The sequence below is a fragment of the Microcoleus sp. w2-18bC1 genome, assembly GCF_036700365.1.
Taxonomy (GTDB): Bacteria; Cyanobacteriota; Cyanobacteriia; order Cyanobacteriales; family Microcoleaceae; genus Microcoleus.
This window is the reverse complement of sequence record NZ_JAUBOS010000018.1, coordinates 1-57,671: the sequence shown is the minus strand read 5'-3', so window position 1 is coordinate 57,671 and position 57,671 is coordinate 1. Positions and strand designations below refer to the sequence as shown.

At 45.2% G+C, this 57,671-nt stretch carries 42 protein-coding genes and 1 CRISPR repeat array; of the genes, 30 read left to right on the top strand and 12 right to left on the bottom strand.

What is annotated here, in order from left to right:
* The first annotated feature begins 30 nt into the window (after positions 1–30).
* From QT979_RS12680 to QT979_RS12670, 3 genes are all read left to right on the top strand, one after another.
* The gene (locus tag QT979_RS12680) at positions 31–477 is read left to right on the top strand and encodes a tellurite resistance TerB family protein (RefSeq protein WP_333211559.1); all 447 of its coding nucleotides are present in this window, start codon (positions 31–33) and stop codon (positions 475–477) included.
* Positions 478–629: 152 nt separating this feature from the next.
* Complete coding sequence (locus QT979_RS12675; RefSeq protein WP_333211604.1) at positions 630–1,055, top strand: thioesterase family protein; 426 nt, start codon at positions 630–632, stop codon at positions 1,053–1,055.
* A gap of 226 nt (positions 1,056–1,281) precedes the next feature.
* Positions 1,282–2,253, top strand: a complete 972-nt coding sequence (locus tag QT979_RS12670; RefSeq protein WP_333310305.1) for a putative 2-dehydropantoate 2-reductase — start codon at positions 1,282–1,284, stop codon at positions 2,251–2,253.
* Between the two features lie 101 nt (positions 2,254–2,354).
* On the opposite strand, the gene QT979_RS12665 is transcribed toward QT979_RS12670, so the two are convergent.
* The 4 genes from QT979_RS12665 to menA form a co-directional block, all read right to left on the bottom strand.
* Complete coding sequence (locus QT979_RS12665) at positions 2,355–3,773, bottom strand: 2-succinylbenzoate--CoA ligase (protein ID WP_333211555.1); 1,419 nt, start codon at positions 3,771–3,773, stop codon at positions 2,355–2,357.
* Between the two features lie 76 nt (positions 3,774–3,849).
* Positions 3,850–4,884 (bottom strand): o-succinylbenzoate synthase, encoded by a 1,035-nt coding sequence (locus tag QT979_RS12660; protein ID WP_333310303.1) that lies wholly within the window; start codon positions 4,882–4,884, stop codon positions 3,850–3,852.
* An 11-nt stretch (positions 4,885–4,895) separates the two neighbouring features.
* Positions 4,896–5,696 carry a 2-succinyl-6-hydroxy-2,4-cyclohexadiene-1-carboxylate synthase gene (gene menH, locus QT979_RS12655; RefSeq protein ID WP_333310301.1) on the bottom strand — a complete coding sequence of 267 codons (801 nt, stop codon included), beginning with the start codon at positions 5,694–5,696 and terminating at the stop codon, positions 4,896–4,898.
* 133 nt (positions 5,697–5,829) lie between these two features.
* Positions 5,830–6,726: a 2-carboxy-1,4-naphthoquinone phytyltransferase gene (gene menA, locus QT979_RS12650; RefSeq protein WP_333310299.1), complete on the bottom strand. Its 897-nt coding sequence runs from the start codon at positions 6,724–6,726 to the stop codon at positions 5,830–5,832.
* 427 nt (positions 6,727–7,153) lie between these two features.
* Between menA and QT979_RS12645 the strand changes: the two genes are divergently transcribed.
* The gene (locus QT979_RS12645; protein WP_333163675.1) at positions 7,154–8,587 is read left to right on the top strand and encodes an isochorismate synthase; all 1,434 of its coding nucleotides are present in this window, start codon (positions 7,154–7,156) and stop codon (positions 8,585–8,587) included.
* 52 nt (positions 8,588–8,639) lie between these two features.
* Here the strand turns inward: QT979_RS12645 and QT979_RS12640 are convergent, their stop codons facing one another.
* On the bottom strand, positions 8,640–8,939 hold the full coding sequence (locus tag QT979_RS12640) for an antibiotic biosynthesis monooxygenase (protein ID WP_333310297.1): 300 nt from the start codon (positions 8,937–8,939) through the stop codon (positions 8,640–8,642).
* Positions 8,940–9,012: 73 nt separating this feature from the next.
* On the opposite strand from QT979_RS12640, the gene menD reads away from it, so the two are divergent.
* A complete protein-coding gene (gene menD, locus QT979_RS12635; protein WP_333310295.1) occupies positions 9,013–10,950 on the top strand; it encodes a 2-succinyl-5-enolpyruvyl-6-hydroxy-3-cyclohexene-1-carboxylic-acid synthase in 1,938 nt (645 codons plus the stop codon).
* 44 nt (positions 10,951–10,994) lie between these two features.
* Here the strand turns inward: menD and grxC are convergent, their stop codons facing one another.
* A complete protein-coding gene (gene grxC, locus QT979_RS12630; RefSeq protein ID WP_333048639.1) occupies positions 10,995–11,309 on the bottom strand; it encodes a glutaredoxin 3 in 315 nt (104 codons plus the stop codon).
* A 251-nt stretch (positions 11,310–11,560) separates the two neighbouring features.
* Here grxC and QT979_RS12625 point away from each other — a divergent pair, with 251 nt between their 5' ends.
* Entirely contained in the window at positions 11,561–11,776 is a 216-nt protein-coding gene (locus QT979_RS12625) for a hypothetical protein (RefSeq protein ID WP_172188518.1), read from the top strand.
* Positions 11,777–11,949: 173 nt separating this feature from the next.
* On the opposite strand, the gene QT979_RS12620 is transcribed toward QT979_RS12625, so the two are convergent.
* Positions 11,950–12,816 (bottom strand): WYL domain-containing protein, encoded by an 867-nt coding sequence (locus QT979_RS12620; RefSeq protein WP_333310293.1) that lies wholly within the window; start codon positions 12,814–12,816, stop codon positions 11,950–11,952.
* A 97-nt stretch (positions 12,817–12,913) separates the two neighbouring features.
* Between QT979_RS12620 and cas3 the strand changes: the two genes are divergently transcribed.
* From cas3 to QT979_RS12545, 15 genes are all read left to right on the top strand, one after another.
* Complete coding sequence (cas3, locus tag QT979_RS12615; RefSeq protein ID WP_333310291.1) at positions 12,914–15,106, top strand: type I-D CRISPR-associated helicase Cas3'; 2,193 nt, start codon at positions 12,914–12,916, stop codon at positions 15,104–15,106.
* A 249-nt stretch (positions 15,107–15,355) separates the two neighbouring features.
* Positions 15,356–15,643: a hypothetical protein gene (locus QT979_RS12610; protein ID WP_333310289.1), complete on the top strand. Its 288-nt coding sequence runs from the start codon at positions 15,356–15,358 to the stop codon at positions 15,641–15,643.
* Positions 15,644–15,677: 34 nt separating this feature from the next.
* Positions 15,678–16,127, top strand: coding sequence for a type VII toxin-antitoxin system MntA family adenylyltransferase antitoxin (mntA, locus tag QT979_RS12605; protein WP_333310287.1), 450 nt, complete (start codon positions 15,678–15,680; stop codon positions 16,125–16,127).
* Positions 16,124–16,555: a type VII toxin-antitoxin system HepT family RNase toxin gene (gene hepT, locus QT979_RS12600; RefSeq protein WP_333310286.1), complete on the top strand. Its 432-nt coding sequence runs from the start codon at positions 16,124–16,126 to the stop codon at positions 16,553–16,555. Before mntA ends, hepT begins: the two co-directional genes overlap by 4 nt.
* Positions 16,556–16,558: 3 nt before the next feature.
* A complete protein-coding gene (gene cas10d, locus QT979_RS12595; protein ID WP_333310284.1) occupies positions 16,559–20,059 on the top strand; it encodes a type I-D CRISPR-associated protein Cas10d/Csc3 in 3,501 nt (1,166 codons plus the stop codon).
* A gap of 57 nt (positions 20,060–20,116) precedes the next feature.
* Positions 20,117–21,172 carry a type I-D CRISPR-associated protein Cas7/Csc2 gene (gene cas7d / locus QT979_RS12590; protein WP_333310282.1) on the top strand — a complete coding sequence of 352 codons (1,056 nt, stop codon included), beginning with the start codon at positions 20,117–20,119 and terminating at the stop codon, positions 21,170–21,172.
* 5 nt (positions 21,173–21,177) lie between these two features.
* Positions 21,178–21,885 (top strand): type I-D CRISPR-associated protein Cas5/Csc1, encoded by a 708-nt coding sequence (cas5d, locus tag QT979_RS12585; protein WP_333310281.1) that lies wholly within the window; start codon positions 21,178–21,180, stop codon positions 21,883–21,885.
* A gap of 91 nt (positions 21,886–21,976) precedes the next feature.
* Positions 21,977–22,819 carry a CRISPR-associated endoribonuclease Cas6 gene (gene cas6, locus QT979_RS12580; protein WP_333310279.1) on the top strand — a complete coding sequence of 281 codons (843 nt, stop codon included), beginning with the start codon at positions 21,977–21,979 and terminating at the stop codon, positions 22,817–22,819.
* A 439-nt stretch (positions 22,820–23,258) separates the two neighbouring features.
* A complete protein-coding gene (cas4, locus tag QT979_RS12575) occupies positions 23,259–23,852 on the top strand; it encodes a CRISPR-associated protein Cas4 (RefSeq protein ID WP_333310277.1) in 594 nt (197 codons plus the stop codon).
* A gap of 22 nt (positions 23,853–23,874) precedes the next feature.
* Positions 23,875–24,879: a type I-D CRISPR-associated endonuclease Cas1d gene (gene cas1d / locus QT979_RS12570; RefSeq protein WP_333211526.1), complete on the top strand. Its 1,005-nt coding sequence runs from the start codon at positions 23,875–23,877 to the stop codon at positions 24,877–24,879.
* 15 nt (positions 24,880–24,894) lie between these two features.
* Positions 24,895–25,167 (top strand): CRISPR-associated endonuclease Cas2, encoded by a 273-nt coding sequence (cas2, locus tag QT979_RS12565; protein WP_333211524.1) that lies wholly within the window; start codon positions 24,895–24,897, stop codon positions 25,165–25,167.
* 254 nt (positions 25,168–25,421) lie between these two features.
* Positions 25,422–29,893: a CRISPR direct-repeat array (repeat unit 37 nt; unit sequence GCCGAAAACAACCTAAAACCCTATCAGGGATTGAAAC).
* A 120-nt stretch (positions 29,894–30,013) separates the two neighbouring features.
* Positions 30,014–30,160: a transposase gene (locus QT979_RS12560; protein WP_445304780.1), complete on the top strand. Its 147-nt coding sequence runs from the start codon at positions 30,014–30,016 to the stop codon at positions 30,158–30,160.
* A 124-nt stretch (positions 30,161–30,284) separates the two neighbouring features.
* Positions 30,285–31,403 (top strand): alkene reductase, encoded by a 1,119-nt coding sequence (locus QT979_RS12555; RefSeq protein ID WP_333310275.1) that lies wholly within the window; start codon positions 30,285–30,287, stop codon positions 31,401–31,403.
* Positions 31,404–31,795: 392 nt separating this feature from the next.
* Positions 31,796–32,803 (top strand): protochlorophyllide reductase, encoded by a 1,008-nt coding sequence (locus tag QT979_RS12550; protein ID WP_333038163.1) that lies wholly within the window; start codon positions 31,796–31,798, stop codon positions 32,801–32,803.
* A gap of 630 nt (positions 32,804–33,433) precedes the next feature.
* Positions 33,434–35,497, top strand: coding sequence for a ShlB/FhaC/HecB family hemolysin secretion/activation protein (locus tag QT979_RS12545; protein WP_333310273.1), 2,064 nt, complete (start codon positions 33,434–33,436; stop codon positions 35,495–35,497).
* Positions 35,498–35,750: 253 nt separating this feature from the next.
* On the opposite strand, the gene QT979_RS12540 is transcribed toward QT979_RS12545, so the two are convergent.
* The 3 genes from QT979_RS12540 to QT979_RS12530 form a co-directional block, all read right to left on the bottom strand.
* On the bottom strand, positions 35,751–36,767 hold the full coding sequence (locus QT979_RS12540) for a pentapeptide repeat-containing protein (RefSeq protein ID WP_333310271.1): 1,017 nt from the start codon (positions 36,765–36,767) through the stop codon (positions 35,751–35,753).
* Between the two features lie 304 nt (positions 36,768–37,071).
* Positions 37,072–37,302, bottom strand: a complete 231-nt coding sequence (locus QT979_RS12535; RefSeq protein WP_333310269.1) for a DUF433 domain-containing protein — start codon at positions 37,300–37,302, stop codon at positions 37,072–37,074.
* Positions 37,303–37,433: 131 nt separating this feature from the next.
* Positions 37,434–37,724: a hypothetical protein gene (locus QT979_RS12530; protein WP_333310267.1), complete on the bottom strand. Its 291-nt coding sequence runs from the start codon at positions 37,722–37,724 to the stop codon at positions 37,434–37,436.
* Positions 37,725–37,913: 189 nt separating this feature from the next.
* On the opposite strand from QT979_RS12530, the gene QT979_RS12525 reads away from it, so the two are divergent.
* The 8 genes from QT979_RS12525 (at position 37,914) to cruG (ending at position 55,080) form a co-directional block, all read left to right on the top strand.
* Positions 37,914–40,817, top strand: coding sequence for a two-partner secretion domain-containing protein (locus QT979_RS12525; protein ID WP_333310265.1), 2,904 nt, complete (start codon positions 37,914–37,916; stop codon positions 40,815–40,817).
* Between the two features lie 65 nt (positions 40,818–40,882).
* Entirely contained in the window at positions 40,883–43,774 is a 2,892-nt protein-coding gene (locus QT979_RS12520) for a two-partner secretion domain-containing protein (protein WP_333310263.1), read from the top strand.
* Positions 43,775–43,839: 65 nt separating this feature from the next.
* Complete coding sequence (locus tag QT979_RS12515) at positions 43,840–46,731, top strand: two-partner secretion domain-containing protein (protein ID WP_333310261.1); 2,892 nt, start codon at positions 43,840–43,842, stop codon at positions 46,729–46,731.
* Between the two features lie 65 nt (positions 46,732–46,796).
* Positions 46,797–49,718 (top strand): two-partner secretion domain-containing protein, encoded by a 2,922-nt coding sequence (locus tag QT979_RS12510; protein ID WP_333310259.1) that lies wholly within the window; start codon positions 46,797–46,799, stop codon positions 49,716–49,718.
* Positions 49,719–49,839: 121 nt separating this feature from the next.
* Complete coding sequence (locus QT979_RS12505; protein ID WP_333310257.1) at positions 49,840–52,455, top strand: CHAT domain-containing protein; 2,616 nt, start codon at positions 49,840–49,842, stop codon at positions 52,453–52,455.
* A gap of 13 nt (positions 52,456–52,468) precedes the next feature.
* Positions 52,469–52,648, top strand: coding sequence for a hypothetical protein (locus QT979_RS12500; protein ID WP_333310255.1), 180 nt, complete (start codon positions 52,469–52,471; stop codon positions 52,646–52,648).
* Positions 52,649–52,703: 55 nt separating this feature from the next.
* Complete coding sequence (gene cruF, locus QT979_RS12495) at positions 52,704–53,645, top strand: gamma-carotene 1'-hydroxylase CruF (protein WP_333310253.1); 942 nt, start codon at positions 52,704–52,706, stop codon at positions 53,643–53,645.
* A 232-nt stretch (positions 53,646–53,877) separates the two neighbouring features.
* Complete coding sequence (gene cruG / locus QT979_RS12490; RefSeq protein ID WP_333310251.1) at positions 53,878–55,080, top strand: 2'-O-glycosyltransferase CruG; 1,203 nt, start codon at positions 53,878–53,880, stop codon at positions 55,078–55,080.
* Between the two features lie 77 nt (positions 55,081–55,157).
* Here cruG and QT979_RS12485 read toward each other — a convergent pair whose 3' ends face one another.
* Positions 55,158–55,796, bottom strand: coding sequence for a pentapeptide repeat-containing protein (locus QT979_RS12485; RefSeq protein ID WP_333310249.1), 639 nt, complete (start codon positions 55,794–55,796; stop codon positions 55,158–55,160).
* Positions 55,797–55,853: 57 nt separating this feature from the next.
* Between QT979_RS12485 and QT979_RS12480 the strand changes: the two genes are divergently transcribed.
* Complete coding sequence (locus tag QT979_RS12480) at positions 55,854–56,399, top strand: phosphatase domain-containing putative toxin (RefSeq protein WP_333310247.1); 546 nt, start codon at positions 55,854–55,856, stop codon at positions 56,397–56,399.
* A 265-nt stretch (positions 56,400–56,664) separates the two neighbouring features.
* Here the strand turns inward: QT979_RS12480 and blaOXA are convergent, their stop codons facing one another.
* Positions 56,665–57,537, bottom strand: a complete 873-nt coding sequence (gene blaOXA / locus QT979_RS12475; RefSeq protein WP_333310245.1) for a class D beta-lactamase — start codon at positions 57,535–57,537, stop codon at positions 56,665–56,667.
* Positions 57,538–57,671 lie beyond the last annotated feature (134 nt).

Here is a 57,671-nt window from a genome sequence, read left to right as displayed (position 1 = left end):
AATCGACCACTAAATAACGAGGAAAATATCATGGGTTTATTTGATAAAGTATCGCAGACTCGCCAAGAAACGGACGTAACGTTAGGACCGGCAGAAGCATTTGCGGCGATCGCGCTAATTGCCGTAGCAGCCGACGGTTACATCAATGACAGCGAAAGTAAAGCGATTAGCATGACGCTATCTCGGATGCAACTGTTCCGCAGCTATCCGGATGACGTTATGAGAAAAATGCTCGAACGCCTGCTGATGATTCTGCAACGGCAAGGAGTTGAGGTACTGTTTAATGCGGCTTTAGCAACGCTTCCAGACGAACTTAAAGAAACCGTTTTTGCTGTGACAACTGATATCGCTTTAGCCGATGGCGAGGTTTCCGAAGAAGAAGAACAACTTTTGAACGATCTTTACAGTGCATTGGGGCTTTCCGAAGATATTGCCCTCAAGATTATAGACGTGATGTTAATTAAGAACAAAGGTTAAGAAATCAGGGGAAGGAGTGAGGAGGGCGAGTTTTACAATATAAAAAATTAGCGCCTACTTACTTAGCTAATAACTTCTCCAAAAGTGCGGGTTTACGGATATGATGGTTGGTAAAATTCAGATCCAATTTGCGATCGCCGTTACTAACTCAAATGCCTTTCACTTACACCCGCACTGTTCGCTTTCAAGATACCGATGCTGCTGGAGTCGTTTACTTTGCTAACGTTTTGGCGATGTGTCACGAAGCTTACGAGGCATCTCTAGCAGCATCTGCAATCAATCTCAAAGCATTTTTCAGCAATCCCGAGGTTGCCTTTCCCATAATTCATGCTAGTGTAGATTTTTATCGCCCAATGTTTGCGGGTGATCGGCTGATAATTCAATTGACGCCCAAACAAGTTACTGGCGATGAATTTGAAATTGCCTATCAAATATTTTCTGAGCAAGTTGCAGGAAGAAGCGCTGCTAAAGCTCTTACTAAGCACGTCTGCATCGATGCAGTTAGCCGAACTAGAAAACAGCTATCTGAAGACTTGATGCAGTGGATGAGGAAAATTGAGATTGAGATTTCAGATTAGTTATATCTTTAAATAATAACAGGGAATGACAGTCAGTCGATTTTAGATTTTAGATTTTAGATTTTAGATTTTAGATTTTAGATTTACTTGCAGCATTGAATCTGGGAGTTTCAACTTTGGTCTAAAATTTTGGACTGAGCGCGACTTAAGTACGTGGCACGGTATCCGTTGTTGAGCGGGGTCTAATTTCTTTTAGGTTGAGAACTTTTTCGGAGTTTTTGATAGTATGTCAAATCGCAATTATGCCATTGTAGGCACGGGAGCTTTAGGGGGATTTTATGGTGCTAGACTGCAACAAGCAGGTTTAGAAGTCAATTTTTTACTACGCAGCGATTACGATCAGGTCAAAAAACACGGCTTGATTGTCGAGTCTCCCGAAGGCGACTTCACCCTCCCCCACGTCCGCGCCTACCACGACGCGCACAAAATGCCTCAGTGCGACGTAGTAATTGTAGCCCTGAAAACAACTCAAAATCACTTGTTGCCCCAAATTTTGCCTTCTTTATTAAAGGATAATGGCGCAGTTTTAGTATTGCAAAACGGATTGAATGTCGAACCGGAAGTAGCTAAAATTGTCGGTGCAGAACGAGTGGTTGGCGGACTGTGTTTTCTCTGTTCTTATAAAGTTGGGCCAGGTCACATCTGTCACCTAGATTACGGCACTATTACGCTGGGAGAATATGCCCAAGACTACAAGCCCATCGGTATTACTGATAGATTGCACCAAATTGCTAAGGATTTTAAACGTGCTCATATTCCTATTAAAATGAGCGAAGATTTGCTATTATCAAGGTGGAAAAAGCTGGTTTGGAATATTCCTTATAACGGGCTGTCTGTAGTGTTGGATGCGAGAACTGACGAACTGATGGCTAATCCCGATACTCTGATTTTAGTTAAGGAAATCATGGGGGAAGTGGTAGCGGGAGCAAAAAGTTGCGATCGCATTATTCCCGATGACTTTATCCCACAAATGCTTGAATACACTCAGAAAATGAAGCCTTACCGCACGAGCATGAAAATCGATTATGATGAATCGCGACCTCTGGAAGTTGAGGCGATTTTTGGTAATCCGATATGGGTGGCGCAGCAAGCAGGTATTAAGTTGCCCCAAATAGAGGTACTTTACCGAATGTTGAAGTTTCTAGATGTTCAAAGACAAGAAGCAGAGAGGACGAGAAGGCTATTAGGTTTGTCGTAATTAGTCAGTTGACAGTTGGCTGTTGACTGTTGGCTGTTGTCAGGAGTCGGAAATAAGCATGATAAATTCTGCCTTCTGCATTGATTGCGATCGCCTAATAATTATTGATATTCGAGCGCAATTTTTTGTAATTGTTCTCGATTAACTTTGCCTTGAGAATTGCGCGGCAATTGTTCGACGATTACCCAATATTTCGGTCGCTTAAACTTGCTCAACTTATCTTCTATTGCCGCTTGCAGATTTTTGACAGTAACTTCGGAATTAGCGGGAACGTAGATAGCCGTAACGACTTGACCCCAATCTTTGTCTGGCAAGCCAATTACAGCAATATCCGCCACTAAATTAGTCGATCGCACAACGGCTTCAACTTCCGGCGGAAATACATTTTCTCCGCCTGTAATAATTTTGTCGCTGCTGCGTCCGACAATATTTAAGTAGTTATTTTTATCAAAAAATCCCAAATCGTCTAATTGGAAATATTCGCGATCGCCAAAATTTTCAGGATAATAACCCAACGCCAAAGAGTTAGCATTTATAGCAATATTTCCGATTTGATTGTCGCACAAAATCTCCCCATTTGCACTGCGAATAGTTATTTTAGCGTGCGGTAAACTTTGACCAGAACTGTTATTACCCGCGAGAAAATCTTGGGGTTTTAGTGTAGCAATTTGCGAGGCAGTTTCGGTCATGCCGTAACTGGGCGCTAATTTGATTTGATAGTTTCTAGCTGTTTCTAAAAGTTCCGGCCAAGCGGGAGCACCGCCCAAAAGTACAGCACGAAACCGTCCCAGCCAATTAGCTGTATCTGGGTTTTGCAGCAGCCGTTGCAGTTGAGTTGGAACTAAAGAAATGAAAAATTCTTCTGGTTCGATGTCGCATATTTTACCCTTTTCTAATTCTTTAAAGGGCTGAATAGCCAGTTTTCCTCCGGTAGTAAACGATCGCATGAATTGCATTAAACCGCTGACGTGGTATAATGGCAAAACGCAGAAAGAGTTAATTTTGTCAACTTGAAAATATTGTTGAAAACCTTGTACTGATGCGGTTAGTGTTTCCCAAGTGTGGATGGCAAAACGGATTTTTCCTGAAGAACCGCCGGTGGGAATCATAATCGTATCAGAACCGCTTTTAGTCGGCGAATGGAATTCGCGGCTACACAAACGAAGTTCGCCTTCGCGGACGGGGATATGGGGATTTTTGGGAAGCGGGTATTGTCCCAAAATTAAGTCGGGTTGGACTAAATCAAAGACTTGTTGCCATTCTTGTTTTACCCAGTTGGGATTGCACAGAAAAATCGGGCATTTGGCGGCGCGGGCGGCGATGAAACTGGCCAGAAATTGCACGGGTTCTGGTTCGGCGAGGCAAATTTTTGGGGGTGTTTTTTGTGCGGGATTCTGGGTGATTTCTTGAAATAGCCGATCGACAATTCGGGCAAATTCGCGACTGTCACAACCGATCAGCCAATTATCGGACAAGCTAGCCGCGATATCCAGGATATTTACTGTTAGATTTGTTGCCATAGATGCTTTCACCAAGTTTCTCGATTCAAAACAATTACCTCACCCGCTTGCTTTAGTCGTGGGAGTAATCTAAAATCTAAAATCTAAAATCCAAAATCGAATTATTATCGTCGAACCAGCAATCGGTGCCGAAGCCCAGTGCTCTCTTATTTAAAGACAATTGTTTGGCTAAATTTAAGGCTGCCTGTCTGCCGATTTCGGTTTCAAATACTGATGAGAAAACAGCGTCTATATTGTGAGTTTGACAAAATTTTCGCAGTTGGGATGGGGAACCAGCAATCGCCGGTTTAATGACGAAAATGCCCCGCCAGCCTTGGCTGTAGCACTCTTGGATGCGATCGAGGTTGGCAGCAGATTCATCAAGGGCGATCGGAGTTGCATAAATAGCATTCAATTCTACCATTTCCTGAAACTGTGTTACAGGCAGTGGCTGTTCCAAAAATTCAATGCTTGCGGAAAAGTCGGGAGTTGCATTTACCTTGTCGCAAGCTTCCAACCATGTTTTAGCCTGCCAGTAACTGAGTCCCCCGTTGGCATCTAACCGCAAAAATGCTTTTTCGCGATCGCACAAATTGTGAATTGCTTCGATTAGCTGCTGGAAAATCTTTAATTCTTCCTCAATTGCAGCAACACCAATTTTCCATTTAAATGTCCGATATCCCTCTAACCAAAGCACTTGCAAAGCCTGCAAAGCTGTTTCACCTGCGGGCAATAAACCGCTGTACTGATTTGGCATTTTATCCCCCTTTTGGGAAAGGTAAGTTAAATTTTCGCTTTTCTCCCCCCCTTGGCAAGGGGGGGCTGGGGGGGGTGAATTTTGCTCGCTTAGTGCTGACTCAAAGCCAAATTGACAAGCCGGCAATTCAGCGGAAATAGCAAAAATCATCTCTGATGAAATATTACCTGACAACTGCTGACAAAAATCTAAAGCTTGCTCAAAACTTTCGGAACCAAACCAACTCAAAGGGGCAATTTCTCCCCACCCAATTTGATTGTTTTCGTCCACAAGTCGCAGGATAATTCCTTCGCGAATATCCCAAATGCGGTGACTTGTTTGCAGTGGACGCTTAAATTTTCGCTGATAAGTGCGAAACTCGAATTGATGAAGCATTAGTTTTTTAGTTAATCATAAAATTCTCTCACAACTGATCCAAAATTATCAATATTTTCAAAATGGATATTGTGGCCAGCTTTTGGTACAATTTCCAGAGTAGCTGCCGGACACAAGCTGGCCATTTCGGTATTTATAGTTGTAAATTTATCATCGTATTCTCCAGCTAGCAAGAGGATGGGCATTTGATTTTGTGCCAGTTTTTCCCAGAGAGAGGGCTGGTTGCCGGTTCCCATATTGCGGAGAGATTTGGCTAATTCTAAGGGATTGTTTGCTAAGCGGGTTTCTATGAGTTTGTCGAAATTAGGAGAATTTTTTAAAGATTTGAATAAAGGGCGATCGTACCAGTTTAATAAAAAATCTTTAATGTTGCTATTCTCCAGCTTTTGTGCTAGCTGTAAATCGGATTCTAGGCGGTGCGATCGCTCTTTTTCTGTTTTCAATCCCGGAGAAGCTGACTCTAACACTACTTTCTTGAATCTTTCTGGAAAATGTAATGTCATGTAAAGTGCCAATCGGCCGCCCATTGAATAGCCCAACAACAAACATTTGTCTATTTGTAGATCATCTAATAACTCGATTAATGCTTGGGCAGTATTTGACATATTGTAGCAACTTTCGTCACCGTTGACTTGGGTTTTTCCGTGGCCGGGAAGGTCAACTGCTAAGCAGCAATAACTGTTAGGAAGTAAGGGAATGACGCTGCTAAAGTCTTGACTGCTGCCCGTGAATCCATGCAAAAATAAAAGTTTCGGCTGATTCTTGTTGCCAGTTAAGGAATAGTGAAAGTTATAATTATTAAATTTTTCCATATATAATTATACGATTCAATATGAGGTATGGATTGCTAAATTAAAGAAAATTTTGAGAAGTCACCCAACTCCACCAACTCCCTCAACTTAGCAAACCATACCTCCATTTTACCGAAATTCTCGATCGCCCGATCTACAAAGCAAACCCCAACGCCAGCAGCAATCCGCTCGAAAAATGCAGCGTAACTGCGATAAACTTAGAGTTGCTGACCTTTCCCGGTTGGTCATGATAGCCTGTGACATGGCGGCAAAGGTCGATCGCAAATGGCAAACTCCCAAAAATCAACAGCGTCCAAATTTGGAACATTCCCACAGCCACAAATAGCACAGTCAAAGCATAAACGCTGCCGCACAACCACTGCAACAACTGGGCACCTTTCTTTGTACCGAGTCGCACAATTGGCGATTTTTTACCCGCCGCCAAATCATCCGCAATTTGATGAAAGTGGGAACAAAATAAGATGATACTCGTAGTAATTCCCACGATTACCGAAGCCGCAAAATTAGTTGCAGACCAAGTTTGAGTCTGACTGTAATAAGCAGCGGCCAAGGCTAGCGGCCCAAAAGTGAAAAAGCAGATTATTTCCCCTAAACCCTGATAGCCAAGACGAAACGGAGGCCCTTGGTAAGTGTAGCCGAGAGCACAGCATAAAACTACTAGCAAAATAACTGTTGGGTCTTTTTGCCACCAGCTTATGGCGCAGATTCCAGACACTCCGACTGCTAAAAACAGATTGGCTAGCCCGAAAATTAAAGCTTTATTTCCGGTTAAGTTAACTAGGGAATGCGCTTTGTTTTTATCGATTCCTGTTTCTGAGTCAAATACATCATTGCTGAGATTCAGCCATGCTATAATCAAAATGGCTGACATTAAAAATGTCGAAAAAATTGACGAATTAATCGTTTGAGTTTCGGCAAAAGCAATGGCTGTTCCTACTGACATAGGAATCACCGCAACGCTGTACATAGGCGGCTTGATTGCCGCCAGCCACAATTTACTATTTGAACGTTCAATTAACTTTGTTGTCATTACACAAACTTGATTCAATTGATAGCAGCGTAGTAATTTTACAATTTTATTGGTGAAGAAAGTCTACTCTGTATTGGGTTGAGTGCGTGGGGGGCATCCCTTGAGAGGCTTTGCGGGCGATCGCACGCCCGGTAATGCCCGTCTGCAAACCTCTGCGGGGTCGATCGCATGAGAGTAGAGATTGAGTCGCTCAATCTTAAAGTTTTATGTCTAAATGTTTCGATTGATCGCGCGTTGGCGAAGTCCGCCCCTACGGGGGCTACGCCAACGAAGAAGATCATCTGTTTTTTGCCCCCCGCTGAGCCCAAACTTTCCGGGAAACTCGAAAGGTCATGTTTTGCGATCGCCCTCCCGTGCTTAGATCGAAATAGGGGTTCTAGCGGGACAAAACCGCACTCTTTCTGACAAATCTGCTATTCTCGCTTTCATGACAGTAATACCGCACCGCGCTAATCTTTTACAAGACCGCAATCAACTGCATCAGTTTCTGTTAGATTGCCAGCAGTCTTTAACCGAAAAAGATCAAACCAAGATAGTTAGTATTTCTCAGGAGATTGCCCCCGTCGATCCGCTAGTTGTACTTCAAGAGATTTCCGAACCTTGCCAGCGGCACTTTTACTTTGAAAAAAGAGACCCGATTTCAGGCAATAGTTTTGCGATCGCCGCCCTAGATTCGGCAATCCATCTAACAGTAGCCGGAAGCGATCGATTTGCCCTTGCTCAAAATTTTATTCAATCTTGTCTTGCCAAAACAATTACCATCGGTACAGAACGCTTGCCATTCAGCGGGCCGCACTTTTTTTGTAGCTTTGCTTTTTTTGATGAGAATGTCGCCACCAATTCTTACTTCCCCCCTGGTACCGTATTTTTACCAAAATGGCAGATTACTCGCCTGAAAGATAGCTGCACACTTGTTGCCAATGCAATCATAAACCGAGATATAAATGTTAAAATCATCACTGATAATATTTGGCAAAGTTTTGATAAAATTTCGTCTTCACCTTACAAAAAAATTAATTCGATTAGAAACAGCTCGATATTTTTCAAACAAATTCCTGTGAATGATGCCACTCAATTTAAAAAATCCGTCAAGTCAGCTTTAGACTTGATCCACTCTCAATATTTTAGTAAGATTGTTTTATCCCAAGCAATAAATGTCATTTCCAAAACCCCTTTTAGTTTAATAGATTCATTAAATAACTTGCGCCTTACTTATCCCGGTTGCTACGTATTTTCCACCAGTAACGGCAAAGGTCAAAATTTTATCGGGGCCAGTCCAGAACGCTTAATCAGCATTCACAAAAATGAGTTAGTAACAGATGCCTTAGCAGGTTCGGCACCCAGGGGAAAAAATGAAGCGGAAGATGCGAATTTAGGCAAAGGTTTACTCAACAGCGAAAAGGATATTCGAGAACATCGAGTTGTAATTGATTTTATAGTCGATCGCCTATCGAGTCTCGGTATCAATCCCGACTTTTCTCCACTACCGAGACTGCTGCAACTGTCAAACATTCAGCATTTGTGGACACCCATAAGGGCTAGAATTCCCCGTGATATTCATTTATTAAAGATTTTAGCTCAACTGCATCCAACCCCAGCGGTGGCGGGCGTACCGCGAGATATTGCGCTACAGCAAATTCGCGGCTGCGAAAGCTGCGATCGCTCTTTGTACGCAGCACCCCTCGGCTGGATCGATCGCACCGGCAACGGCGAATTTGCCGTCGGCATTCGATCGGCTTTAATCGATGGCGATCGGGCTATACTTTATGCTGGTGCCGGTATTGTGGCGGGTTCCGAACCTGAGAAAGAACTAGCAGAAATTCAGCTCAAATTGCAGGCACTTTTAAATGCTTTAGTTTAATTCAGCTAATTTGCAGAATCTAGAGTGGTCGGGCTAATTGATTGAGTCTGTGTTAATGTTTAATTTTCACTTCCTCAAAATGTTCTACTATGGGAAAAGGAGCGTAAAAATGGTGAAGCATTCTTTTCCACTCTTGATATTCAGCGGATTTCCTAAATCTAATTGTATGAGCTTCTAAATTTTCCCACCTAACCAATAATAGATATTTTCCTTGAACTTCTGTGCAGCGATGAAGTTCGTGAGATAAATATCCATCTATAGACGCTATCAGACTGGAGGCTTCTCTAAAAGCTATCTCAAAATCACCCTCACAGCCAGATTTGACATTAATCACAACCGCCTCAAGAATCATAAAAATGTATCCTGACAATTATTTGGGTATAATATCGTAGCACAATACAGAGTTGAGCTACTCAGATTTAGCAATGCCAATAGATTTTCGCAACACAAATACCGTCTGGGCTTCCGTATTAGCAGAGACATTGCAACGACTGGGATTAACTACAGCCGTGATTTGTCCAGGTTCGCGATCGGCACCGCTAACAATAGCCTTTGCCCTGAACAAAAAAATAGAAACTATTCCCATACTCGACGAACGTTCAGCCAGCTTTTTTGCATTAGGAATTGCCAAAAAATCCTATTTGTCAACCGCACTAATTTGCACATCTGGAACCGCCGCAGCCAACTTTTATCCTGCAATAATAGAAGCGAGAGAAAGTCGAATTCCGCTGCTAATATTCACCGCCGATCGACCTCCAGAACTGCGGGACTGTCACGCCGGACAAGCGATCGACCAAGTTAAAATATACAGCAATTATCCGAACTGGCAAGCCGAATTAGCGGTACCTTCTGCGTCCAGAGGAATGCTAGACTATCTGCGGCAGACGATCGTGTATGCTTGGGAGCGATCGCACTTTCCAACTCCCGGCCCCGTCCACCTCAACATCCCCTTTCGCGACCCACTTGTACCCGTTCCAGACATAGCTGTAGAAGCTTTAGAAACACAATTCAATCCCGAAGATTTTTTTGCAGGATTAGAATCCATTTTCGCGGGAGAAAGCTCTACCCCCCCCAGCCCCCCCTTGTTAAGGGGGGGAGAAGAAAGTACCATGCAACAATGGCAGCGAAGCAATAAAGGGATTATTATTGCCGGCGTTGCACAGCCCCAATTTGCCGAAAAATACTGTAGTGCGATCGCCCAAATTTCCAAATCCTTAAACTGGCCAGTTTTAGCAGAAGGATTATCCCCAGTCAGAAACTACGCCCAACTAAACCCCCATCTAATTTCCACCTACGATTTAATCCTGCGAAACCGCGAACTAGCAAATAAATTAACCCCAGAAATAGCCATTCAAATCGGAGACTTACCCACAAGCAAAGAACTGCGAAACTGGCTAGACAAAACCCAACCAAAACGCTACATAATCGACCCCAGCCACCACAACTTCGATCCGCTACACGGCAAAACAATTCACCTGCGAACCTCCCCTGAAAATCTCGCAACTATATTAACTCTTGTCCCCCCCCTTATTAAGGGGGGGCTAGGGGGGGATAGAGCCCCTGCTACCACTGCTATTTCCCCTCAAATCCCCCCCCTAAACAAGGACGAATCAACTCAAGTCCCCCCCCTTAGCAAGGAGGAATCAACTCAAGTCCCCCCCCTTAACAAGGGGGGGTTAGGGGGGGTTCTAACCTCTCCCTCAAACGAATACCTCCAACTTTGGCGCAACACCGAAATCCAAGTCAGACAAACAATAGACCAAAAACTATCCACAATTAACAACATAATCGAGCCCAAAGTTTCCTGGCTGCTTTCCCAAATTTTGCCGCCTGGAACACCGATATTTATTGCCAACAGTATGCCCGTCAGAGATGTAGAGTTTTTCTGGAAGCCAAACAACTTAGAAATAAAAACTTTTGTCAATCGCGGAGCTAACGGCATAGACGGCACATTATCAACAGCATTGGGAGTTGCTCACCACAATCAAAGCAGCATCATGCTAACAGGCGATTTAACACTTTTGCACGATACAAACGGTTTTTTAATTAAAAATAAATTTGTCGGTCATCTGACAATCATATTAATTAATAACAACGGTGGCGGAATTTTTGAAATGTTGCCCGTTGCCAAATTTGACCCGCCCTTTGAAGAGTTTTTTGCCACCCCGCAGCATATCAACTTTGCTCAGTTGTGTGCAACTTATGGCGTGGAACACGAGCTAATTGAGGATTGGGAACAGTTCAAACAAAAATTAAGTTTTTTGCCAAATAGCGGGATTCGCGTCTTAGAAGTGCAAACAGACAGGCGATCGGATGCTAAATGGCGGCAAGATAATCTAAGTAAATTTGCCAAAAATTTGTAAATTTGTAGGTTGAGCAGGTGGAACGAAACCCAACCTACATTAATTTAAACTGCTGGTTGAGCTAGCAGCGAATCTAACTCTCCTTCTGCATCGAGTTTGTGAATATCATCGCAGCCGCCTACGTGTTGGTTATTAATGAAAATTTGGGGTACGCTGCGGCGTCCGTTAGCGCGATCGGCCATTGCTTTTCTAGCGGCTTCGTCGCCATCAATTTTGTATTCCGTGAAATTTACGCCTTTCCACCACAACAAAGTTTTGGCGCGGATGCAGTAGGGACAGGTTTGCCAAGTATAGATTTCCACATTGGCTTTGATGCGATCGGGCTTGCGGCCCAAGATGGGATTGAGAAAATCAAGCATTTTTAGTACGGGGGTAAGGGTGGAACTCATTTAGAAATCATACCCAATGTATAAATTCCGCTGGTATGGGCGCATCTGCCAGAGGTGGGTTTTAAGCTGTCGGGCGATCGCCATGTGACCGAAATCACAACTTTACTCTATTCGGATCACTTGCTTTCACCCCTGACAATCACCTTCGCGGCCTCATTAATATCACCGATCTTTTGAGGAAACCAGAAGATGATAAATATATCGAATTCAACCGCACTGCCATGCACCCCGTACAACTCCTCCCCGGCGCTATCTCTGAAATCCTCGCTTCTGTAACGGATACAGGCGTTTTGACTCTGGCGGATCGCTACGGTTTGATGGCCGCCACCTTCGACGACTCTCTGAATGACGAAGACAGAGGCTGTGTCAACCGCTTGCTGCGGGCGGTGCTCAGAGGCCGAGTCCAAGTAGTCAACGAACTTTCAGCAGCATTCTAATCGGGATTTGAAGTTTTGTTCTGAAGGCAAGGTGAGTCAGCGGTAGATGAAAATAGTGGAAACTCAGGCAGGAGTTGAAACAGCGGTAATTTGAATTCGATTTAAAGTTTTCTCCTCTAACTCAACAACGGTTTTTTTGTCAAAGCAGCCTTTACCGGCTGCTTTTTTTTGATCTAATCGCGGATTTCGAGGTTGTACTGGCGGCAGAGGTCGATCAGTTTTTGTTGGAAGCGATCGCGCACTGACTCTGGGGCAACAATCGCGCAATCTTCCCAGTAAGGAGAGATTTCGCGAAAAAACCAGAAGGTATTTGAGATATTCCGAATCACTCGCTTGATAGGCGGATCGCCTTCTGGTTCGCTGACTTCCTCATCTTCCTGCTTGCGTCTGTAGTTAAAGGCAAGTCTGCCGGATAAATGAAATTCTACGGGAATCCGCGCTAAATTTGGCAGCCAAGGTCGATCAACCGAAATCACCGCAGCATCTTCAATGCGATCGAGCAGCAGCGTCCAGTTGTGTTCGAGTCCCGGTACGTCTTGATTACCTTCCGATTCTTCGCAGCGACACATTAAATACTGTCGCTTTTCTATGGGGACAATGCGAGCGTGCAAGATGGTGTAATGCCAAAGGCGATCGGTTGCATCCCGGTAAGACAGGCGGAAGGGTTGCTGTCTGTGAATAAAATTGTCGATTTTTTGCCGCCAAGTAGGTAAGGGGTTGCTCAAAAACTGATCGATTTCAGCCCGGAAAGGGAGAGTCAGTTCGCTACGATCGCTCAACAATTGGGCAATTGCCAGCGCTTCATCAATTTTACCCAAGTCAAGCAATTGCTGTCGGGCGAGGTCTAGGGCTTGGATGCGGGTTTGGGGCCAGTCGTGGTTGGGGGCGATCGTCAGTTGGCGGCGGGCGATCGCTTCTATCAGTTTGGATATGTTCGGGCGATCGCCCCACGTCTTCCCGAATTCTTGGGCTAAGGCTTCCAACTGGGCTTTATCTCGTTCAGAAACCGATAGGGTGATCGATTGACCTTTGCGACTCATAAATATACGGACACTTTCTCATTGTACAGGCTTGATTATCTCTATTGTCGGTGTCAATATGGGGGATATCAACTTTCTACGGACACACTTTCAGCATATGTCCGACTACCAAATTACTCTCAAATCCGTTTACTCCTGTCCCGCTGCGGAGATTCCCCAGGGAGTCAAATTACCGGAAGGTTGGACACTTTCTTGGCATCAACTCGAAACTTTGAAAGCAATTCGCGATCCAAATATTGATGTCATTATCAATACCGCGATGACCGGCGACGGTAAAAGCTTGGCGGCTTATCTAGAAACACTTCTCCAAGGAATACTCCAAGGGTATTACAATGTCATTGGACTGTACCCAACAAATGAACTAGCTCGCGACCAAGAAATCCAAATTAAGCAATACATTGAGTTGTTTAAACTCGTTGATGAATTGCGAGTTTCGAGACTGAGTGGCCCGGAGTTAGAAATTTACGCCGAAAGTGAAAACATCAAAAAGTGGGAAGCGATCGCCACTCGCACTCAGCAATCTGAAATAATTCTTACCAATCCTGACATTTTTCACTACCTCCACCGCCACGCTTATTTAACTCCCAAAGATAGTCCGAATAAGCTGTGGAGTCCGATCGATACTAGATTCGAGTTATTCATTGTTGATGAATTTCACGTTTGCACGGCTCCGCAAACTGCCAGCATTATCAACACGATGCTGTTGATTAAGCACACCAACCGCCGCAAAAAGTATCTATTTCTGTCAGCAACACCAGACGAACAATTAATTCACCTTTTACAGAAAGCTGGTTTTCAACCGAAGATCGTTGATCCGCTGACAGAGAACAAATATCGGTTTCCAGATACAGCAAGCCAAAAAATTGAATTACAAGCAGAGGGATGGCGGCAAGTATCGCGAGCAATTTCTTTAACTTTCATTTCTCTGGAACCTACCTATCAAGCTACCGAAACTTGGCTTTGGGAAAATCGCAATTTAATCGAAGATTATTTTCGGCAGCATCCGGGTAGTAAAGGAGCGATTATTCTCAATTCAATTGCAGCCGTCAAGCGTCTAACTCCCAGATTTAAGGAATTCTTGCATACTCTCAGAGTTGAGGAAAACACCAGTTTGACGGGGAAAGGAGATAAAGAGCGATCGCTCGAAGCAGACTTAGTTTTGGGAACTAGCACCATTGATGTCGGCGTTGACTTCAAAATAAATTTCTTAATTTTTGAATCTGCCGATGCAGGCAGTTTCATTCAGCGGTTGGGACGGCTGGGACGCCATGAGAGTCACGAAAAAGATGGTAAAAAGATAGCATTTAATCAGTTTACAGCTTATGCTCTCACACCTAACTTTTTAGTAGCAAGACTATTTGAAGACAAGGATGCACCGCTAGTAGCAGATGGTATTTACGATCGTCCTAACTTCCACGCTCAAATCCGCGATAACTACCGCAAAATCAATGATTTCCGAGGCTATTACAAACGGTGGGCCGGGGTGCAGTCAGTTTTGCTCAGCAGCAGTCAAGGATTAGCTCACGAAACCATCAAACGGGAATTTGCAGAAAGTCATAAAGCATTTAAGAAAGATTGCGAACAAGTCTTTGACACCAGTTTGGGAAGGGTGAGAGGTTGCGTCAAGAAATGGACAATAGAATGGCAGGAGTTATCGAAACAAAAAACAGGAAATCCCATTGCCGAAGATGCTTGCAGTTTTCGAGGTTCTAGTTCTCTTCAGTGTGGTTTGTACGACCTCACCGAGCGAAACGAAGCAGACCGATTTAAGACCTACGATTTGCCGGGAATCTTGAGCAATTTGGAAATTGAACCTATGACAGAAGTGGCTTATATGCGACTGCTCCAAGAGACAGCAGAAAAGACAGGTCAACCCATCCCTAAAGGACGTTTTGAACGTTGTTTAGCCTTTATGAAATTGCAAACTTATCGAGAGGAGCGAATCAATTGGAAATTTATCTATCCCCGAGATTTGGGCGAAGTTGCAGATACTTGGAAAGTTCAAGTTTTGTTAGGTATTCAAGTTTTGCAGCCGGGAAATCGCTGGATTAATGAAATTAACAAGCGGCTTAAATTGCGTGGTTTGGTGAGTTACGTCATCCGCTATCCGGTTCAGGAAGCTAAAAAACGGCTGCAATTGCCCATGCACTTTCAAATTTATCCAATTGACGAGTCTGGTAGGCACGAACCCGGAGCACCTTACTCGGTGGCCTTCGGTCAATCGGCCCTGCTTTTGGATACTCTCGCCTATCGGCTTAAGAGTAAGGGGGGTGAAACGTGGATTTGTTGAAAGCTCAAGCCCTGATAGGGATTTGGCATCGTGCCGAAACCGATGCTGGGAAAGGAGGCAACCACCACTAGGAAATGGGTGAAGTTTCAATCCCTGATAGGTATTTATACTCTTGAGCAGAGTCAAGAAGTATTACTTTCCCAGGTGGAGTATAGCAGAAAGTGTAGAAGATAGTTTGATATGGTCTTCACTCATTTAATAGGGTGTAGTAGAATGACAGATGTTGCCCTACGACAGAGAGATGTCCCTATGTCCTCCCAGAAGATCGACCCCGACCAACTGCACCATTTGCTTTGCGGTCTAACACAAGACCTGAGCGAATTCCTGCGCCTATGTACTTCAATCTTACATAAATGTCAAAAACTTGTAACAATTCTTTACGAGCAGCAAAGTCAGATTCAGTGTTCTGAGGCTGAAAACATTTATCTCACAAGGATTAACAGCGATATGACAGACAAAATTTCTGAATTGGAATGTCAAGTAAATCCTTTTTCTCAGGAGGGAGATGCTATTTGCAATTCAAGATTTATTGAATAACATCCTGTCGATACTAACCAAGGACTAAATTGCCATGAAAAATCAAGCATTGATAGATTTAGAAATACTTACTTCCCAACTTCCGAATAAAATTCCTTACCTCAAAATGTTAGTTTTGTTTGGCTCTAGAGCAACAGGCCAAACTCATGCTAAAAGTGACTGGGATTTTGCCACACTCTATGATGAAGAGAAACGGAAAGCTTGCATTGGAGAGCGTGCTTTTGCTTGGTTTGAGGTTCCTCAAAAACTCGGTGATTTTTTTGAAATCAACAGTGATGAAATTGATGTTGTTGAGTTAAACAGATGCTCCTCACTTATTGCTCATTTTGTCGCTCGTGATGGCAAGGTTTTGTATGAAAGCGAACCGGGAGAATTTGAAAAATTCAAACAAAAGGCTTTGATGAGCGATTCAGAACTGAAGCAAACAGAGTGGGAGCTTCGGAATAAAATTGAGTTGTTTTTGAAGAAATGGGATGTAGTATGAGTATTGAGCCTACAGTTGTTTTAAGCAGATTGGAGTTTATTGGTAATTATCTTCTAGAATTAAGGCGCTTTCGAGGAATGAGTTTAGAAAATTACTTGAGTAGTTTTGACCATAAAACAATTTCGGAGCGAATTATGGAATTAATTGCTCAAGCTGCGATCGATATCAACGAGCATATCCTAAGTCGCGACCAAAATATTCAGCCTCTCTCCAATAAAGACTCTTTTGTCAAGGCTGGACAATATGGAATTATCACCACTGAACTTGCGACAGATTTAGCACTGTCAGCAGGACTCCGTAATATTTTAGCTCACAGATATTTGGAGATAAATTATGTAGAGCTATTCAATGGTATTCAAGCAGCATTAAATCAATATCCGAGCTATATCCAACAAATCACTGAATATCTTAATTCTAGGAGGAAGTAGAAAATGGCCAAGAAGAATAAACCAACCGAGTCAGAATTTATACAACTATCACTTTTTGACGCACCACAGAATTTGAATGTTGAACAGTTTGATGATTTGGAAGAGGATGATTTGGAAGAAGAAGACGATGATGATGATTTGGGGTTGAGTTTTGAAAGTACCGATCGCGATATTGAGCCGCCCCAACAAGAGTTAATTACCGTCAAGCTTTTGCGATCGGCAATCTTGGCTCAAAATCCCAATGACCCAATTATGGCTGATTTTGCCGAGTATGTTCTGCCAAATCTGCTGCGAGTGGCGATCGGCGTGACTGCTAAAGGCGGTAAATGGATCGAAGCACAAGAACAGGAACTCGCCGCAAAAGGCATAGTGATGAACAGGAGAAGTGCCTCCGATCAATCCCTCAATACTCATTTACTTAACGGACTTTTCCCGGCTAATTTAATCGAACAGCGCCTAGAAAAAATGAATACAACCATTAGGCGGGTGATTCGCGAACTGGAAAGACGGTTACTCGTTGCTGCTTTCATTCTCCACGACTTCGAGAAATTTGATTATGACAGATTTCCCCAGATGCCACAGAAATACAAAGATTTTCAGAAAAACAAGGAACATAAAATCCGTGAATTTTCAATCCCGGAACATCGAGAAATTATTGATGTCATCATTCACGACATCAATCTCGATCGCTTAATTAATCCCAACGATTTAGAAGCCTATCGCGAGTATCTTGATGATTTACTCTCCATTGCCTACAACGCTCAAACGCGGTGGGATACAAACTGGAATTTTTCTGAACGCAGCGGACTTCAGCCTAAACTTAAAGGAGATAAACTGGTCGAATTGGCTAAACTAGCTTGTCTAGCTGACCGTTTAGCATCCATTGTCAAACATCCTCAAGATGCTCTTAAACCGGGTTTAAATAATCTGATCGGTCAAGTCAGTGACAGACAACTGAAACTCTCATATCACAGTATTGCTGAAAATCGCGGCGTCCTCACCAATATTGTCAATAATGCCGTAATGAATGCCCATACTGAAATAAATTCAGAGGATATTCATTACTATGAGCCACTGCTGTATTTACCAACAGGTATCATTTATTTGACACACCGCAATGCACCTTCTGTGACAGTGGATAGCATACCCGATCGAGTTGTCACTCAAATCAAATCTCTCTGTGCCAAAGAACTAGAAGACAGACAAACAGGCTTTAGTCGAGATGGTAAAGGCATGAAATATGCCGATTACTACAATTTATTTTTCGACATCCCTGATTTGATGAAAGTTGCCTTAAGTGCAACGTTGAGGATTCTCAAAGATGGCAAAAAGCCTGTTTCTAAAGACCGCAGCGATAATCTAGTAAAATTTCAAAAACAGGAAATATTATCGGCTGATTATGACTTTCGATTTCACGATGATATTCGGATAGATCAACTTGCTGAATTTGGAGATTCAGTAGGTAGAAAAATTTGGGGAGATTGCGTTGCTAAAATGGAATCGGAACGCAAAAAGCGCGAAGTAAAACGTAAGGAAGAGCCAGAATTACCCAAACTACCAGCAATTGATTTGACTCCAGAAAAGTTAATTCATCAAGTTGCAGAGTTCTGGAACTTCTCAGAAAATCTACCAACTATCCGAGAAATTCAGCGGATTAATGAAAGCCTCAAAGAACACAAACTCAAAGGCAGTACGGGCGGTGTTCCTTACGAATGGTACTATTTGGCAGCCAAGTATATAGAACATCACCCTAGCATTGAGGATGTGCGTCCAGTTGGCGAGGAGTTAATTGCACATATTACAACTTTAATTCAGCCCATTTTATCCCAATACAATATTCCCGATGGTTGGGAAGATTTGCGGCTGTGGGTGACGCGAGTTGTGATGCTGGCAACAGCAGAAACAGAGCCAATATCAGGTCATATTTTCTTAGATGAGTTAAATCGTTATCAAGCTGCGAAAAAATCTGGACGGGGAAAACAGTTAATTTGTTCGATTTCTCACTCGGCTTATACCGTTACCGAACAAATGGAATCAGCCGTTTTATTCACGCCACAAGTTTATACTAATAAGCAAATGCTGGGAGGATCTAATGCTAAACGCAATATTTCCAGTATTGCTGGCATCGAAATGATGCTGCGGCAGATTTTAATGAGCCAAACTCAGGAAATTGGCGCGAGGTTTGAGGATGCAAAATACCGCTACCTCTACTTTTATCCCACTTATTACTGCACTCCTGAAACGAACGCCTTTTTGCATCAGGCTTACGATAATATTTTCCAAACTCGCTTCGATACGGGAGTTCGCAATCACTTTATTAGCAAGGAACTTCAGGCTAATTTTGAATTGAGCCGCTATCAAAGTGTAGATGTCTTTCATTTGGATGAAAGAGCGGAAGGTAAAAAGGACAAGACATTCAAGCTTGCTTATCCCGAAAATCAACCGCTGACCTTTTATTTTATGGCATTGCCACCTGAAAAGAAAGGGAAGGATAAAAAGCCAACTGATACAGAATCTTGGATTATGCCAGCTTGGTTAGCTTTTGCATTCCCGATGATTCTGGATGTCAAAACAGTGGTTTCGGAGTCGCCAATTCCGCCATTTAATGACGGTGCAGACTTTGAAGAAAGCGTATTTCTAGATAGCGCACCGCCAGCTTTTAGGGTTTTGACGAAGCGCGATCGCTTTCGTCTGGACTATATCTTAGAAGGATGGGAGGAAAACGGCAAAAAATACCCTGCACCTTTAAATGCTTTGACTTCTGCTTATGCAATTCATTTAGATGTGAATGCTAAGCAGGGAAAAGCTGGCTACGATGCCAATTGGGGAAAACTGAGCGAACTCGCCAAGGATTTTGAAACTAGCCCGCTTTATGTTTTTGCTTACTTAAATAATTGGGTTCGTAAGCAAAAAGTAGATGCACCGAGTTTGAGTAAAATCAAGCTTTATGTTCACTCATTTTACCCTTGTTTTGACCCATACGTTACTTATAAACCTGAATTGGAGGACTTAATTGTGGAAGCAGAATCACCCTTGAATCATCCGAAAAAACTTACCGAACTTTATCGCAAGTTCTACCGAGCTAAATCAAGTAAAGGAAAACCGACGAAATCGAATGCAATTCTCAAGCCAATTGATGAAGCGGCGGATGTGATTCTCAAAGCATATACGGAGGGAGGATTTAATTTAGTCGAAACTGTAGCTGCTAAAATTTTTAAACTGATGGAGCGAGTGCATAACTCGACCGCTGATGGACGTTGGGTGATTGCTAAACGGGATGAGGAACACGACGCAATTATGGACTTTGCAAATTACTTTGTTATTGAAGTATTTGAAAAGTCTTTCGCAGGCGATCGCGCTCGTTTAGCGGGTCGTCAACTCAACCTCATTCGAGATACTTGCGAGTTCCTTTATCGACTTGAAAGCGATAAGGAAAATCGTGCAAGGAAAAAGCTAGCGAGTGATAAAAATTTTGAAGATAATGATGCTGAAAATGATGACTAACTAGCTAGCTTTGCAACTCACCAGACTTAATGTACAAAACCTAACTGGAGACAAACAATGACTTTTCTGAAAAATGTTGACCAAACCAAATGCTTCCAAAATGAAATTCCCTACAAGCCAATGGGAAAATATATCCATTTCTTGACTATTCGTGTCACCGAATCCTATCCCTTATTTCAAACAGACCAAGAACTTAATAAGGCGAGAGTGAGGGCAGGAATAAAACGCGAGAATCGTGTTCCGATCAGCCGTCTGACGATGTTCAAGCGCAAACAATCTACACCTGAACGCCTAGTTGGTCGGGAATTGCTTCGCAATTATGGATTTATGACCGCACAAGAATGCGAGTACAACGTCCGATTCGCAATGGATAACCCCGATTGCATTATCTATGGCTTTGCTATTGGTGATTCTGGATCGGAAAAATCTAAGGTGGTGGTTGATACTGCATACTCAATCACACCCTTTGATGATTCTCATGAAACATTTACCCTGAATGCTCCTTACGAAAATGGCACAATGGCAGCGAAGGGAGAGATGAAAGAATTACCAAAAGGCAAAGATAAGGGCAAGTTAGATGGAGAAATTGGTACAACTACATCCCGAATTAATCAACAAGATCACATCCGACCACAGGTTTTTTTTCCTACCATTATCACCCTAAAAGATGCAACTGAGGCAGGGTTTTTATATGTCTTCAATAACATCCTGCGTACCAGTCGTTACGGTGCACAAACCACTCGTACAGGCACGATGCGTAATGAATTAATTGGTGTTGTTTTTGCCGATGGTGAAATCACCAGTAACCTCCGTTGGACTCAGGCAATCTACGACCTGTTTCCTAATGAAGTTCTGCAATCTCTTGACCCGTTAGATGAAGATGATGTGATGGATCACGCTAAGACTGCAATTCAATCTTTGTTGGATGACGAACCGATTGTCAAAATTCCTTTCATCAATGAAGAATTTGATGCTCTTCTCAAAGAAGTTAAGGCTTTGACGAGTAATGAGACAACGCTTAAAGCAATTTTAAAGAAAGCCGATGACGAGGCTAAAGCTTACGCGAAGAAGCATATCAAGGGTAAGGCAGGAGCTACAGCAGCAGCGGAGTAACAACAATGGCTTTTATTTACCGCTGTCAAATCGAGTTGCATGATAGCCTTTATTTTGCAACTCGCGAGATAGGGAGACTTTACGAAACCGAGCCTGTAATTCACAATTACGCGCTTTGTTACGCCCTCGGTTTGGTGGATAGCGAAATCTATTCCACCACCGTTGCAGAAGAAGATTCCTATCGCTATTTCTGTCCCGAACAAGTTCCTAAATACGAGCAGCATTTAACGGCGCTCAACCAACAGGGGATTTATGTTACTCCGGCGCGATCTATTTCTCATTTCTCCACTCTCAACACATGGAAATACGCCAACAACAACTATCACGTTGAGATGGAGAAAACTCAGAAAAATATCCCTAGTTTTGGCAGAACCAAAGAAATTGCGCCGGAAAGCAAATTTGAGTTTTTCATAATCTCAGAGAAGTCTCTGAAACTGGCGAAATGGATACGTCTGGGAAAGTGGATGAGCAAAGCAGCCGTCGAAATTGTAGAGCAGAAAGAAGTGAAGCGATCGCCCTCAGAAACAAACTTCATTTTTCCCTATCTTCTCAACCCTTTAGATGTGATGTTTTCCCATCAAGTGATTAGCTACGATGTGGTTAATATGCCTCCGGTTAGTCTCATCCAAAATGTCAAAATGCTAGGGCAATATTACGAGTTTGACAGACTCAAAATTCCGGCGTGTATGGAATACCGCTTTCGGGCAGATTAATAGGAGGCAGAGCCTCTAGAAATGCGTTCCCAGGTTCTACCTGGGAACGATAAAAATTAAACCAATTTTAAGCATTAACCATTAACCAAATATGCCGCACAGCCTAGTCCTCAACATCCTTCCCCTGGCCCCAATTCCCCCCGGATACCTCACGGGAAGACACCTGCACGCCCTCTTCCTCACCCTCGTGAGTTCCGTTGACAAAAAACTCGGCGATCGCCTCCACGATGCCACTGCCCAAAAATCCTTCACCCTCAGCCCTTTGCAAACTAAAAAATGCCCTTTCAAAAAACACCATTTCCTCCAATGGGAACACACAGAACCGATTCCCGAACATACCATCTGTTGGTGGCGGATTACTCTGCTTGATGACACTCTATTCGGCAAATTAACTAATCTTTGGCTGAATCTCAATCCCTCGAAGCCGTGGCATCTGGGGCCCGCCGATTTGATGATTACTAAGATTCTCGGAACGCCCCAAGTAGATCAGCCTTGGGCTAATGCTTGCGATTACTCTCAATTGTACGATCGCGCTTCCGAAACCAATCGTTTAATTGCCTTCAGTTTTGCGACTCCTACAACTTTTCGACAGGGGAAATTTGATTCCGTGATTCCTACTAGAGACTGCGTTTTTAATAGTCTCCTCAGTCGCTGGAATAAGTACAGCCCGATCGCAATTCCCGATCTTTCCTTCGATGCACTTTTTTCAACATTTGTCAATATCCGAAGTGAAAAATTGACCAACTATCAAAGCGATTTTGTGGGCATGGTTGGGGAGGTTAGTTATCGGATTTTGGGAGATGTCGAGCCTTTAGTGATTAAGCAAATTAATGCTTTGGCTGATTTTGCTGTTTACTGCGGGGTGGGGAGGAAAACTCCGATGGGGATGGGAATGACTAGGCGAATAGTTGTTAAAAAAGTTCTTGATAACTGAACGTAAAACCCATATTCCGCCAGGGGTTGAAACCCTGCCTAATAGCTAAAGTCCTCTGAAGAGGACTGCAAGAATGAATGATTAAATTACTGCTTCAGTCGGTTTCAACCTTTGCGCTTACTGTTACCGAGAAGCTCAAAATATCATCAATAATTAAATTACTTCTTCAGTCGGTTTCAACCGACTTTAGCTATGAGACAGGGGTTTCAACCCCTGGCGGACTGGCGGATCACTAATTCCTCAAATAACTGGTTCCTAGGCTCTGCCTGGGAACCGATATCCAGAGGCTCTGCCTCGCTTGCTCAGGGAGGAAAATTGGAGGCAGAGCCTCCGGATCTGTGTTACCAGGCAGAGCCTGGGAACGAGTAGACTCTTGTGGAACAGGCATCTTGCCTGTTGCTAATTCCCAATGACCAATCTCCTACAAACTATCAAAAAAATGAACGATTTTGATTACATTTCGATCGCAACTCTCAACCAGTATTCTTACTGTCCTCATCGCTGTTGGCGAATGTCTTGTGCGGGAGAATTCACGGATAATCAGTATACCATAGAAGGGACAAGTTTGCACGATCGCGTTCACACGATGGGCGAAATTAACCGCAATGAAACTTGGCAGGTGCGGGCGATTTGGCTGAAATCTGAGCGCTACAAACTGATTGGTAAGTCGGATTTGATTGAGTCGGCTGAGGGTGAGATTTATCCCGTGGAATATAAGCGGGGACGGAAGGGGGAATGGGATAATGATGAGTTACAGGTTTGCGCCCAAGCGCTTTGTTTGGAGGAGATGACGGGGAAAACTATTGCGACTGGATATGTGTATTACGCGCAGTCGCATCAGCGGCAATTAGTCGAGATTTCTGAGGGTTTGAGACAGGATACGATCGCAACTATTGAAAAAGTCGGTGCTCTTTGGCGATCGGGAAATATCCCTTTACCAGTTTACACCGCTCGGTGTACGGGATGCAGTCTTTTTCCCCAATGTCTGCCCCAAGCTGCGGCCAAAGTCAACCGCTATCAAGAAGCAAGTTAACCTGCAAATAGGAGATTTCACAATGGGAACAGTTTACATTACTCAAGAAGATGCTTTTATTGGCAAAGTCGATGAACGTCTGACGGTTAAAGCTGACAAAAAAAATCTGTTGGACGTGCCATTAATTAAGATTGATGGTGTTGTTGCATTGGGACGCGCTACAGTTTCGCCGGCTGTGGTTGTGGAACTTTTGGAACGTCACATTCCTTTAAGTTTTCTGACGCTAAACGGACGTTATTTGGGGAGGTTGGAACCGGAAATGACGAAAAACATCTTTGTGCGAAAAGCTCAGTGGCAAGCGGCTGGGGAATCGGAACAAGCCGTACATTTAGTTAGGGGATTTGTACGGGGAAAGCTCAAGAATTACCGCAATTCTTTGTTAGAATATCAGCGCAAATATTCTCCCCAGGAATTTGAAAAACCCATTGCCCAATTGAAACAAGTCATCGCGTCTATTGACAAAACTTCGAGTATTAATTCTCTGCGAGGATTAGAGGGGGCGGGTAGTGCGACTTATTTTGGCTGCTTCAATCAACTGATTCGCGTGCCAGATTTTAGCTTTGAAGTTCGCCGCCGCCGTCCGCCTACTGACCCGGTAAATTCTCTGTTAAGTTTGGGATATTCTCTGCTGCGGCACGATGTTCAAAGTGCGGTGAATATTGTGGGGTTCGATCCGTATTTGGGATATTTGCATTTTGAGCGCTATGGCCGTCCTTCCTTAGCGCTGGATTTGATGGAAGAATTTCGACCTTTGGTAGTTGATGCTGTAGTGTTGACAGCGATCAATTTGCAGAAAGTTTCCCCTAATGATTTTACGGCAGAACCGTTGAGCGGCGCGGTTTCTTTAACAAAAGAAGCGCTGCACAATTTTTTGCGATTTTACGAACAAAAGAAACAGTCAAAGTTCAAGCATCCTGTGATGGGAAAGTTGTGTACTTATCAAGAAGCGTTTGAAATTCAAGGGCGGTTGATGGCTAAGTATTTGATGGGTGAAGTTGATAAGTATCCACCTTTGATTCTGAAATAGGGAGGCAATTAAGTTATGTTTGTTTTGGTTTGCTACGATATATCTGAGGACAAGCGCCGCACTAAGATTCACAAGATTCTCAAGTCTTATGGGGAATGGAAGCAGTATTCGGTGTTTCATTGCGAGGTGACGGATACTCAGTATGCCCGGATGCGCCAACGTCTGAGTAAGGTGATTAAGTCGGAAGAAGATAGCATCCTGTTTCACTATTTGTGCGCTTGCTGTCAGGGCAAGATCGAGCGGATTGGCGGCCGGGCACCGATCGATACTACGATCTTTATGGTGTGATTTTGCGTCTGGCTGTAGGTGTAGAACGGAGGGGGTGAATTTTAATGGCTGAAAGCTTTACTAGGACTGGGTTTGCAGTGGTTTGTACCTCATGCGGGTTAGACGCAAATGCTGAAACCTTTACTGGGAGAGAGTTTGAGGTCTATTTGAAATTTGCCCCCTTGACAGGGCGATCGCTGAAACGGTATATTGATTGCAGTCAGACGCAACTGAACCTTGAGAACCTTATATTTCAAGCCTCCCAGACCCCGGCAGCCGAAAACAACCTAAAACCCTATCAGGGATTGAAACTTCGGAATTTACCTTCAATCTGTAAGTCCGTGGGCCGAAAACAACCTAAAACCCTATCAGGGATTGAAACTCGATTCGTTCAATCTCTTCGCCTATAAATCCAGGCCGAAAACAACCTAAAACCCTATCAGGGATTGAAACATTACACGATGAGTGATCTAACTATTGGAGACGCAATCCAGGCCGAAAACAACCTAAAACCCTATCAGGGATTGAAACTAAGTATGCGGCGGGTGAACGAATTGAACAGACAGGCCGAAAACAACCTAAAACCCTATCAGGGATTGAAACAGGGGTTAGCTCATCATAAAGCCAAACAAAACCGCCGAAAACAACCTAAAACCCTATCAGGGATTGAAACTTGGATATCGCGGACTGCTTTCTACAATCTACTAAAGGCCGAAAACAACCTAAAACCCTATCAGGGATTGAAACAAAATGAAGGGTGCGGGAACAGTTTCTATATAATGCCGAAAACAACCTAAAACCCTATCAGGGATTGAAACTGTTAATTGCGCCTATAACGTCTTGAGTCGATCCAAGATGGCCGAAAACAACCTAAAACCCTATCAGGGATTGAAACTCCAGAAGCATCTTGAGGTAACGCCGCAATAAAATCGCCGAAAACAACCTAAAACCCTATCAGGGATTGAAACCAAAGGAAATGTGACAATTGCATTTCCTGATCCATCGCGCCGAAAACAACCTAAAACCCTATCAGGGATTGAAACATGCCTGAGCCGATGCGGTCACGCCGCCGAATTGGCCGAAAACAACCTAAAACCCTATCAGGGATTGAAACGAACACTCAGCCTGACAAAGATAAAGCAGGCAATAAACGGCCGAAAACAACCTAAAACCCTATCAGGGATTGAAACTTGATCGGACTTTGACAGATGTTCAGCGGCAAGCTGTGGATGCCGAAAACAACCTAAAACCCTATCAGGGATTGAAACGCAATTTGGACACGTCGGAATGAAATCTACAAAGCGCCGAAAACAACCTAAAACCCTATCAGGGATTGAAACCACTCAAAAACGAATAACACCAAGCGGATAACTGCCGAAAACAACCTAAAACCCTATCAGGGATTGAAACCCGGCGATCAGAGTGGGAGAAACAGTCGGCACTAGGCCGAAAACAACCTAAAACCCTATCAGGGATTGAAACTTCACACCAAACAAAGGAGGTGCTTATGAACTAACGCCGAAAACAACCTAAAACCCTATCAGGGATTGAAACTTGTACTCTTTCAGCTAACAATCATGTTTTTGTTGCCGAAAACAACCTAAAACCCTATCAGGGATTGAAACGGTTTCAATTGCGGGACGCCCGTCAATGTTGTTAAGCCGAAAACAACCTAAAACCCTATCAGGGATTGAAACCACATTCAAAACCCTGTTGTAATTTGGACTTTCAGCCGAAAACAACCTAAAACCCTATCAGGGATTGAAACCCGCACTCAAGCGTTGGGACAGATTGGAAAAGTGCCGAAAACAACCTAAAACCCTATCAGGGATTGAAACAAACGAAGGTTCAAGTACCATTAGCTACGACGCGCGAGCCGAAAACAACCTAAAACCCTATCAGGGATTGAAACTTAGAATCGCCTCGCTTTCACTGAATCTCCTGCCAGGCCGAAAACAACCTAAAACCCTATCAGGGATTGAAACACGCTCAATCTCAATCATCCTCAAACGTGCAAAAGCCGAAAACAACCTAAAACCCTATCAGGGATTGAAACTTGCTGCCCTTGCCTAATTACTGAATGAGTTTCGAGCCGAAAACAACCTAAAACCCTATCAGGGATTGAAACACACACCCCAACCACCCAAACACCGACGCACCCGGCAAGCCGAAAACAACCTAAAACCCTATCAGGGATTGAAACATTAGCTTGCCCGGTGGCGGCAGCGTAATTGAAGGCAAGCCGAAAACAACCTAAAACCCTATCAGGGATTGAAACTCATGACGCGACCAAAGCTGTGATGCGCTTTGTGGCTGGCCGAAAACAACCTAAAACCCTATCAGGGATTGAAACGTTAATGGTAACGCCTGACTCCACAGTCGGGGTGCAGCAAAGCCGAAAACAACCTAAAACCCTATCAGGGATTGAAACGTAAAAGTCCCGAAGCGCTACCATACCTGATTCGAGCCGAAAACAACCTAAAACCCTATCAGGGATTGAAACATATTTGACGATCGCCTTTTTAGGATCGATCGAGGCTACATAGGCCGAAAACAACCTAAAACCCTATCAGGGATTGAAACCAGTGCCAGCTTACCAACATACGCACCCAACATTGCCGAAAACAACCTAAAACCCTATCAGGGATTGAAACTTTCAACTCCTCCTGATTGTCCTGCTAATAAAAAAGGCCGAAAACAACCTAAAACCCTATCAGGGATTGAAACTTACATCTAACAGATTAGTGCTTTTTGATTCTGAAGCCGAAAACAACCTAAAACCCTATCAGGGATTGAAACTTGCATATCAGTAATCCCCGTAGCATTCCTGAAGCCGAAAACAACCTAAAACCCTATCAGGGATTGAAACAAAAATAAAAGTCATCTAAATCCGAATCAAAAAAATGCCGAAAACAACCTAAAACCCTATCATGGATTGAAACGCAGACAATTACTTTTTTTAGTTTCTGAAAAAGATTGGGCCGAAAACAACCTAAAACCCTATCAGGGATTGAAACGTAAGCTCATTATTTTGCTCCAATTTGAATGGGCCGAAAACAACCTAAAACCCTATCAGGGATTGAAACCAGTTACCAAAATGCCGTTTTGTGATGGATTGATGCAGCCGAAAACAACCTAAAACCCTATCAGGGATTGAAACCTGATGCCTCAGCTTGGCTCACTGGGATTAGACGATCAAGGCCGAAAACAACCTAAAACCCTATCAGGGATTGAAACAAATAAAAGGCATCCAGAACCAATCTAGGGCCCAAGGCCGAAAACAACCTAAAACCCTATCAGGGATTGAAACGGGATTGAGGGAGCATCTACCCACAGTTTCCGCCGCGCCGAAAACAACCTAAAACCCTATCAGGGATTGAAACATCGCCACCGATGGCTATTTCTTTTTCGAGCTTCGCCGAAAACAACCTAAAACCCTATCAGGGATTGAAACAGCTTCCAAACTTGTGGGAGGGTGCTCTGTCTCTTTGCCGAAAACAACCTAAAACCCTATCAGGGATTGAAACTAGATAATGACGAAATTGACGATGACTAAGGAGGGCCGAAAACAACCTAAAACCCTATCAGGGATTGAAACAAAGCAATTAGGAGACTTAAATGGACACCAGAAGCCGAAAACAACCTAAAACCCTATCAGGGATTGAAACTTGGCGACGCGAGTTAATACTTTAAACGCGCAGATGCCGAAAACAACCTAAAACCCTATCAGGGATTGAAACTGCGGATTGATCCGAGTAAACATGGCAGTCTAAGAACGCCGAAAACAACCTAAAACCCTATCAGGGATTGAAACTTCCGCTAAAATGCAACTGGAACGCAAGAGCCGAGAGCCGAAAACAACCTAAAACCCTATCAGGGATTGAAACTGGAGCTTAAAAAGTATGACATTGATAGAGGGTTGCCGAAAACAACCTAAAACCCTATCAGGGATTGAAACCCGGCAATTTCTTCGATCGCGTACTCTATGCCGTGCCGAAAACAACCTAAAACCCTATCAGGGATTGAAACAGTGGCATGGGCTGCGTAGTTCGCCCCACAACAGGCCGAAAACAACCTAAAACCCTATCAGGGATTGAAACAGGTAGTCCCTGCAACCTTGCCAGCATTCTTGTGGAAGCCGAAAACAACCTAAAACCCTATCAGGGATTGAAACATAGCCTCAGACACATCTCTAAAAGCTAATTGGCCGAAAACAACCTAAAACCCTATCAGGGATTGAAACTAAGGGTTAACACTTGGTTTGGATTGAAAAGCTTGCCGAAAACAACCTAAAACCCTATCAGGGATTGAAACTCATGATTGCCCGCCATGCTCCTTTGCTAGTTTTGAAGCCGAAAACAACCTAAAACCCTATCAGGGATTGAAACACAGATCCGGGGCCTGTACCGCCGCGAACCCAGATGCCGAAAACAACCTAAAACCCTATCAGGGATTGAAACAGGCCGTATCACAAATACTTTGCTGTCTGGGTGAGCCGAAAACAACCTAAAACCCTATCAGGGATTGAAACTCAAATTCTGAACAAGTTAAGCCTTCAATTTGGTAAGCCGAAAACAACCTAAAACCCTATCAGGGATTGAAACAAGATTACAACAATCAGCAACGGATTTTTAAGGGGAGCCGAAAACAACCTAAAACCCTATCAGGGATTGAAACTAAATTTTGCCCTCCCTCTTCTTCTCCAGCAGCGCCGAAAACAACCTAAAACCCTATCAGGGATTGAAACCTTCGGAAGTATTCAGCAGAGGAGGAAAGAGGGTATTCTTCTCCTGACTCCTGACTCCTGACTCTTTCTTCGCCGGAAACAAATTTACTTCCAACACTTGTCACAGCATAGGTAGTGGTCATGGATAATCTCACATTTGATAAAAGGGGTCGGATTCAGGAATTGATTCAAACAGCAGGGTGTAAACTATTATATTTACCGCCATACTCTCCAGAGTTTAACAAAATTCAACAAAGAAGAGTCTTGGCTAAAAAGTCAAATTCGTAAACAGCTTGATGAGTTTGATTGCTTGCATTTTGGCGACCCTTGGATGTCTTGCGCCTTGCGTCCTAACACGGGCAGTTGCTATATGTGATTTACCAGATTATTCAGTTGACAAAACCTCAAAATTATGACCACTCAAACAACTTCTCCACTCCTACTAAGTTCATTCAAAATCGGAGATTTACCCTTAAAAAATCGAGTAGTCATGGCACCTCTAACGAGAGCCAGAGCCGGTGAAGCGCGGATGCCCAACGCCTTGATGACAGAGTATTACACTCAACGAGCCTCCGCTGGTTTAATCATTACAGAAGCCACCGTGGTTTCTACTCAAGCTAATGGTTGGCTCAATACGCCCGGTATTTATTCAGACGAACAAGGCGAAGCTTGGAAACAAATTGTGACTGCGGTTCATGCCCACCAAACGCCGATTTTCATGCAGCTTTGGCACTGCGGGCGGGCTTCCCACAGCAGTTTTCATCAAAACAATCAATTGCCAGTTGCAGCCTCTGCCATCAAAATAAACGGAGAAGGTCTTCATACCCCTGTGGGCAAAGAACCCTACGAAACTCCCCGCGCTCTAGAAACCCATGAAATCTCCCTGGTTGTAGAAGATTATCGCAAGGCGGCAGAACGAGCAAAAATGGCAGGTTTTGACGGTGTAGAAATTCACGCGGCAAACGGCTATCTCATTGACACATTCCTGCAAACCCAAACCAATCACCGCACTGATTCCTATGGTGGCTCAGTTGAAAACCGTTACCGTTTTCTTAAGGAAATTGTCGAGGCGATTATCACAGTATTTCCGGCAAACAGAGTGGGAGTTAGACTTTCTCCCAACGGTAATTTTAATGATATGGGTTCTCCAGAATATCGAGAAGATTTTCTGTATTTCGCAGAGCAGTTAAATGCCTATGATTTAGCTTACCTTCACTTGGTGGACGGTCTAGCATTTGGCTTTCATGAATTGGGAACGCCGATGACGATAGCAGAGTTTCGCGATGTGTTTGCAGGGCCGCTCGTCGGCAACTGCGGATATACTCAAGAACAGGCTGAAACGGCCCTGAGCAGCAAACTTGCCGATTTAGTAGCTTTTGGTCGGGATTTTATCAGCAATCCTGACTTGGTAGAGCGTTTTACTAATGGTTGGCCACTCAATCCGCCTGCTGAAATGGGCGTCTGGTATTCTTTTGGCCCTGAAGGTTATATCGATTTCCCTACCTATCATGAACCTCAAGCTATTTCTTAGTTAAATTGGTTGGGGCGGGTTTATCAATAAATAGTGAGTATGTGCGTCATAGATAATGGTGAACTCGCCCTAAAAGATGTATGGTTAATTTCTCAAAATAGGAGTCGGATTTGGAGTCATATTTGATTTTTATCGCCAGTTGAAAGCGAGTATTTATTATTTGTAAAAACACTTCTTCTGCCTCCTGCCTCGCAGTATCAGCCCTCCTGCCCCCTGCCTCGCAGTCTCGGCCCTCCAATTTCTAGCTTGTCGGCAAAAGTGAGAGGCTCCCAGTTGAGATCGAGAACGTTTCCTCATATCCTAATAACCATAGGGTACTTCAAAACATCCAAGCTGCTAGCTCAGCGTTTGAGTGCCTGAAAAAAATCAATAGCGGAAGCGCTTTTAACAAGATGGCACAAAATCACAAATCCACGGTTATCATTACCGGCGCTTCCTCCGGCGTCGGTTTGTACGGCGCGAAAGCTCTCGCAGACAAGGGATGGCACGTAGTCATGGCCTGTCGGGACGTGCGGAAAGCCGGAGATGCCGCCCGAGAGTTGGGTATACCTGAAGGCAGTTTCTCCATCATGGAGATTGACTTGGGCGATTTGGAGAGCGTGCGCCGGTTTGCTCGCGCATTTAAGGCCAGCGGCAGGCCTCTGGACGCTTTGGTGTGCAACGCCGCCATTTATATGCCTTTGATTAAGGAACCGCTGCGGAGCCCGGAGGGTTATGAATTGACGATGACTACCAATCACTTGGGTCATTTCCTGCTGTGTAACCTGATGATGGAAAATATGAAGCCTTCCTATTATTCCGATGCCAGAATCGTGATTTTGGGAACTGTGACTCACAATCCAGACGAGTTGGGTGGGAAGATTCCGCCGCGCCCGGATTTAGGCAAGTTTGAGGGTTTTGAAGCGGGTTTCAAAGACCCGATTTCGATGGTTGATGGCAAGAAGTTTGAACCGGTCAAGGCTTACAAAGATAGCAAAGTTTGCAATGTGCTGACGATGCGGGAATTGCACCGCCGCTTTCACGAATCCACGGGGATTACTTTCACTTCGCTGTATCCGGGATGCGTGGCGGATACGCCATTGTTCCGCAACCACTATCCTTTGTTTCAGAAGCTGTTCCCGCTGTTTCAGAAGAATATCACCGGCGGTTATGTGTCGCAGGAGTTGGCGGGGGAAAGGCTGGCGATGGTGGTTGCTGATCCCGAATACAAGCAATCTGGGGCTTACTGGAGTTGGGGGAACCGTCAGAAAAAAGATGGTAAGTCTTTTGTGCAAAAGGTTTCTCCCCAGGCCCGCGATGATGAAAAAGGCGAGCGGATGTGGGAGTTGAGCGCTAAGTTGGTGGGATTGACTGACGGAGCTCAAATGGGTGCTGCGGCTAGTGCGGGCCGCTCTGCATAATTCAAAGTTACAAATCCCCTTGATCAGGCTTGGCGGTTGAAACGGCGTCTACGCACAGGATGTGGGTAGACGCCGTTTCAATAAAGGGGGTATTAAAGTCGGATTTGGTATGATGCACCAAAATCAAAGAAACCGGGTTTTTTAGTGGCTCTGCAGGCTGTAACTCACATCTTGCACTATTCTTAAGAACAGGCAAGATGCCTGTTCCACAAGAAAATTTATCTCTTGTGGAACAGGCATCTTGCCTGTTCATAAAAAGATTATTGAGAAGGGTGCCATATCTCAGTTGTAGCGCGTCTTTTCGGACACAACCCGGTTTCTGGTTTACCCTGGCGTGCAGGAATGTTCTGGTCGCTGCGTTAGCATGAAAGCGTAGGTTTTGCAACAAAAAAATTTTGGTTTTTTTTACCGTTTACGATCGACTTACACGATATTTTTTCGGATAAGAACCCGGTTGAAGCGTAAGTCTTGGGAAATCAACAGCCGTCGATCGACCTTTTGGTTTGTAGCGTCGCCGAAACTGTTAGCTGCGACGGCTGTTTCGTTTTTTTGCTGTTAAGATTGATTTTTACTTGAGGGTGCTCTATTGCGGAAAATATTTTACCCAATTATTCGAGATAATTAGATTCTATGGCTTGTCGATCGCAAAAACTATTTTTATTCGCTGGTATTTTTGGGTTAGTTTTGTTGGGAAAACCAGCGAAAACATCCGCTAGCACAGTCGAAATTTTGACCTCAAATGTTGAGGATTTGGCAGCAGTCAGCAGCGGAGGCGATCGAGCTTTACCCCCCAACGACACCGATATCAGCCTCCGTGAAGGCTTACCAGCTTCTTACGAGGAAACGCAGTTACCCGCTGAGCCAGAACGATCGGCTTTGGCGGCAACTCAACCCTTATCCCCACCTCCGGAAATCCCTAACTTAGAGTCGGAAGCGGCAAATTCAGCCGATCGCACATTCAGCACAAAAACTCAAGAAACCGAGCTTTTTAACTCAGATCAAAAACTAGAAGAAAATATTGACCGAAAAAAAATTGATTTGGGTATCGATCGACCCTCGCAACTCAGTCAACTGCCCAACCCAATTCTGCCGCGAGAACCCGAATTACCCGCTCCTGAGCCGCCACAACCGCCTGGGCCGTCTCCCCTCCAACCCACCCGACCAACACCCGTTGAAAGCGAAATTAGACCGGGGATTCTGGGTACAATTAAGGTCGCTGGCTTTGAATTTGAGGGCAACACAGCTTTTAGCGATCGCGAACTCGCAGAAGTTACGCAACAGTTTGCGGGGCGCGAAATCACCTTTGCGGAACTGATCGCAGCCGAAGCAGCCGTCACTCAAAAATATGTAGCGGCAGGATACATCAATTCCGGCGCTGTAATTCTCGCCAACCAAACCTTTCCGAGAGAAGGAGGTGTGGTGAAAATTCGGATTGTAGAAGGCGGATTAGATGAAATTGTGATTACTGGAAACAGGCGCTTAAATTCCAATTACGTGCGATCGCGCCTAGAACGCGCCACCAGACGGCCCCTCAACCGATCTCGGTTGCTGGAAGCCTTGCAACTGCTGCAACTAGACCCCTTAATTGCCAATATTTCCGCCGAATTGCAAGCCGGAAGCCGCCCGGAAAACAGCCGCTTAGAAGTGCGCGTGAAAGAAGCAGACAGCTTTAGCGCTGAAGTGTTCGCAGACAACAACCGATCGCCCAGCGTCGGCAGTTTTCGGCGCGGTGTTCGCCTCAATCAAGCAAATTTGCTCGGTTTGGGCGACGGATTAGAGGTATCTTATGCTAACACCGACGGCAGCAATGAATTTAACGGCAGCTACACCGTCCCCGTCAACGCGCGCAACGGCACGATTGGCTTCGCTGCGAGCGCTGCTAGCACCAACATTATCGAGGAACCGTTCGATCGTGCACAAATCGAGGGTAAATCGCGGACTTACGAGTTAACTTACCGCCAGCCGATTGTCGAAAAGCCCGATCGCACTTTGGCTTTGGGACTGAGTTTTTCGCGGCAAGAAAGCGATACATTCCTGTCGGGAAAAGAGTTTGCGCTTTCAGCGGGAGCAAATGAGCGTGGCGAAACCCGGGTTTCGGCTGTGCGCTTTTTTCAAGAATACGTGCAGCGGAGTTCCAGCCAAGTGTTCGCGGCGCGATCGCAATTCTCCCTCGGCACTAATCTGTTCGGCGCTACTGCGAACGATAGCGGCCCTGACAGTCGCTTTCTGGCGTGGCGCGGACAAGCCCAGTACGTGCGGCTGCTAGCACCAGAAACCTTGCTGATTGTGCGTTCTGACATTCAATTAGCCGATCGCCCCCTGCTTTCCCTCGAACAAATTGGGATCGGTGGCGTTCAAAGCGTGCGCGGATACCGCCAAGATTTGCTGTTAACCGATAGCGGTGCGATCGCGTCTGCAGAAGTGCGAATACCGGTTTGGCGTGTCCCAGAAGTCCAAGGATTGTTGCAAGTCGCTCCGTTTATCGATTTTGGGTTAGGGTGGAACCATTCGGAGGAAAAGGCGAATCCTGACTCGGACAAACTGCTGGGTGCGGGTTTGGGGCTGGTTTGGCAGATGGGCGATCGGCTGAATGTGCGTTTAGACTATGGTATTCCTTTGATAAATGCTCGATCGGGCGATCGAACTTTCCAAGAAAAAGGCATCTACTTTAGAATCAATTATTTTCCGTTTTAAATTGTAGGTTGGGTTGAGTGCGATCGAACCCTTGGCTTCGCTTCGCCCAACAATTCTCAAAATTCTGATTTATGGCGATTAAAAATTTATTTTTCTAGTATATAATTATCAACTAAAAAACGTTCCCAATCACCCGCTGCAGACCAATCAGAACTCCAACCCATAACCTCTCGGCGGTCGGTGTGCATTGGGATTGTTAGACCGTGTTCTAAAAATATCTTTATAACTACTTGATAGTGTTTTGATGTATTAACTACTCAAATTCATCAAGGTTAATTCCCATATCCTTACAATCACGATCAGGATCTAACTTTGAACCTATTGGTAATACTGTTTGACAGAATCTTGCTAAATCCAGTTGGCTTTCAGTCCAATTCATCGCATCGTCAAGGTTAGCATTAACGAACATAGCACCTCTTAGGTCGGCATCTTGAAGATTGACACCTCTCAGGTTGGTAATGACAAATCTGGCACCTCTAAGATCAGTGTCTCTGAAATTAACATCTCTAAGATTAGCTTTGAGGAATGTGACACCTCTGAGTCGGACACCTCTCAAGTCGGCATCTCTGAGATTAATATCACTAAGATTAGCATCGCTAAGATCGAGATTTAATTTGCTCATTACCTCTGCTTCGACAAGAAATCGAATAACGCTCGCTTTGCGTTCTCCATCTTCGCCAAATCGTCTTAAAATTGACAGTGTTCTAGCTCGAATCACATCTACTGCTGCATTAAGTAACTCAGCTTGTTCATCTACAGATTCATTTTCAAGATTATCTTTATCTATAGATGTTCCTTGATTATCTCTGGTTGGATTTATATTATTGATTTTGGCAGAAATTGCAATCAAATTCTTATCAACTAATAGTGTTGATAATCTATCAAAATAATCCTGCAATAATTCCTCTAGTCGGTTAGACTCGGCTATTTCTTTTTCAAGTTTTACCTGTTGTTCAGCTTGTTCCTTCTCAAACTTCGCTTGTTCATTAGCGCGGTTTTGTTGTTGTTGCTGAAGCAAATACCCCAAAACAGCTAATGAGAAGGGAACACCTAATACACTTAACCAGTCCCAAAGGGTCTTCCCAGATTGTTGAATTTCAATAGTTTTTATGATTTTGCCTGTACTATCTCGCTCTGTGTTTATTGTAGAGTCAGAACCAAACCCAGTCCAAGGTGGTGCATAAACAATTGACGCGATCACTCCAGCAATAAACAGAAGGGTACAACCTCCGAGCAATCTACGTTTTGTCAGCCAAACAGGTATCTGCATCTTAATAAATAGAACGGAACCACTGCTTACAATTCTTCAACATACTTAGAGGGTGTTATGAACTCTGAAAGCGAGCGCTTCGCAGTAGCAGTACAATACTGCATATAGTCGAAAAATACCGCAGATCGATGATGTATGTCAACCCCTACTTACTCCCCATCATAATTTCCTTTCCTCGATCGTGTTCGCCACACGATTCGACTCAAGCACTTAAGCCGTCGCACTGAAAAAAGCTATCTTTATAGGGAAAAGATGGCTCAAACTGTTGGTAACTTTGGCGACAATTTTTCATCAAAAAGTCATTTCATGCGGATAAGAGATCGGTCATAAACCGACGCTCACGGTCAGCAGCATAAGCAATACAGGCTTTTAAATCTTCTCGCGTCAGATCGGGAAAATCATCGAGAATTTCTGCTTCGGTCATCTCGGAAGCCAGGTACTCAAGCACTTCATAAACCGTAATTCGCAAGCCGCGTACACAAGGCTTACCACCGCGTTTATTTGGTTCGATCGTGATGTGGTTTCGGTAGTTCATAGTGGGAATTATCGTCATTGTGTTCTCAACCTTTGCAAAATATTAGCTTATGGCTGCGGAGCTGGCAAGCTTGTGAATCTTGTTTTTAATACGATCGCGCAAAAGTTTTTTGAACTAGCGTAATCCCATTCTCATAGCTTATACATATAACGAAGTTCAAGTGCGTTGCAAAAGCTATTCAGGCGATTCAGCAAAGCATTGTAATAGAGGTAGGCATCATCCCGTTCATCTTCAAGAAGAGCATACAGCGTCAGTTCTGGCTCTGCTGCTAGACGATCTTTAGGAACATCTAAGCCGGCTTCAGCTAGGCGCGTTGCTGCGATCGCGACTAACAATGACCCAACTGTCTTCATCTTACCATGAAGAAGATCGTCCAATCCAGGTAGAATTAGCTCTGCTCCCGGCAACTCATTCAAGCTCATGACTGTTCCTCCTCTGAGTTACCTTCAAACGTCGCATTGAAAAAAGCTATCTTTATTATATTTTGGAAAAGTCCACTTTAGGGGTGAAAGAGAGTCGATCGAACACTGGGGCGATCGCACTGATACGATCCAAATATATAATGCTGATGGAACCGGAAACGATATTATTTATATAACAGGATTTAAGCTATGTCTCGCCTGTCTTCCGGCCTACTTTTTGTTTTCTTATTGCTATTTCCCTCGAAAACCTTTGCCCAAATCATTCCCGATAGTACCCTGGACCCGGAAAGTTCGCGCACAGTTCCCGATACAATCAATAACATACCCTCAGATAGAATCACTGGCGGCGCAACTCGTGGCGTTAACCTATTTCACAGCTTGCGCGAATTTAACATCCGTGAAGGGCGGGGAGCTTATTTTGAAAATCCCAGCGGAATTACCAACATTTTCACCCGCGTTACGGGTCCAAACTCCTCAAATATTTTAGGAACTCTGGGAGTTTTAGGCAACGGAAACTTATTTTTAATTAATCCGAAAGGAATTATATTCGGACCGAATGCGCGGTTAGATTTGCGCGGTTCCTTTATCAGTTCCAGTGCTGACAGTATTGTGTTTAATAACGGCTTTGAATTCAGCAGCACCAACCCGCAAACATCCCCGCTGTTAACCGTTAATATTCCCGTTGGTTTAAGATTTAGAGACAATCCCGGTGCAATTGTCAATCAATCGACGGCTGTAGGAAAGGTAAACCTGCCAGCCTCTGCTTTACCAATCCCGATTAGCGATCGAGTTGGTTTAGCAGTAGACCCAGGTCAAACTTTAGCACTGATTGGCGGCGACATCCAACTCCAAGGCGGCAATTTAACTGCCAGCGGCGGACAAATTTTACTCGGTAGCGTCGCCAGTCCGGGTTTAGTTAATTTTGCACTAACCCCTCCTGTTGCTCAGCAGGAGAATTTAGCTTTAAATTATGACAATATTCAAAATTTCGGCAATATTCAAATATCCGATGGAACACTTATCAACACCAGCGGAATTGGTGGTGGCAGAGTAGAGTTAAAAGGTGGAAATGTCGCCCTCAGCGGTGCGCGAATTTATGCGCTGACACTGGGAAATATTGATGGTAGAGGTATCGATATCAGCGCTCAAAAGTTGCGGGTGGAAAACGGAACGCAATTTTCTACCCTGACTCTAGGAGATGGTGCAGGAGGGCATATTAACTTCCGGGCTGCTGATTCAGTAGAAATGAGCGGGCTGGGAGTTGAGGGCTATCAACAGGTTGCAATTAAATATTTGGTATCGGGAACTACAGACCCGTTTGACCCGCTATTTGTGCTGTTGAATGCTAGTGCTGGCGCTGGTTCGGGGGGCGATATTACGATCGACACCGGCCATCTGCTCTTCAACAATGGCGTAGTAGGTAGCGGCATCACTTTTGGTGGTGGAAATGGCGGAAACTTAATCATTCGCGCCAATACTTTTGAGATGGTGGGTTCGGGAATTAACAACGGAACAGCTAAAGAAAGTAGTGGTGCGGGAGGAAGCATTAGTGTTGATGTCGCCAGATTAATTATGCGCGACGGTTCTCTTCTAGGTACCACAAGCTACAGCAGCGGCCCGTCGGGGAATATCAATATTAAAGCTGCTGAATCAATAGAATTGTCTAACACCGGCCCGCGAACAGTTGTGTCAACTGGAATCAGCACGCTGAGTATCGGTTCTAACGGAAGGGCGGGGAATATTAACGTTGATACGAAGCGGTTGACTCTTTCTGGAGGTTCTGCTTTTACTTTAGGAACGGGTGTTTTAGTGGGCAGGTTTTTGTTTTCTCAGGAGGGGGGACCGGCAGGAAATTTAACAGTTAGGGCTACTGAATCCGTAGAAATTTCAGGTATTTCCCAAGTTTTGACTAGCGGAATTCAGAATGCTAGCGCGCTGACTTCTGGAACTTTGAGCTCGAGTCGGGGTGGGGATATTCGGATTGATACGCCAAGCCTCACTGTGCGGGATGGGGGGATAGTTTCTACGAGTTCTTTGGGCTCTGGAGATGTGGGAAATATTACTGTTAATGCCGATCGCATTTCAGTCAGCGGCAGCGGAAATAACGGTTTGTTTGTCAGTACAATTGATGCTTCGGTCGGCAAGACATTCGGTACTAATCCCAATGCTACGGCAAATGCGGGTGCGTTGAATCTGAATGCGCGCGATCGACTAATTGTCAGAGATGGAGCTACAGTGACGGTGCAGGCTACGGGAACCGGACGCGCTGGTAATATCAATATTGTCGCAAATTCGATCGCTCTTGATAACAAAGCGATGATTGACGGCACGACTGTATCCGGTACTGGAGCAAATATTAACCTGCAAGCGCGAGATATCCAATTGCGCCGCAACAGCAGAATTACCACGGATGCAGGCACTTCTGACGGCGGCAATATCAACATCAACAGCGACATTCTTGTCGCCCTCCCGCAAGAAAACAGCGACATCACAGCCAACGCGCGCACAGCAGGCGGCGGCCGCGTCAATATCAATGTCCCCAATGTTTTTGGGTTTACAGCAGCGAGTCGCGAACAAGTCAGAAACAGGTTGGGGATCAGTGACGCCGAATTTGCAGCGTTGCAAGTAAGTCCTACTTCTCTAATTCCCAGCAGCGATATTGCGGCGATTTCCCAAAGTGGCGGCGCGGCTTTACAAGGGGCGGTAACATTTAGTTCTGTTGGAGTGAATCCCGTTCAAGGTTTAGTGGAACTGCCGCAAAATGTGGTCAATCCGGCTGCGTTAATTGCTGCAAATCCCTGCATCCAAGGGGCCGAGAACGAGTTTACTGTGACGGGGCGGGGGGGATTGCCACCAAGCCCTCACGAGGTTCTCAGCAGCGCAGAAGAACCGTTGCCGTGGGTGGAACCAGCGGTAGGTGGAAGTCAGCACATAGAAGGTCAAAGAGCATCCATAGAAGTTCGACCAACAGAAATTATGCCCGCTCAAGGTTGGGTAATGGACGATCGAGGACAAGTGACGCTGGTAGCCTATAATTCACGTGGTGCATCTCTTCGCAGTCCGAAACCGACGGGTGTTTGCGTACCTCGATAGGTACTCTTCAGGTTTTAGCTAATCCCTCGCTATTTTTATAATATTAAATTAACCCGATTTAAAAGATGCAGTGCCAATCTTATGCCCTATTTTTTGCATTCTTACTGCTGTTTCCTGTCCCGGCGATCGCCCAAATCATTCCCGATAATAGCTTGGGTGCAGAAAGTTCGCGCACAGTTCCCGATACTATCAACAACTTACCCTCAGATAGAATCACGGGCGGCGCCACTCGTGGCGTTAACCTATTTCACAGCTTGCGCGAATTTAACATCCGTGAAGGACGGGGAGCCTATTTTGCCAATCCCAGCGGAATCACCAACATCTTCACCCGCGTTACTGGTGGCAACCCTTCTAATATTTTAGGAACTCTGGGAGTTTTGGGAAACGGCAATTTATTCTTAATTAACCCCAAAGGAATTGTCTTCGGCCCCAATGCGCGGTTAGATTTGCGTGGTTCATTTTTAGCAAGTTCTGCTGATAGCGTAGTTTTCAATAATGGCTATCAATTCAGCAGCCGCAATCCCGAATCAGTACCGCTGTTAAATGTCAATATACCTATCGGTTTAAATTTTCGAGAAAATCCGGGTAAAATCATTAACTATTCAGCAGCGCCAGCCTTGAATTTACCCCAATTACCCGCTGGAATCCCGCCCATTTTCAATCACATGGGCGCTTCAGTTGCTCCCGGACAAACTATCGCCCTAGTAGGCGGAGATATTGAATTAAATCAGGGAACACTCACTGCATCAACCGGACAAATTTTGCTGGGTAGCGTCGCTAGTCCGGGGATGGTTGGATTGGGGTCAACGCCTTTTGGATTAAATTTAAACTATGACAAGATTTCCAACTTTGGTAATATTGAAATAATCAACGGCTCAGTGATCAACACCAGTGGAATCGGTGGCGGCAAAGTTGATATTCGAGGTGGAAATGTCAGCCTTAACGGTGGGCGAATTTATGCACTGACTTTGGGAAATATCGATGGCAGGGGCATCGACATTAACGCCCAAAATTTTCGAGTCCAAGGTGGGGCGCAACTATTCACTCTGACAGCAGGAAGTGGTGCAGCAGGCGCTGTCAACATCCGCGCTACCGACTCAGTAGAAATGAACGGAATTGGATTAGATAACTATAGAGTGTTTGGTGGTAAATATACGATATCTGGCTCTTTCGACCCTTTTGACCCACAACTTCTCCTGATAACTGGCACTAATAGCATGGGAGCCGCCGGAAACATCACGATCGACACGGGACGATTGCTGATGGACAATGGAAGCGCATTGACTACCACCACGTTAGGCGCTGGCAACGCCGGAAATATTACCATCCGTGCCGGGGTTTTAGATATGCTCGCTTCTGCAATCCACAGCGGCCCACTTTTGGGGAGTACCGGTAGGGGAGGAAATATCACCTTTGAGGGGAAACGTTTAACCGTAAGCGATGGTGCTAGTGTGATCAGCCTCACCCGCGGTGAAGGAGGAGCGGGGAATATCAACATTAAAGCTTCGGAATCAGTAGAAGTGCTGCGGACTCCCACTGGAAGTCCCGTAGCAAGTTTAATTGGCTCAACTGCCAGCGGTGTGAATGGGGAAGCTGGGGATATTAATATCGACACGAAGCGGTTGAGGATTTCTGACGGAGGCGGAATTAGTTTATCTAGCGGAGCAGTTGTGGGCAACCAACCGTTGAATACAACTGGGGGGCCCGGAGGTAATTTAACAGTTAGGGCCACTGAGTCAGTAACAGTCGAGGGTATTTCTGGAGTTTTGGCGAACGGCAGTCGGAATCCCAGTTTCATCTGCGCTGATGCCAATACTGCTAATCGGGGAGGGAGTATCAACATTTCTACACCTGTACTGACTCTCCGGGGTGGGGGAGTTATTAGCACTGCATCTTTAGGCAGCGGAGAAGCGGGAAGCATCACAATAAATGCGGGCCGTGTAGAAGTTATTGGGAATGGGGGTCAAGGTGAATTTAACAGTCAAATTCAGACTTCCGTTGGGATTGCCTCTGAGCTTATAGATCCTAATGCTACGGCTAACGGAGGTTCGTTGAATCTAAATGTCGGGGAATTGATTCTTCGCAATCAAGGAACACTCAATCTGCAAGCTTTGGGATCGGGACGGGCTGGTAACATTAACGTGAAAGCAGATTCAATTTCCCTTGACAACCAAAGCAGCATTGACGGAAGAACGGCATCCGGTCCCGGAGCAAATATTAACCTCGAAGCACGAGATATCCAGTTGCGCCGAGGGAGCAGAATTACAACTGATGCAAGTATTTCTGAGGGTGGCAACATCAACATTAAAAGCGATATTCTGGTGACTCTCCCCAACGAAAATAGTGATATTACTGCTAATGCGCGATCGGCTGCCGGTGGTCGGGTTAATATTAATGTCCCCAATGTTTTTGGGTTTACCTCAGTCAGTCGCGAACAGGTGCGAGCGACTTTGGGATTAACAGATGCTGAATTTGCAGCGTTGCAAGTAAGTCCGACTTCTCTAATTCCTACCAGCGATATTGCGGCGATTTCCCAAAGTAGGGGCCCGGCTTTGCAAGGTACTGTAACATTTAGTGCTTCAGGGGTGAATCCTGCTCAAGGTTTAGTGGAACTGCCGCAAAATGTGGTGAATCCGGCTGCGTTAATTGCTGCAAATCCCTGCACGCAAGGGGCCGATAGCGCATTTACCGCTACTGGGAAAGGAGGAGTGCCGCCGAGTCCTAATGATGTTCTCAGCAGCAATTCTAGCCAGTTTAATTGGGTGGAACCAGCGGTAGGTGGAAGTCAGCACCTAGAAGGTCAAAGAACATCCACAGAAATTCGACCAACAGAAATTATTCCCGCTCAAGGTTGGGTAATCGACGATCGAGGAAAAGTAACGCTGGTAGCCTATAATTCTGGTGGTGGTGCATCTCTTCGCAGTCCGAAACCGACCGGTGTTTGCGTACCTCAATAGGTAATCTTCAGGTTTTAGCTAGCCCGTCGCTATTTTCCTCATACTAAATTAACCAGACTTAAAAGATGCCCCGCCAATCTTCCGCCCTATTTTTTGCATTTTTACTGCTGTTTCCTTTCCCTGCGATCGCTCAAATCATCCCCGATAATAGCTTGGGTGCAGAAAGTTCGCGCACAGTTCCCGACAGGATTAATAATTTACCATCGGACAGAATAGAAGGCGGTGCAACTCGCGGAGTAAATTTATTTCACAGTTTACAACAATTTAACGTGGGTGAAGGCAGAGGAGCATATTTTGCCAATCCTAACGGAATTGCGAATATTTTTACCCGCGTTACGGGGGGCAATCCTTCTAATATTTTAGGGGTCTTGGGAGTCCAAGGAAATGCCAACTTATTTTTACTTAATCCCAAAGGAATTGTCTTTGGCCCCAACGCTCGGTTAGATTTGCGTGGTTCATTTTTAGCAAGTTCAGCAGATAGCGTAGTTTTCGATAATGGCTATCAATTCAGCAGCAGCAATCCCCAATCACTACCGCTGTTAAATGTCAATATACCTATCGGTTTAAACTTTCGAGAAAATTCCGGAAAAATCATTAACTCTTCAGCAGCACCAGCCTTGAGTTTACCAGAGTTACCTCCAGGGCTCCCGCCGATTTTTAATAACCTTGGCTTAGCAGTGCAGCCCGGACAAACTCTCGCCCTAGTGGGAGGAGATATTGGATTAAATCAGGGAACACTCACTGCATCAACCGGACAAATTTTGCTCGGTAGCGTCGCTAGTCCGGGGATGGTTGGATTGGGGGCAACGCCATTTGGATTAAGTTTAAACTATGACAAGATTTCCAACTTGGGTAATATTGAAATAACCAACGGCTCAGCGATCAATACCAGTGGACTAGGTGGTGGCAAAGTCGATATTAGAGGGGGAAATGTCAACCTCAACGGTGGGCGAATTTATGCGCTGACTTTCGGAGATATTGACGGTAGAGGCATCGATATTAATGCCCAAAACTTTCGGGTCGAAGGTGGGGCGCAAATGTTTACGCTGACAGTAGGAAATGGTGCGGGAGGTGCTGTCAACATCCGCGCTACCGATTCAGTAGAACTGATCGGGATTGGAGACGAACTCTATAAAGTGTTTGCTGGTAACTATACGGCAACTGGATCGATCAACCCTTTTGACCCACAAATTCTGCTGCTCTCTGCCACTTCTGGCGCTGGAGCAGTAGGAGATATCACGATTGATACCGGACGGTTATTGATCGACAATGGAACTGTCCTTGGTACCCCCACATTAGGTAGTGGAAATGGGGGAGAAATTATCATGCGTGCCAGGACTGTGGATATAGCCAGTTCAGCAATCAATAGCGGCACAATTACGGGGAGTACAGGCACAGGAGGAAGCATTAGCATTGAGGCAGAACGGTTAAGAGTGCGTGATGGATCGGGTCTGATCAGCATCACTCGCACTGAAGCAGCATCTGGGAATATCAACATTAAAGCGAATGAATCAGTAGAAGTGCTGCGGGCTCCCGAGGGAAATCCTGTCCCAACCTTGATCGGCACAACCGCAGTCGGCACTAATGGGAAAGCAGGGGATATTAATATCGACACGAAGCGGTTGATTATCTCTGAAGGAGGCGGAATTAGTTTATCTAGCGGCTCGGTTGTGGGCAACCAACCCTTGAATACAACTGCGGGGCAAGGAGGTAATCTAACAATTAAAGCTACTGAGTCAGTAACGGTAGAGGGTAGTTCTGAAGTTTTGGCGAATGGGAGTCGGACTGCTAGTTTCATCTCCGCTGATGCCTACTCTGCTAGTCCCGGAGGGAGTATGAACATTTCTACACCCGTACTGACTCTACGGGATGGGGGAATTATTTCTACGGCATCTTTAGGCGCAGGAGATGCGGGCAGCATTACGATTAATGGGGGTCGTGTAGAAGTTATAGGTAATGGGGGTTCAGGTGAATTTAACAGTCAAATTCAGATTTCCGTTGGGATTGCATCTGGTGTAATCAATCCCAATGCTACGGCGAATGCAGGTTCGTTGAATCTGAATGTCAGGCAATTGATTCTTCGTAATGGGGGAACACTCAATCTGCAAGCATTGGGTTCAGCAGGGGCTGGTAACATTAACGTGAAAGCAGATTCAATTTCCCTTGACAACCAAAGCACCATTGACGGTAGAACGGAATCCGGTGCCGGAGCCAATATTAACCTTGAAGCACGGGATGTCCAGTTGCGCCGAGGCAGCAGAATTACAACTGATGCAGGTAGTTCTGGTGGCGGTAACATCAACATTAAAAGCGATATTCTGGTGACTCTCCCCAACGAAAATAGCGATATTACGGCTAATGCGCGATCGGCTGCCGGTGGTCGGGTTAATATTAATGTCCCCAATGTTTTTGGGTTTACATCAGTGACTCGCGAACAGGTTCGAGGTAATTTGGGCTTAACAGATGCTGAATTTGCAGCCTTGCAAGTAAGTCCGACTTCTCTAATTCCTACCAGCGATATTGCGGCGATTTCCCAAAGTAGGGGCCCGGCTTTGCAAGGTACTGTAACATTTAGTGCTTCAGGGGTGAATCCTGCTCAAGGTTTAGTGGAACTGCCGCAAAATGTGGTGAATCCGGCTGCGTTAATTGCTGCAAATCCCTGCACGCAAGGGGCCGATAGCGCATTTACCGCTACTGGGAAAGGAGGAGTGCCGCCGAGTCCTAATGATGTTCTCAGCAGCAATTCTAGCCAGTTTAATTGGGTGGAACCAGCGGTAGGTGGAAGTCAGCACCTAGAAGGTCAAAGAACATCCACAGAAATTCGACCAACAGAAATTATTCCCGCTCAAGGTTGGGTAATCGACGATCGAGGAAAAGTAACGCTGGTAGCCTATAATTCTGGTGGTGGTGCATCTCTTCGCAGTCCGAAACCGACCGGTGTTTGCGTACCTCAATAGGTAATCTTCAGGTTTTAGCTAGCCCGTCGCTATTTTCCTCATACTAAATTAACCAGACTTAAAAGATGCCCCGCCAATCTTCCGCCCTATTTTTTGCATTTTTACTGCTGTTTCCTTTCCCTGCGATCGCTCAAATCATCCCCGATAATAGCTTGGGTGCAGAAAGTTCGCGCACAGTTCCCGACAGGATTAATAATTTACCATCGGACAGAATAGAAGGCGGTGCAACTCGCGGAGTAAATTTATTTCACAGTTTACAACAATTTAACGTGGGTGAAGGCAGAGGAGCATATTTTGCCAATCCTAACGGAATTGCGAATATTTTTACCCGCGTTACGGGGGGCAATCCTTCTAATATTTTAGGGGTCTTGGGAGTCCAAGGAAATGCCAACTTATTTTTACTTAATCCCAAAGGAATTGTCTTTGGCCCCAACGCTCGGTTAGATTTGCGTGGTTCATTTGTCGGTTCAACGGGTAGCGGAATTATCTTTGATAATGGGTTTGAATTTAGTGCAGCTAATTCTAATGCAGTGCCATTGTTAGCGATTAATATTCCTGTGGGTTTAAGATTTAGAGAAAATCCCGGCACAATTGTCAACTCTTCCCAAACAAAGGCTCCTACATCAGCCTTACCGCCACTCCCCATAGAAATTCCGGCGTTTAAAAAACTCGGTTTAGCAGTAGACCCCGGTCAAACTTTAGCATTAATTGGCGGTGACATTCAACTCCAAGGAGGAAATTTAACAGCTTATACCGGACAAATTCTCCTCGGTAGTGTCAACAGTCCAGGTTTAGTGCAATTAGAACCAACAGCTTTAGGTCTGAATTTAAACTATGGCAATATTCAGAACTTCGGGAATATTGAAATGAACGGTGCATTTATAAATACTAGCGGATTAGGAGGTGGGAAAGTCGATATTCGAGGTGGAAATATTAATCTTAATGGTTCAGGAATTTATGGACTGACACTCGGAAATATAAATGGTAGAGGCATTGACATCAATTCCCAAAACTTGCGAGTAGAGGGGGGATCGCAAATTTTTGCCTCCACACTGGGAGAGGGGAGGGGAAGCGATATCAACATCCGCGCTACTGGCTCAGTAGAAATGATCGGGTTGGGAATTGAGGGCTATCAGCAGCTTACAGAAAATTTTCAGACATCTGGAACAGGCAACCCCTTTATTTCGCAAATCGTTCTGTTTACTAGCGCTCTTGGCAGTGGAGCAGCCGGAGATATTAACATTGAAGCCGGACGGCTGTTGATGAGCAATGGGGTAGTGGGCGGTGCCCCCACCTTTGGTGCTGGGGATGGCGGAAATCTGGCTATCCGCGCCAACACGGTCGAACTCGTCAGTTCAACGCTCTATAACGGAACAACGAACGAAAGCACTGGTCAAGGGGGAAACATCTCTGTTGAAGCGCAACGGTTAATTCTGCGCGATGGCGGTGCGTTTGCCAGCTTCAGCCTTAGTGATGGAGCATCGGGGAATATCGCGATTAAAGCGAGTGAATCTGTGGAATTATCGGGTAGTCTTCCTGTAGGTCTAGGGCAAACTCGGCTCGGCACGAATACTTTTGATGGGAATGGAAAAGGTGGGGATATTACGATCGACACTAAGCGGCTGAGTGTTTCTAATGGAGCCACAATTAGTTTAACGACTGGTGCTATTTTTGGCGAAGTCGTGTTTTCTACAAGTGGGGGGACGGGAGGAAATTTAACTGTGAGAGCCTCCGAGTCTATAGAAGTGAGCGGCGAGTCAAGATTTTTGGAGAATGCGGGCTATGTAGCAAGTTCTTTTGTTACTCAAACTGCAAGTTCTGGTAGAGGTGGAGATATCCGCCTCTCAACACCTAAACTAACTGTGCAGAATGGCGGGGTTATTTCTGCGGCTTCTTTGGGTATAGCAGATGCAGGAGATATTACAATTAATGCCGATCGCTTACAAGTGCAAGGTATTGGGAGTAACAGTGGGTTGAGGAGTGGAATTGAGGCCTCGGTTGGTAGGGCGTTTAATGCTGTAAATCCCACTGCTAGCGGAAATGCAGGCTCGTTGAATTTGAATGCTAATCAATTGATTATTCGGGATAGTGCAGTTGTTAATGTTCAATCTTCAGGAACAGGTAGAGCTGGCAATATTAACGTTGTAGCTAACTCAATTTCCCTGGATAATAAAAGCATAATTGATGGCACGACTGTCTCTGGAACAGGGGCAAATATTAACCTGCAAGCGCAAGATATTCAGTTACGGCGCGGCAGTAGAATCACCACGGATGCAGGTATTTCTGAGGGCGGTAATATCAGAATTAATAGCGATATTTTGGTAGCTTTACCCCGAGAGAATAGTGATATTACAGCTAATGCTCGCACAGCTAGGGGCGGACAAGTTACGGTCAATGTACCAAATATCTTTGGCTTTACAAGCCTTAACCGCGACCAAGCCAGGAGTAGTTTAGGACTGACTGATGATCAATTTGCAGCGTTGCAAGTAAGTCCGACTTCTCTAATTCCTACCAGCGACATCGCCGCGATTTCTCAAAGTAGTGGCCCGGCTTTGCAAGGTACTGTAACATTTAGTTCTTCTGGGGTAAATCCTGCTCAAGGTTTAGTGGAACTGCCGCAAAATGTGGTCGATTCGGCTGCTTTAATTGCAGCAAATCCCTGCACGCAAGAGGCTCAGAGCGCATTTACCGTCACTGGTAAAGGAGGAGTGCCACCGAGTCCTAATGATGCTCTCAGCACCGCTCCAGCGCCGTTTCCTTGGGTGGAAGAGGCAGGAAGAAATGCAACGAGCAATGTAGAGGATTTAACCGATGTAACCGATCGAGGGAAGAAGAAGGAAGAAGGGGCAATCCCCGATCGGGAAGTTGTTCCGGCGCAAGGTTGGGTGGTGAATGCGAAAGGAGAAGTTACGCTTGTTGGATATAATCCGGGTAATGCTGCTGACTCTCGCAATCCTCGGCAGAATTCTGGTTGTGCGCCGCGTTGAAATTAGGTTTTTTTTTGACCGCCGATGTAGGCGGATTAACGCGGATTAACGCAGATAAAGAATAATATCTATTTGGGTTAATTAGTATGTGTGTCTCCGGTTGTAATTTTATTTTCTAAATATGAAGTTTTCCCGATCGCTCCGGCAAGTAATTCTGTTATTTGTGATTTCCTGTCTGCTATCCGTTGCGATTCCTCCCGGAGTTGCTCAGATTAATCCACCACCAGCGGTGCAGCTTGTCCGACAAGCTCGAACTCTGTACCAAGAGGAACGTTTTTCGGAAGCTGTACCGTTGTTGCAGCAGGCGGCGACCCAGTTTGAGGCAAAAGGCGAAAATCTCGATCGCGCCACAGCTTTGAGTAATTTAGCTGCAACCTACGGGCAGTTGGGGCTTTGGGAAGAAGCAGAAAAAGCTGTAAATTCGAGTTTGTCGGCTGTGCGAACACAAGCCAACACTCCCGAACAGCAGCGGATTTTGGCTGAAACTCTCAACATTCAAGGACAGTTGCAACTCGAACGGGGCCAGACTCAAGATGCGATCGAGATTTGGACGCAAGCTGCTAAAATTTTTGAGCAAATTGATAGAAAAGACCAATTTTTTCAAGTTCAAATTAATCAAAGTCGGGCTTGGGAAATTCTCGGACTTTACCCCAGAGCTTGCAAAATTCTGTTAGCTTCTTTTAAGCTGGATAACCAAACTTGCGAAGTTTCGGCAGCGGGTTTGGAAACTTTGAAAAATCAGCCTGTTTCTCTCGAACAAGTCCGGGCAATTCATGCTTTAGGGCGGGTATTGCGGGTTTTGGGACAACTGGAACGATCGCAGGATGTGCTTTCGGCGGGACTCGAAGCAGCCCAAAAATTAGGTTCCCGGCCAGAGGAGGCTGCAATTTATCTCAATCTGGGCAATACGGTACGGGCTAAAAGCAATAAACCGGGTTTGACACCAGAACAGCGGGGTGATTGGGAACGCTTTGCCCTAGAGTATTATGCTCGATCGATCCAGGCGATCCCGAATCGATCGCCTCTACAAATTCAAGCAAAGTTAAACCAATTGAGTTTGTTGGTCGATCGCCAAGATTGGTCTGAAGCAGAAGATTTGTGGCGTTCTCTCGAACCTCAAACCGATCAATTTGGGTCGAACCGCGCCGGACTTTACGCTCAAATTAATCTAGCTCAAAGCTTGATCAAATTAGCTCAGTCGCCTGCGAAAACTTTGAGTTTAAGCGAGATTGACACAATGCTCGATCGCTCTGTCGAAGGAGCAAACAGTTTGGGCGATAAACGAATACAAGCTTATATTCTGGCAGCAAAAGGCAAACTATCGGAAATCCAACAGCAGTATCAGAAAGCGGAAAATCTCACAACAGAGGCTTTGACTTTAGCACCGGCTTTTCAATCTCCCGATATTGCTTACCAATTGTTTTGGCAACTCGGACGGATTCGGAAAGCTCAGGGAAATACAGAAGGGGCGATCGCTCAATATACTCAAGCTGTCAATATATTGTCTTCTCTGCGGGGCGATTTGGTAACAGTCAATCCCGAAGTGCAATTTTCGTTTCGGGAAAGTGCCGAACCGGTTTATCGGGAATTAGTCGGGATGCTTTTGCAAGAGGAATCTCCCAGTCAAGCTAAATTGAAACTAGCGCGCCAAACGGTGGAATCTTTGCAACTGGCGGAATTGGACAACTTTTTTCGGGATGCTTGCGCTGATGCTAAACCAAAGTCTATCGAGGAAATTGATCCGACAGCGGCGGTGATTTATCCAATTATTTTGAGCGATCGTTTGGAGGTAATTTTGTCCATTCCCGGCAAACCCCTGCGCCGCTACGCTACGAAGAAGTCTCAAGCTGACCTGGAAACTGCCTTCAGACAAGCCAAAAATACCATCAGGCCTGCTTCTTTCCCCCGCGACAGGAGGCTACCCGTTGAACAGGTTTATGACTGGTTAATCCGCCCCGCAGAGGCGGATTTGACCGCTGCTGGGATTAAAACCCTGGTATTTGTGCTCGACGGTTATTTGCGAAATCTGCCGATGGCGGTGCTCCACGACGGTGAAAAGTTTTTGGTAGAAAAATACAGTATTGCTTTGGCGCCGGGATTGCAACTGCTAGCACCGAAACCGCTGAACAAAGTCAAGTTAAAAGTGCTCACCGCTGCTCTCTCCGAAGCGCGTCAAGGCTTCTCGGCTTTGCCGGGGGTGAAGGAGGAAGTTCAGCAAATTGCAGCCGAGATGCCGGCGAGTTCGCTGCTGAATGAAGATTTTGTCAGCGGGCGGTTGCACGATCGAATTAAATCTTTGTCTTACCCGATCGTCCATTTGGCAACTCACGGTCAGTTTAGCTCGAATGCAGCGGATACTTTTATTGTGACTTGGGATCAGAAAGTGAATGTTAAGGAGTTCGATCGACTGCTGCGAGCCCGCACTGGGGAGAGACAACAGCCGATCGAACTTTTGGTTTTGAGTGCTTGCGAAACTGCTTCGGGCGATAACCGCGCGGCTTTGGGTTTGGCGGGGGCCGCAATTCGATCGGGTGCGCGCAGCACCGCCGCCACCCTTTGGCAAGTCAACGACGAATCTACAGCTATCTTTATGACTGAGTTTTACAAGCAACTGGCTTCTGCTAAAACCAGCAAAGCTGAAGCCCTCCGCAACGCTCAATTAACTCTGTTGCAAAACCCAGAGTATCAGAATCCGTATTTCTGGGCACCTTTCGTGCTTGTGGGCAATTGGCAATAATTTAAGATCGGAAATGGGGAATTGGGCATCGGGCATCGGGCATCGGGCATTGGGCATGGGGCATTGGGCATTGGGCATGGGGCATTGGGCATTGGGCATCGGGCACGGGGCATTGGGCTGGCAGACAACAGTCAACAGTCAACAGTCAACAGTCAACAGACAACTGACTCAAATGCAGTTGGTTTTTTGTTAAAGTTTGTAAACTGTTAAGAGTGCTTTTTGCATCTAATATTTTTTCGAGGAGTCCCATGAAGCAACTTTTGATTGCTGAGCGCTTTTGCTTAATTGCCCACGTCTTGTCAATGGCTTTTGGATTGGCAGGGTTGCTGCTGATTTTACCCCGTCCCGAATTGGTGATGAGTTTGCCACCAGCAGGGCAAACGCTATTCCAGTGGGGGATGGCTGGGGGTGGAGTAGTTTATATCATCTTTGGTGCTGCAGCGGTTGCTCTCTATGCCTTGCGGACGTTGGGTTGGGGTGCAACTCTGGCTTTTTTAGTGCCTTCTGTGTTTTTGTCCTTGAGTAGCGAGTTGCTGGGAACGAGTACGGGTTTTCCCTTCGGCCACTACCATTATTTGAGCGGTTTGGGCTACAAAATTGCAGGGCTGGTTCCGTTTACCATTCCCCTCTCGTGGTTTTATCTGGGACTGGTTTCATACATAATTGCTCGCGCTGGAGTAGCTGGTGGTAAAGGTGATCTCAACTGGGTGCGCCAAATAGGGGCGATCGCCCTTGGTGCTTTGCTGCTAACAGCTTGGGATTTTGTACTAGATCCGGCGATGAGTCAAACTTCTGTGCCTTTTTGGGAGTTTGAGGAACTTGGGGCTTTCTTTGGGATGCCTTACCGCAATTTGGCTGGCTGGATGGGTACGGGGGCGCTATTTATGTCTGTAGCAGCTTTCTTGTGGAGAAAAACATCGATTAAATTAGAGCGATCGGAATTGGGTTTGCCCTTAATTGTTTATTTGGTAAACTTTGCTTTCGGAGCAATTATCACTGTAGTTTCCTTGGATTCTCGGTTCTGGTTCCCGACATCGCTAGCGGTGCTTCTGGGTGTAGTTCCGGCGATCGCGTTAAGCTGGATCGCTAAACCCGCAACAGGTGACGTAACCGAAACAATGCCGTCTTTGGATACATCTGTTATCACGGCTGAAATTCCACCTCAGCCCGTGGGCGTTTTGCGTAAGTAAGTTGCTAGTGAGCAACCCCGGCTGATTTAGCAAAAATTTACACTAAATTTTGAGCTAGTTTAAAAACCCGGTTTCTACAAGAAACCGGGTTTTTCAATGGCGATTTTTTCATTCCCAATTCCTGTAATATGTTTGAGGCAAAAATTTTATTAAATTTTTAAATTGACACCAACCGTAATTCCCAATTCTTCAATTGAAAATCTAAAATCTAAAATCTAAAATCTAAAATCCCATGATCGCCCCTCACCTGTTCTCCCAACCGCTGACAAGTATCATCCCTGTCGCACTCTTGCTGCTACAATTGCCCGCCGCAGCCCTTCTGATGTCGCGTCTGATTAAAGGCCCATCGCGCATCCCGCCCCTGGAACCCGATTCGCCGACGCTGGATTTTTTAGGTTCTTGTACGGCGGTAGTACCGACTTTGAACGAAGCCGATCGAATTTCGCCTTGTTTGGAAGGATTAAGCCGCCAAAGCTACGAACTCCGAGAAGCGATCGTGGTTGACAGCTATTCGGTAGACGGAACCGGAGATTTAGTCAAAGCAGCCGCACAAAAAGACCCCCGGTTTCGCTTGATTAACGACGATCCGCTGCCGGCGGGTTGGGTAGGGCGTCCGTGGGCGCTGAATGCGGGTTTTTTGGCAAGTTCCGAGAAGTGCGAGTGGATTTTGGGGATAGATGCGGATACTGTGCCGCATCCCGGCTTGATTGCGAGTTTGCTGAAGACGGCGACGGCTGGAAATTACGATTTGATTTCGCTGTCGCCGCAGTTTATCCTCAAGTATCCGGGGGAGTTGTGGCTGCAACCTGCTTTGTTAATGACTTTGGTTTATCGGTTCGGGCCAACGGGGACTGGCGGGGATGTGCCGGAACGGGTGATGGCGAACGGTCAGTGTTTCTTGTGTAAGCGCGAGGTTTTGGTGGCATTAGGGGGCTATGAAGTCGCGAGGGGTTCTTTTTGCGATGATGTGACTTTGGCTCGCTATGCGGCTGCTAAGGGCTTTAAGGTGGGCTTTTTGGATGGGGCTAAGGTGTTGAAGGTGCGGATGTATGAGGGGGCGATCGAGACTTGGAATGAATGGGGTCGATCGCTCGATTTGAAAGATGCTGCTTCAAGGGGTCAAATCTGGGGCGATTTGTGGTTGTTGCTAGCGGTTCAAGGTTTGCCGGTGCCGATTGTGTTGTGCTATTTGCTGTTTGGTTCCCTGCCACCGGTTGGTGTATTTCCGCACTTTTGGCTGTTGGGATTGAATGTATTTTTGGTTGCAGTGCGATCGGCTTTGTGTTTTGCGATCGCACCTTCTTACGATACAACTGGGGCATCGGGAAAATGGCTGTTTTGGCTGTCACCTTTTGCCGATCCGTTGGCGTTTTTGCGTATTCTAATTTCTGCTTTAAATCAGCCTACTCAGTGGCGCGGCCGAAAGTATGAATAATCATGGGAACGTGGGGCAAAAATAAGTCGCTTATTTTGTGGGATGGGCATCCTGCCCGTCCTGATGTCGCCCTAATTTTACTCAAAAATCGCCCCCTCTAAGCTTGTTTTTTTTAAGTCTGTTCTCGCTAAATTTGCACCTCTTAAGTCAGCACCTGTTAAGCAAACATTGCTTAAATCTGCATAACTCAAATCAGCACCTCTGAGATTAGCATCCGATAAATTTGCTCCTGATAAATTCGCCCTCACAAGTTGCGATTTACTCAAATTGCTGCCACTCAAGTTTGCGGATTGCATCTGTGTAGCCATTAAGTTGGCTTTGCTTAAATTAGTGCCACTGAAGTTAGCTAAATTCAATTTAGCATAACTCAAATCAATGTTTTCCAAGCAAACTTCGCTCAATTGCGCGCATCGCAAGTTAGCATTAATAAAAAACCTGTCTCCAATCGCATAACGGCGCATCAATTCGTCAACTTCCAGCCGAATTAAAACCGGTTCGCAAGTATTTTGGTAGCACCACGATGTCTCTAGCAAACTAGCGGCTGCTTCAATTGCTACCTTGTCGGATTTAGGGAGGACCAAACTATTGCACCCATCCCACTCACCGTTAAGCATGAATGCCATCTCAGAAGCTGCTGCACTTGAGTCGCATAGCAAAACGGTTTCTGGCTTGGGTTGCAGCCAGTTCATTAAGGCGATCGAGCTGTTGTTTTTCACTGTAGATTCAGGATTTGTGCGTCTTTCTTAATTATAGGTAAAAAGTTTGAAAACAGTATGCACAAATTCGCTGCGGCTTCAGAGAATGAATTAATTGTGTTTGGTGCAGCCAGACCAGGATACCGCGATACAGAAGTTGCTGGGTGGATTGAATTTATGCAGGGGCATAATATCAAGCAAGTTTGCTGCTTGCTTGCTCAGACCCAACTCATCCGCTACACTGACTTACTGGGAACATATAGGAACATCTTTGGGTGCGATCGAGTTTGCTGGGCACCGATTGCAGACTTTGAATTGGTCGATCGCGATATTTTAATCGATCGCATATTGCCATTTTTGCAATCTGCAAATAGTCAAGGCGAACGGGTGATAGTTCACTGTTCTGGGGGGATCGGACGTACAGGACAGGTTTTGGCTGCTTGGTTGGTCAGCGGGCGGGGATTATCTAACAAACAGGCGATCGCAGCAGTAAAAAAAACTGGCAGAAATCCCTATGAAGCAGCGATCGCAGCTTGTTTGAAAGGTCGAAACCCCTGGCTAGTCGTTGAAGAACTTAATGCTCTCTTAGATGATTGTCGCCTTGCTGGAAGAAATGAAATATAGCACGATAGCAACTATATATATAGCAATCCTAAATCATTTGTGAATTTCTTACTCCCTCCCCTTAGTAAGGGGAGGGTTGGGGTGGGGTAAAAAGTTTACGACACCTGCAAGGATTGCTATATGGGCCAATTGCGTAAGCTCTAAAAGATTTAAAAGACTCGGCGTCCTACGATCGAACTCAGGCATCGAATAAATGGCTGTTTTGGCTGTCACCGTTAGCCTATCCGCTGGCATTTTTGCGAATATTAGAAAACAAATAACGCACTTACAGCAGCGCCAGATCTTTGAAGCAACGGCGCGTTAACTCGATTCTTGCAGAGGCGTCATTATTGTTGCGGATGTCAATGTTTGTAGCAAAAAAGTAAACATCTTTATCCTTTTCTAAATAACCTACATACCAGCCAATTTGAGGCTTTGTTTGTTCTCCAAAATTTGCCCAGCCTGTTTTGGCTCTAATTGTGTAATCGGGAGTTTGTTCAACAATTATGATGTCTTTAACCAGAGACAGCGAGCGCTCAGAAAAGGGTAAGTCATTTTTGTAGAGACGGCGGAGAAATTGAATTTGCTCGTTGGGTGTGATTCGCAGTTGTCCCTCTAACCAGAATTTGTCAATATCGTCTTTGTTACCGATTTTTTGGTTGCCATAACCGACTTTAGCTACCCATTTTTGCATTTGCTCGTGTCCGACTCGGCGGGCGAGAACTTGGTAAAACCAAACGGCGGAAAGTTTCATGGCTTGTCTCATATTCAAGTCTCGATTCCAGGCGGGAATTTGCCTTTGAATTCCATCCCAAGTTAGAACGGCAATCTCATCTGAAATCACCCCTGTTTCTAAGGAAATTAGAGAGTTGAGAATCTTAAATGTAGATGCAGGTAAAAAAGCTGTGGCGTTACGCTGCGGGTTGTGTTGATAAAGCCGATCGCTATTCAAATCGTAAATCGCGATCGAGCCTTCAACCCCTAGTTCTTGAAAGTGCCGTCCAAAATTCATTGTCTGAGCAACATCTCCTCCGTGAGGCGGAGATTCTTGCACTGGAGGTGACACGGTTAAGGCTGATTGCGGTGGCTGAACTAAAACAGAAATAATGCAGCCTAATACAATTAAAACAACAGCGATCGCACGAGATATTCTGTTCATAAACTTCGATAATTTAACCAAATCACAGGCAGTAACATCACAGGCGCGATCGACTTGTAACTGTAGTTTAGACTAAAAAATCAGTGCAGCTAAAAGTAGCAGCCTTTTAGCAGAAGGCAAGCTGTTGCTCAAAA

Bases quoted from the DNA above. Each gene is read 5' to 3' on its own strand.
- QT979_RS12680 (WP_333211559.1), top strand. From the start codon at position 31: ATGGGTTTATTTGATAAAGTATCGCAGACTCGCCAAGAAACGGACGTA.
- QT979_RS12675 (WP_333211604.1), top strand. From the start codon at position 630: ATGCCTTTCACTTACACCCGCACTGTTCGCTTTCAAGATACCGATGCT.
- QT979_RS12670 (WP_333310305.1), top strand. From the start codon at position 1,282: ATGTCAAATCGCAATTATGCCATTGTAGGCACGGGAGCTTTAGGGGGA.
- QT979_RS12665 (WP_333211555.1), bottom strand. From the start codon at position 3,773: ATGGCAACAAATCTAACAGTAAATATCCTGGATATCGCGGCTAGCTTG.
- QT979_RS12660 (WP_333310303.1), bottom strand. From the start codon at position 4,884: ATGCTTCATCAATTCGAGTTTCGCACTTATCAGCGAAAATTTAAGCGT.
- menH (WP_333310301.1), bottom strand. From the start codon at position 5,696: ATGGAAAAATTTAATAATTATAACTTTCACTATTCCTTAACTGGCAAC.
- menA (WP_333310299.1), bottom strand. From the start codon at position 6,726: ATGACAACAAAGTTAATTGAACGTTCAAATAGTAAATTGTGGCTGGCG.
- QT979_RS12645 (WP_333163675.1), top strand. From the start codon at position 7,154: ATGACAGTAATACCGCACCGCGCTAATCTTTTACAAGACCGCAATCAA.
- QT979_RS12640 (WP_333310297.1), bottom strand. From the start codon at position 8,939: ATGATTCTTGAGGCGGTTGTGATTAATGTCAAATCTGGCTGTGAGGGT.
- menD (WP_333310295.1), top strand. From the start codon at position 9,013: ATGCCAATAGATTTTCGCAACACAAATACCGTCTGGGCTTCCGTATTA.
- grxC (WP_333048639.1), bottom strand. From the start codon at position 11,309: ATGCTTGATTTTCTCAATCCCATCTTGGGCCGCAAGCCCGATCGCATC.
- QT979_RS12625 (WP_172188518.1), top strand. From the start codon at position 11,561: ATGCACCCCGTACAACTCCTCCCCGGCGCTATCTCTGAAATCCTCGCT.
- QT979_RS12620 (WP_333310293.1), bottom strand. From the start codon at position 12,816: ATGAGTCGCAAAGGTCAATCGATCACCCTATCGGTTTCTGAACGAGAT.
- cas3 (WP_333310291.1), top strand. From the start codon at position 12,914: ATGTCCGACTACCAAATTACTCTCAAATCCGTTTACTCCTGTCCCGCT.
- QT979_RS12610 (WP_333310289.1), top strand. From the start codon at position 15,356: ATGTCCTCCCAGAAGATCGACCCCGACCAACTGCACCATTTGCTTTGC.
- mntA (WP_333310287.1), top strand. From the start codon at position 15,678: ATGAAAAATCAAGCATTGATAGATTTAGAAATACTTACTTCCCAACTT.
- hepT (WP_333310286.1), top strand. From the start codon at position 16,124: ATGAGTATTGAGCCTACAGTTGTTTTAAGCAGATTGGAGTTTATTGGT.
- cas10d (WP_333310284.1), top strand. From the start codon at position 16,559: ATGGCCAAGAAGAATAAACCAACCGAGTCAGAATTTATACAACTATCA.
- cas7d (WP_333310282.1), top strand. From the start codon at position 20,117: ATGACTTTTCTGAAAAATGTTGACCAAACCAAATGCTTCCAAAATGAA.
- cas5d (WP_333310281.1), top strand. From the start codon at position 21,178: ATGGCTTTTATTTACCGCTGTCAAATCGAGTTGCATGATAGCCTTTAT.
- cas6 (WP_333310279.1), top strand. From the start codon at position 21,977: ATGCCGCACAGCCTAGTCCTCAACATCCTTCCCCTGGCCCCAATTCCC.
- cas4 (WP_333310277.1), top strand. From the start codon at position 23,259: ATGAACGATTTTGATTACATTTCGATCGCAACTCTCAACCAGTATTCT.
- cas1d (WP_333211526.1), top strand. From the start codon at position 23,875: ATGGGAACAGTTTACATTACTCAAGAAGATGCTTTTATTGGCAAAGTC.
- cas2 (WP_333211524.1), top strand. From the start codon at position 24,895: ATGTTTGTTTTGGTTTGCTACGATATATCTGAGGACAAGCGCCGCACT.
- QT979_RS12560 (WP_445304780.1), top strand. From the start codon at position 30,014: ATGGATAATCTCACATTTGATAAAAGGGGTCGGATTCAGGAATTGATT.
- QT979_RS12555 (WP_333310275.1), top strand. From the start codon at position 30,285: ATGACCACTCAAACAACTTCTCCACTCCTACTAAGTTCATTCAAAATC.
- QT979_RS12550 (WP_333038163.1), top strand. From the start codon at position 31,796: ATGGCACAAAATCACAAATCCACGGTTATCATTACCGGCGCTTCCTCC.
- QT979_RS12545 (WP_333310273.1), top strand. From the start codon at position 33,434: ATGGCTTGTCGATCGCAAAAACTATTTTTATTCGCTGGTATTTTTGGG.
- QT979_RS12540 (WP_333310271.1), bottom strand. From the start codon at position 36,767: ATGCAGATACCTGTTTGGCTGACAAAACGTAGATTGCTCGGAGGTTGT.
- QT979_RS12535 (WP_333310269.1), bottom strand. From the start codon at position 37,302: ATGAACTACCGAAACCACATCACGATCGAACCAAATAAACGCGGTGGT.
- QT979_RS12530 (WP_333310267.1), bottom strand. From the start codon at position 37,724: ATGAGCTTGAATGAGTTGCCGGGAGCAGAGCTAATTCTACCTGGATTG.
- QT979_RS12525 (WP_333310265.1), top strand. From the start codon at position 37,914: ATGTCTCGCCTGTCTTCCGGCCTACTTTTTGTTTTCTTATTGCTATTT.
- QT979_RS12520 (WP_333310263.1), top strand. From the start codon at position 40,883: ATGCAGTGCCAATCTTATGCCCTATTTTTTGCATTCTTACTGCTGTTT.
- QT979_RS12515 (WP_333310261.1), top strand. From the start codon at position 43,840: ATGCCCCGCCAATCTTCCGCCCTATTTTTTGCATTTTTACTGCTGTTT.
- QT979_RS12510 (WP_333310259.1), top strand. From the start codon at position 46,797: ATGCCCCGCCAATCTTCCGCCCTATTTTTTGCATTTTTACTGCTGTTT.
- QT979_RS12505 (WP_333310257.1), top strand. From the start codon at position 49,840: ATGAAGTTTTCCCGATCGCTCCGGCAAGTAATTCTGTTATTTGTGATT.
- QT979_RS12500 (WP_333310255.1), top strand. From the start codon at position 52,469: ATGGGGAATTGGGCATCGGGCATCGGGCATCGGGCATTGGGCATGGGG.
- cruF (WP_333310253.1), top strand. From the start codon at position 52,704: ATGAAGCAACTTTTGATTGCTGAGCGCTTTTGCTTAATTGCCCACGTC.
- cruG (WP_333310251.1), top strand. From the start codon at position 53,878: ATGATCGCCCCTCACCTGTTCTCCCAACCGCTGACAAGTATCATCCCT.
- QT979_RS12480 (WP_333310247.1), top strand. From the start codon at position 55,854: ATGCACAAATTCGCTGCGGCTTCAGAGAATGAATTAATTGTGTTTGGT.
- blaOXA (WP_333310245.1), bottom strand. From the start codon at position 57,537: ATGAACAGAATATCTCGTGCGATCGCTGTTGTTTTAATTGTATTAGGC.